52 protein-coding genes and 3 tRNA genes (2 of these 55 only partly in view) are annotated in these 55,610 nt (G+C 72.3%); 34 read left to right on the forward strand and 21 right to left on the reverse strand.

Features of this window, described 5'->3' with window-relative positions; translation table 11 throughout:
- The 3 genes in view from ACIHCM_RS18300 to ACIHCM_RS18310 are tightly spaced (each overlapping or abutting the next) and all read left to right on the forward strand, a layout consistent with a single transcriptional unit that may run on beyond the window.
- A protein-coding gene (locus ACIHCM_RS18300) for a lysine N(6)-hydroxylase/L-ornithine N(5)-oxygenase family protein (protein ID WP_399896587.1) crosses the window boundary here: on the forward strand, nt 1-701 show its 3' portion. Its footprint begins 577 nt before the window's first position; the window shows 701 of its 1,278 coding nt (coding positions 578-1,278); the start codon falls outside the window, past its left edge; its stop codon occupies nt 699-701.
- Nucleotides 698-1,237 carry a GNAT family N-acetyltransferase gene (locus tag ACIHCM_RS18305; RefSeq protein WP_399896590.1) on the forward strand — a complete coding sequence of 180 codons (540 nt, stop codon included), beginning with the start codon at nt 698-700 and terminating at the stop codon, nt 1,235-1,237. Before ACIHCM_RS18300 ends, ACIHCM_RS18305 begins: the two co-directional genes overlap by 4 nt.
- Nucleotides 1,234-3,006, forward strand: coding sequence for an IucA/IucC family protein (locus ACIHCM_RS18310; RefSeq protein ID WP_399896593.1), 1,773 nt, complete (start codon nt 1,234-1,236; stop codon nt 3,004-3,006). Before ACIHCM_RS18305 ends, ACIHCM_RS18310 begins: the two co-directional genes overlap by 4 nt.
- Before the next feature lie 68 nt (nt 3,007-3,074).
- On the opposite strand, the gene ACIHCM_RS18315 is transcribed toward ACIHCM_RS18310, so the two are convergent.
- Nucleotides 3,075-4,676, reverse strand: a complete 1,602-nt coding sequence (locus tag ACIHCM_RS18315) for a beta-N-acetylhexosaminidase (protein ID WP_399896596.1) — start codon at nt 4,674-4,676, stop codon at nt 3,075-3,077.
- A 71-nt stretch (nt 4,677-4,747) separates the two neighbouring features.
- Between ACIHCM_RS18315 and ACIHCM_RS18320 the strand changes: the two genes are divergently transcribed.
- The 3 genes from ACIHCM_RS18320 to glmS all read left to right on the forward strand — a co-directional run bounded on the left by ACIHCM_RS18320 (nt 4,748) and on the right by glmS (nt 7,820).
- Entirely contained in the window at nt 4,748-5,632 is an 885-nt protein-coding gene (locus ACIHCM_RS18320; protein WP_399896599.1) for a DUF4429 domain-containing protein, read from the forward strand.
- Between the two features lie 99 nt (nt 5,633-5,731).
- Nucleotides 5,732-5,989 (forward strand): hypothetical protein, encoded by a 258-nt coding sequence (locus ACIHCM_RS18325; RefSeq protein WP_399896602.1) that lies wholly within the window; start codon nt 5,732-5,734, stop codon nt 5,987-5,989.
- A 13-nt stretch (nt 5,990-6,002) separates the two neighbouring features.
- Complete coding sequence (glmS, locus tag ACIHCM_RS18330) at nt 6,003-7,820, forward strand: glutamine--fructose-6-phosphate transaminase (isomerizing) (protein WP_399896605.1); 1,818 nt, start codon at nt 6,003-6,005, stop codon at nt 7,818-7,820.
- Nucleotides 7,821-7,922: 102 nt separating this feature from the next.
- Here the strand turns inward: glmS and ACIHCM_RS18335 are convergent, their stop codons facing one another.
- Together ACIHCM_RS18335 and ACIHCM_RS18340 are read right to left on the reverse strand one after the other, a co-directional pair.
- The gene (locus ACIHCM_RS18335) at nt 7,923-8,483 is read right to left on the reverse strand and encodes a GPR1/FUN34/YaaH family transporter (RefSeq protein ID WP_399896608.1); all 561 of its coding nucleotides are present in this window, start codon (nt 8,481-8,483) and stop codon (nt 7,923-7,925) included.
- 150 nt (nt 8,484-8,633) lie between these two features.
- Nucleotides 8,634-9,161: a universal stress protein gene (locus ACIHCM_RS18340; protein WP_393104859.1), complete on the reverse strand. Its 528-nt coding sequence runs from the start codon at nt 9,159-9,161 to the stop codon at nt 8,634-8,636.
- 309 nt (nt 9,162-9,470) lie between these two features.
- Here ACIHCM_RS18340 and ACIHCM_RS18345 point away from each other — a divergent pair, with 309 nt between their 5' ends.
- From ACIHCM_RS18345 to ACIHCM_RS18360, 4 genes are all read left to right on the forward strand, one after another.
- The gene (locus tag ACIHCM_RS18345) at nt 9,471-9,803 is read left to right on the forward strand and encodes a hypothetical protein (RefSeq protein ID WP_399896612.1); all 333 of its coding nucleotides are present in this window, start codon (nt 9,471-9,473) and stop codon (nt 9,801-9,803) included.
- A gap of 377 nt (nt 9,804-10,180) precedes the next feature.
- Nucleotides 10,181-11,410, forward strand: a complete 1,230-nt coding sequence (locus tag ACIHCM_RS18350; protein ID WP_399896615.1) for a helix-turn-helix domain-containing protein — start codon at nt 10,181-10,183, stop codon at nt 11,408-11,410.
- Between the two features lie 116 nt (nt 11,411-11,526).
- On the forward strand, nt 11,527-12,135 hold the full coding sequence (gene orn / locus ACIHCM_RS18355; RefSeq protein ID WP_399896618.1) for an oligoribonuclease: 609 nt from the start codon (nt 11,527-11,529) through the stop codon (nt 12,133-12,135).
- Between the two features lie 108 nt (nt 12,136-12,243).
- Nucleotides 12,244-12,316, forward strand: a tRNA-His gene (locus ACIHCM_RS18360).
- Between the two features lie 33 nt (nt 12,317-12,349).
- Here ACIHCM_RS18360 and ACIHCM_RS18365 read toward each other — a convergent pair.
- Both ACIHCM_RS18365 and ACIHCM_RS18370 read right to left on the reverse strand, forming a co-directional pair.
- Nucleotides 12,350-12,646 (reverse strand): hypothetical protein, encoded by a 297-nt coding sequence (locus tag ACIHCM_RS18365; RefSeq protein ID WP_399896621.1) that lies wholly within the window; start codon nt 12,644-12,646, stop codon nt 12,350-12,352.
- Between the two features lie 89 nt (nt 12,647-12,735).
- Nucleotides 12,736-13,791, reverse strand: coding sequence for a LacI family DNA-binding transcriptional regulator (locus ACIHCM_RS18370; RefSeq protein WP_399896623.1), 1,056 nt, complete (start codon nt 13,789-13,791; stop codon nt 12,736-12,738).
- Between the two features lie 362 nt (nt 13,792-14,153).
- Here ACIHCM_RS18370 and ACIHCM_RS18375 point away from each other — a divergent pair, with 362 nt between their 5' ends.
- From ACIHCM_RS18375 to ACIHCM_RS18390, 4 genes are all read left to right on the forward strand, one after another.
- Nucleotides 14,154-15,458 carry an extracellular solute-binding protein gene (locus ACIHCM_RS18375; RefSeq protein WP_399896626.1) on the forward strand — a complete coding sequence of 435 codons (1,305 nt, stop codon included), beginning with the start codon at nt 14,154-14,156 and terminating at the stop codon, nt 15,456-15,458.
- Between the two features lie 5 nt (nt 15,459-15,463).
- Nucleotides 15,464-16,495 (forward strand): carbohydrate ABC transporter permease, encoded by a 1,032-nt coding sequence (locus ACIHCM_RS18380; protein ID WP_399896629.1) that lies wholly within the window; start codon nt 15,464-15,466, stop codon nt 16,493-16,495.
- Nucleotides 16,492-17,388, forward strand: a complete 897-nt coding sequence (locus tag ACIHCM_RS18385; protein ID WP_399896632.1) for a carbohydrate ABC transporter permease — start codon at nt 16,492-16,494, stop codon at nt 17,386-17,388. Before ACIHCM_RS18380 ends, ACIHCM_RS18385 begins: the two co-directional genes overlap by 4 nt.
- Before the next feature lie 75 nt (nt 17,389-17,463).
- Complete coding sequence (locus tag ACIHCM_RS18390) at nt 17,464-18,891, forward strand: GH1 family beta-glucosidase (protein WP_399896635.1); 1,428 nt, start codon at nt 17,464-17,466, stop codon at nt 18,889-18,891.
- A 66-nt stretch (nt 18,892-18,957) separates the two neighbouring features.
- Here ACIHCM_RS18390 and ACIHCM_RS18395 read toward each other — a convergent pair whose 3' ends face one another.
- The 3 genes from ACIHCM_RS18395 to ACIHCM_RS18405 all read right to left on the reverse strand — a co-directional run bounded on the left by ACIHCM_RS18395 (nt 18,958) and on the right by ACIHCM_RS18405 (nt 22,628).
- Nucleotides 18,958-20,409: a cellulose binding domain-containing protein gene (locus ACIHCM_RS18395; protein WP_399896638.1), complete on the reverse strand. Its 1,452-nt coding sequence runs from the start codon at nt 20,407-20,409 to the stop codon at nt 18,958-18,960.
- A 108-nt stretch (nt 20,410-20,517) separates the two neighbouring features.
- Nucleotides 20,518-21,927 (reverse strand): sensor histidine kinase, encoded by a 1,410-nt coding sequence (locus ACIHCM_RS18400; RefSeq protein ID WP_399896641.1) that lies wholly within the window; start codon nt 21,925-21,927, stop codon nt 20,518-20,520.
- The gene (locus ACIHCM_RS18405) at nt 21,924-22,628 is read right to left on the reverse strand and encodes a response regulator transcription factor (RefSeq protein WP_399896644.1); all 705 of its coding nucleotides are present in this window, start codon (nt 22,626-22,628) and stop codon (nt 21,924-21,926) included. The genes ACIHCM_RS18400 and ACIHCM_RS18405 overlap by 4 nt, the downstream gene beginning before the upstream one ends.
- A gap of 129 nt (nt 22,629-22,757) precedes the next feature.
- Between ACIHCM_RS18405 and ACIHCM_RS18410 the strand changes: the two genes are divergently transcribed.
- The gene (locus ACIHCM_RS18410) at nt 22,758-23,288 is read left to right on the forward strand and encodes a hypothetical protein (RefSeq protein WP_399897171.1); all 531 of its coding nucleotides are present in this window, start codon (nt 22,758-22,760) and stop codon (nt 23,286-23,288) included.
- A 73-nt stretch (nt 23,289-23,361) separates the two neighbouring features.
- Here the strand turns inward: ACIHCM_RS18410 and ACIHCM_RS18415 are convergent, their stop codons facing one another.
- Together ACIHCM_RS18415 and ACIHCM_RS18420 are read right to left on the reverse strand one after the other, a co-directional pair.
- Nucleotides 23,362-24,231, reverse strand: a complete 870-nt coding sequence (locus tag ACIHCM_RS18415; RefSeq protein WP_399896647.1) for a spermidine synthase — start codon at nt 24,229-24,231, stop codon at nt 23,362-23,364.
- 69 nt (nt 24,232-24,300) lie between these two features.
- Nucleotides 24,301-24,717, reverse strand: coding sequence for a hypothetical protein (locus ACIHCM_RS18420; RefSeq protein ID WP_399896650.1), 417 nt, complete (start codon nt 24,715-24,717; stop codon nt 24,301-24,303).
- Nucleotides 24,718-24,996: 279 nt separating this feature from the next.
- Here ACIHCM_RS18420 and ACIHCM_RS18425 point away from each other — a divergent pair, with 279 nt between their 5' ends.
- Nucleotides 24,997-26,448 carry a hypothetical protein gene (locus tag ACIHCM_RS18425; protein WP_399896653.1) on the forward strand — a complete coding sequence of 484 codons (1,452 nt, stop codon included), beginning with the start codon at nt 24,997-24,999 and terminating at the stop codon, nt 26,446-26,448.
- Between the two features lie 44 nt (nt 26,449-26,492).
- On the opposite strand, the gene ACIHCM_RS18430 is transcribed toward ACIHCM_RS18425, so the two are convergent.
- Complete coding sequence (locus ACIHCM_RS18430) at nt 26,493-27,089, reverse strand: histidine phosphatase family protein (protein ID WP_399896656.1); 597 nt, start codon at nt 27,087-27,089, stop codon at nt 26,493-26,495.
- A 204-nt stretch (nt 27,090-27,293) separates the two neighbouring features.
- Between ACIHCM_RS18430 and ACIHCM_RS18435 the strand changes: the two genes are divergently transcribed.
- From ACIHCM_RS18435 to ACIHCM_RS18465, 7 genes are all read left to right on the forward strand, one after another.
- On the forward strand, nt 27,294-28,247 hold the full coding sequence (locus ACIHCM_RS18435; protein ID WP_399896659.1) for a phosphatase PAP2 family protein: 954 nt from the start codon (nt 27,294-27,296) through the stop codon (nt 28,245-28,247).
- Entirely contained in the window at nt 28,198-29,484 is a 1,287-nt protein-coding gene (locus ACIHCM_RS18440; RefSeq protein ID WP_399896662.1) for a hypothetical protein, read from the forward strand. The genes ACIHCM_RS18435 and ACIHCM_RS18440 overlap by 50 nt, the downstream gene beginning before the upstream one ends.
- A complete protein-coding gene (locus tag ACIHCM_RS18445; protein WP_399896665.1) occupies nt 29,475-31,106 on the forward strand; it encodes a hypothetical protein in 1,632 nt (543 codons plus the stop codon). Before ACIHCM_RS18440 ends, ACIHCM_RS18445 begins: the two co-directional genes overlap by 10 nt.
- Nucleotides 31,103-32,443, forward strand: coding sequence for an AAA domain-containing protein (locus ACIHCM_RS18450; RefSeq protein ID WP_399896668.1), 1,341 nt, complete (start codon nt 31,103-31,105; stop codon nt 32,441-32,443). The genes ACIHCM_RS18445 and ACIHCM_RS18450 overlap by 4 nt, the downstream gene beginning before the upstream one ends.
- 132 nt (nt 32,444-32,575) lie before the next feature.
- On the forward strand, nt 32,576-32,938 hold the full coding sequence (locus ACIHCM_RS18455; RefSeq protein WP_399896671.1) for a hypothetical protein: 363 nt from the start codon (nt 32,576-32,578) through the stop codon (nt 32,936-32,938).
- Nucleotides 32,851-33,636: a bifunctional DNA primase/polymerase gene (locus tag ACIHCM_RS18460; RefSeq protein WP_399896674.1), complete on the forward strand. Its 786-nt coding sequence runs from the start codon at nt 32,851-32,853 to the stop codon at nt 33,634-33,636. The genes ACIHCM_RS18455 and ACIHCM_RS18460 overlap by 88 nt, the downstream gene beginning before the upstream one ends.
- Nucleotides 33,627-33,700 (forward strand) — tRNA-Lys (locus ACIHCM_RS18465). Before ACIHCM_RS18460 ends, ACIHCM_RS18465 begins: the two co-directional genes overlap by 10 nt.
- 120 nt (nt 33,701-33,820) lie before the next feature.
- On the opposite strand, the gene ACIHCM_RS18470 is transcribed toward ACIHCM_RS18465, so the two are convergent.
- Nucleotides 33,821-35,164 (reverse strand): M6 family metalloprotease domain-containing protein, encoded by a 1,344-nt coding sequence (locus ACIHCM_RS18470; RefSeq protein ID WP_399896677.1) that lies wholly within the window; start codon nt 35,162-35,164, stop codon nt 33,821-33,823.
- Between the two features lie 338 nt (nt 35,165-35,502).
- On the opposite strand from ACIHCM_RS18470, the gene ACIHCM_RS18475 reads away from it, so the two are divergent.
- On the forward strand, nt 35,503-37,338 hold the full coding sequence (locus ACIHCM_RS18475; RefSeq protein WP_399896680.1) for a putative bifunctional diguanylate cyclase/phosphodiesterase: 1,836 nt from the start codon (nt 35,503-35,505) through the stop codon (nt 37,336-37,338).
- Here the strand turns inward: ACIHCM_RS18475 and ACIHCM_RS18480 are convergent.
- Nucleotides 37,317-38,414 carry an LLM class flavin-dependent oxidoreductase gene (locus ACIHCM_RS18480; RefSeq protein WP_399896683.1) on the reverse strand — a complete coding sequence of 366 codons (1,098 nt, stop codon included), beginning with the start codon at nt 38,412-38,414 and terminating at the stop codon, nt 37,317-37,319. The genes ACIHCM_RS18475 and ACIHCM_RS18480 overlap by 22 nt on opposite strands.
- A gap of 521 nt (nt 38,415-38,935) precedes the next feature.
- Between ACIHCM_RS18480 and ACIHCM_RS18485 the strand changes: the two genes are divergently transcribed.
- Together ACIHCM_RS18485 and ACIHCM_RS18490 are read left to right on the forward strand one after the other, a co-directional pair.
- Nucleotides 38,936-40,417 (forward strand): PP2C family protein-serine/threonine phosphatase, encoded by a 1,482-nt coding sequence (locus ACIHCM_RS18485; protein ID WP_399896687.1) that lies wholly within the window; start codon nt 38,936-38,938, stop codon nt 40,415-40,417.
- Nucleotides 40,414-40,845 carry a response regulator gene (locus ACIHCM_RS18490; RefSeq protein ID WP_399896690.1) on the forward strand — a complete coding sequence of 144 codons (432 nt, stop codon included), beginning with the start codon at nt 40,414-40,416 and terminating at the stop codon, nt 40,843-40,845. Before ACIHCM_RS18485 ends, ACIHCM_RS18490 begins: the two co-directional genes overlap by 4 nt.
- Here ACIHCM_RS18490 and ACIHCM_RS18495 read toward each other — a convergent pair.
- The 4 genes from ACIHCM_RS18495 to ACIHCM_RS18510 all read right to left on the reverse strand — a co-directional run bounded on the left by ACIHCM_RS18495 (nt 40,802) and on the right by ACIHCM_RS18510 (nt 45,899).
- Nucleotides 40,802-43,138, reverse strand: coding sequence for an ATP-binding protein (locus ACIHCM_RS18495; RefSeq protein ID WP_399896693.1), 2,337 nt, complete (start codon nt 43,136-43,138; stop codon nt 40,802-40,804). The two genes, ACIHCM_RS18490 and ACIHCM_RS18495, sit on opposite strands and share 44 nt — an antisense overlap.
- 289 nt (nt 43,139-43,427) lie before the next feature.
- On the reverse strand, nt 43,428-44,243 hold the full coding sequence (locus ACIHCM_RS18500) for a hypothetical protein (protein WP_399896696.1): 816 nt from the start codon (nt 44,241-44,243) through the stop codon (nt 43,428-43,430).
- Nucleotides 44,244-44,355: 112 nt separating this feature from the next.
- Entirely contained in the window at nt 44,356-45,087 is a 732-nt protein-coding gene (locus tag ACIHCM_RS18505) for an aspartate/glutamate racemase family protein (protein WP_399896699.1), read from the reverse strand.
- The gene (locus ACIHCM_RS18510; RefSeq protein ID WP_399896703.1) at nt 45,084-45,899 is read right to left on the reverse strand and encodes an aspartate/glutamate racemase family protein; all 816 of its coding nucleotides are present in this window, start codon (nt 45,897-45,899) and stop codon (nt 45,084-45,086) included. The genes ACIHCM_RS18505 and ACIHCM_RS18510 overlap by 4 nt, the downstream gene beginning before the upstream one ends.
- Nucleotides 45,900-46,106: 207 nt before the next feature.
- Here ACIHCM_RS18510 and ACIHCM_RS18515 point away from each other — a divergent pair, with 207 nt between their 5' ends.
- The gene (locus ACIHCM_RS18515; protein ID WP_399896706.1) at nt 46,107-47,054 is read left to right on the forward strand and encodes a D-2-hydroxyacid dehydrogenase; all 948 of its coding nucleotides are present in this window, start codon (nt 46,107-46,109) and stop codon (nt 47,052-47,054) included.
- 17 nt (nt 47,055-47,071) lie between these two features.
- Nucleotides 47,072-48,475 (forward strand): amidase, encoded by a 1,404-nt coding sequence (locus ACIHCM_RS18520; protein WP_399896709.1) that lies wholly within the window; start codon nt 47,072-47,074, stop codon nt 48,473-48,475.
- Here the strand turns inward: ACIHCM_RS18520 and ACIHCM_RS18525 are convergent.
- A complete protein-coding gene (locus ACIHCM_RS18525) occupies nt 48,456-48,950 on the reverse strand; it encodes a DUF3830 family protein (protein WP_399896712.1) in 495 nt (164 codons plus the stop codon). The two genes, ACIHCM_RS18520 and ACIHCM_RS18525, sit on opposite strands and share 20 nt — an antisense overlap.
- Nucleotides 48,951-49,069: 119 nt before the next feature.
- On the opposite strand from ACIHCM_RS18525, the gene ehuB reads away from it, so the two are divergent.
- The 6 genes from ehuB (at nt 49,070) to ACIHCM_RS18555 (ending at nt 53,204) form a co-directional block, all read left to right on the forward strand.
- Nucleotides 49,070-50,011, forward strand: a complete 942-nt coding sequence (gene ehuB / locus ACIHCM_RS18530; RefSeq protein WP_399896715.1) for an ectoine/hydroxyectoine ABC transporter substrate-binding protein EhuB — start codon at nt 49,070-49,072, stop codon at nt 50,009-50,011.
- Nucleotides 50,008-50,655 (forward strand): ectoine/hydroxyectoine ABC transporter permease subunit EhuC, encoded by a 648-nt coding sequence (gene ehuC / locus ACIHCM_RS18535; RefSeq protein ID WP_399896718.1) that lies wholly within the window; start codon nt 50,008-50,010, stop codon nt 50,653-50,655. The genes ehuB and ehuC overlap by 4 nt, the downstream gene beginning before the upstream one ends.
- Entirely contained in the window at nt 50,652-51,302 is a 651-nt protein-coding gene (ehuD, locus tag ACIHCM_RS18540) for an ectoine/hydroxyectoine ABC transporter permease subunit EhuD (RefSeq protein WP_399896721.1), read from the forward strand. The genes ehuC and ehuD overlap by 4 nt, the downstream gene beginning before the upstream one ends.
- Nucleotides 51,292-52,077 (forward strand): ectoine/hydroxyectoine ABC transporter ATP-binding protein EhuA, encoded by a 786-nt coding sequence (ehuA, locus tag ACIHCM_RS18545; protein ID WP_399896724.1) that lies wholly within the window; start codon nt 51,292-51,294, stop codon nt 52,075-52,077. The genes ehuD and ehuA overlap by 11 nt, the downstream gene beginning before the upstream one ends.
- A 205-nt stretch (nt 52,078-52,282) precedes the next feature.
- The gene (locus tag ACIHCM_RS18550; RefSeq protein WP_399896727.1) at nt 52,283-53,041 is read left to right on the forward strand and encodes an IclR family transcriptional regulator; all 759 of its coding nucleotides are present in this window, start codon (nt 52,283-52,285) and stop codon (nt 53,039-53,041) included.
- Between the two features lie 89 nt (nt 53,042-53,130).
- Nucleotides 53,131-53,204, forward strand: a tRNA-Lys gene (locus ACIHCM_RS18555).
- Nucleotides 53,205-53,259: 55 nt separating this feature from the next.
- Here the strand turns inward: ACIHCM_RS18555 and ACIHCM_RS18560 are convergent.
- The 3 genes from ACIHCM_RS18560 to ACIHCM_RS18570 form a co-directional block, all read right to left on the reverse strand.
- The gene (locus ACIHCM_RS18560) at nt 53,260-53,865 is read right to left on the reverse strand and encodes a lytic polysaccharide monooxygenase (RefSeq protein WP_399896730.1); all 606 of its coding nucleotides are present in this window, start codon (nt 53,863-53,865) and stop codon (nt 53,260-53,262) included.
- A 96-nt stretch (nt 53,866-53,961) separates the two neighbouring features.
- Complete coding sequence (locus tag ACIHCM_RS18565; RefSeq protein ID WP_399896733.1) at nt 53,962-55,089, reverse strand: SPFH domain-containing protein; 1,128 nt, start codon at nt 55,087-55,089, stop codon at nt 53,962-53,964.
- A 48-nt stretch (nt 55,090-55,137) separates the two neighbouring features.
- Nucleotides 55,138-55,610: the 3' portion of a peptidoglycan-binding protein gene (locus tag ACIHCM_RS18570; RefSeq protein ID WP_399896737.1), read on the reverse strand. The gene runs 649 nt beyond the window's last position; only the last 473 of its 1,122 coding nucleotides appear in the window; the start codon falls outside the window, past its right edge; it ends in the stop codon at nt 55,138-55,140.

Consider the following 55,610-nt stretch of genomic DNA (forward strand, 5'->3'; position numbering starts at 1 on the left):
TGGTCGGCAGCGGTCAGTCCGCCGCCGAGATCTACTACGACCTGCTCGGCGAGATCGACGTGCACGGCTACCAGCTGAACTGGGTGACGCGCTCGCCGCGCTTCTTCCCGCTGGAGTACACCAAGCTCACGCTGGAGATGACCTCCCCGGAGTACATCGACTACTACCGCGAGCTGCCCGAGGCGACCCGCTACCGCCTCACCTCGGAGCAGAAGGGCCTGTTCAAGGGCATCGACGGCGATCTCATCAACGAGATCTTCGACCTGCTGTACCAGAAGAACCTGGGCGGGCCGGTCCGCACCCGGCTGCTCACCAACTCCGCGCTCACCGGGGCGCGGTACGAGAACGGCACGTACACCCTGAGCTTCCACCAGGAGGAGCAGGCCAAGGACTTCACGCTCGACACCCAGGGCCTGGTGCTCGCCACCGGCTACAAGTACGTAGAACCGGAGTTCCTGAAGCCGCTCCGCGACCGCCTGCGCTACGACTCCCAGGGCAACTTCGACGTCGCCCGCAACTACGCCGTCGACGTCACCGGCCGGGGGGTCTTCCTCCAGAACGCCGGTGTCCACACCCACAGCATCACCTCGCCCGACCTGGGCATGGGCGCGTACCGGAACTCGTACATCATCCGTGAGCTGCTCGGCAGCGAGTACTACCCGGTGGAGAAGTCCATCGCGTTCCAGGAGTTCTCCGCATGAGCATCGGCACGTTCACCCTCCGCCCCCTCGACCCCCTGAAGGACGCCGAGCTGCTGCACGGCTGGGTCACCCACCCCAAGGCGGCCTTCTGGATGATGCAGGACGCGAAACTCCAGGACGTCGAGCGCGAGTACATGCGGATCGCGGCCCACGAGCACCACCACGCCTACCTGGGCCTGCACGACGGCCGCCCGGCCTTCCTGATGGAGAAGTACGACCCCCGGTACGTCGAGCTGGCCGGCCTGTACGACCCCGAGCCCGGCGATGTCGGCATGCACTTCCTGGTCGCCCCCACCGACCGGCCGGTGCACGGCTTCACCCGGGCCGTCATCACCGCCGTGATGGCGGAGCTGTTCGCGGACCCGCGGACCCGCCGGGTCGTGGTCGAGCCCGACGTCAGCAACAAGGCGGTGCACGCGCTGAACGAGGCCGTCGGCTTCGTGCCCGCACGTGAGATCGACAAGCCGGAGAAGCGCGCGCTGCTGAGCTTCTGCACGCGCGAGCAGTTCGAGGCCGCCCGAGGAGTAGCCGTATGACCCTGTCCGACGCCGTGGCGCACCTCTCCCCCCATCGCTGGGCGCGGGCCAACCGCCTCCTGATCCGCAAGGCGCTCGCCGAGTTCGCGCACGAGCGGCTCATCACGCCGGAGCCCACCGGCGACGGCGCCTACGTCGTCCGCAGCGACGACGGCGGGACGATGTACACCTTCACCGCGGCGGTCCGTGCCCTGGACCACTGGCAGGTCGACGCAGACTCGATCACCCGGCACCGCGACGGGACCGAACTCCCCCTCGCCGCCCTGGACTTCTTCGTCGAGCTGCGCCAGGCACTCGGTCTGAGCGACGAGATCCTCCCGGTCTACCTGGAGGAGATCTCCTCCACGCTCTCCGGCACCTGTTACAAACTCACCAAGCCGCAGATCCCGGTGGCCGAGCTGGCCGGCAGCGGTTTCCAGGCCATCGAGACCGGTATGACCGAGGGCCACCCCTGCTTCGTCGCCAACAACGGCCGGCTCGGCTTCGGGATCCACGAGTACCTCTCGTACGCCCCCGAGACCGCGAGCCCGGTCCGGCTGGTGTGGCTGGCCGCGCACCGCTCGCGCGCCGCGTTCACGGCCGGCGTCGGCATCGAGTACGAGGCGTTCCTCAGGGACGAACTGGGTGCCGAGACGGTCGAGCGCTTCGACGGGCAGCTCACGGACCAGGGCCTCGACCCCGCCGACTACCTGCTCATCCCCGTCCACCCCTGGCAGTGGTGGAACAAGCTCACCGTCACCTTCGCCGCCGAGGTCGCCCAGCGGCACCTCGTCTGCCTCGGCGAGGGCGACGACGAGTATCTGGCCCAGCAGTCCATCCGTACCTTCTTCAACACCACCCACCCCGAGAAGCACTATGTGAAGACGGCCCTGTCCGTCATCAACATGGGCTTCATGCGGGGGCTGTCGGCCGCCTACATGGAGGCCACTCCGGCGATCAACGACTGGCTCGCCCAGCTGATCGAGGGCGACCCGGTACTGAAGTCGACGGGCCTGTCGATCATCCGTGAGCGCGCGGCGGTCGGCTACCGGCACCTGGAGTACGAGAAGGCGACCGACCGCTACTCGCCGTACCGCAAGATGCTCGCCGCGCTCTGGCGGGAGAGCCCGGTGGCCTCGCTCCGGCAGGGCGAGTCGCTCGCCACCATGGCCTCCCTGCTGCACGTCGACCACGAGGGCAGGAGTTTCGCGGGCGCGCTGATCGAGCGGTCCGGCCTGACGCCGAAGGAGTGGCTGCGCCGCTACCTGCGGGCCTACTACACCCCGCTGCTGCACAGCTTCTACGCCTACGACCTGGTGTACATGCCGCACGGCGAGAACGTCATCCTGGTCCTGAGGGACGGCGCCGTCGAGCGGGCGATCTACAAGGACATCGCCGAGGAGATCGCCGTCATGGACCCGGACGCGGTGCTGCCGCCGGCGGTGGAGCGGCTGCGCGTCGAGGTGCCCGAGGACAAGAAGCTCCTGTCCCTCTTCACGGACGTCTTCGACTGCTTCTTCCGCTTCCTCGCCGCGAACCTCGCCTCCGAGGGGATCATGGAAGAGGACAGCTTCTGGCGGACGGTCGCGGAGGTCACCCGGGAGTACCAGGCGTCGATGCCCGAGCTCGCCGACAAGTTCCGGCAGTACGACATGTTCGCCCCCGAGTTCGCGCTGTCCTGCCTGAACCGGCTCCAGCTGCGCGACAACAAGCAGATGGTGGACCTGGCGGACCCGGCGGGCGCGCTCCAGCTGATCGGCACCCTGAAGAATCCCCTGGCGCAGTTCTGACCCCGTGACGGACGGGCACCCCGGAGTACGGTCCTCCGTGGTGCCCGTCGCCGCGTCAGCTCACCGCACTACTGCGCCGGCCACGGCACCTCCGGCGCCCGGTGGTACCCGATACCCAGCGCCTCCCAGCGCGGCCCCTGCGCGGCAAGCCGCTGCCTGTAGCCGTCCCAGCCGTGCGTGGCCCGGGGCGACCAGCCGAGCTCGGCGACGCCCGGCAGCCTCGGGAAGGCCATGTACTCGATGTGGCGGGAGTTCTCGAGGGTCTCCGACCACAGCGGCGCCTCGACTCCCCTGACCGCCGACGCCGGCGCGCCGGGCAGATAGGCGCCCGGGTCCCAGTCGTAGGACCGCCGCACGTCGACGTATCCGGCCCAGGACAGCCCGAGCGGCGTCTGGGCGTCGTACTTCATGTCGAGGTAGATGCGGTCGGCCGGGGAGAGGACCAGCCCGGTCCCGTTCCGCGCCGCTGCCGCGACCTGTTCCTTCTCCGCCTGGCCCGTGCCGTCCAGGCCCCAGTACTGCGCGAGCGCGCCCTTGGCGGGGGTCGCGCCGGTCAGCTGGTGCCAGCCGACGACCTTCTTGCCGTACTTGGCGACGACCGGCTGCACCCGGTCCATGAACGTCACGTAGTCCTCGTGGCTGGTGGAGTGCGCCTCGTCGCCGCCGATGTGCAGATAGCGGCCCGGGGTGAGCGCCGCGATCTCCCGCACCACGTCGTCCACGAAGTCGTACGTGATCTCCTTCGGCACGCACAGCGAGCTGAAGCCGACCGCGGTGCCGGTGTAGAGCGGCGGGGCGACGCCGTCGCAGTTGAGCTCGGCGTACGAGGCGAGGGCGGCGTTCGTGTGGCCCGGCATGTCGATCTCGGGCACGACCTCCAGATGCCGGGAGGCCGCGTAGCGGACGATCTCCTTGTAGTCGGCCTTGGTGTAGTAGCCGCCGGGGCCGCCCCCGACCTCGGTCGAGCCGCCGTAGGTCGTCAGGCGCGGCCAGGAGTCGACGGCGATGCGCCAGCCCTGGTCGTCGCTGAGGTGCAGATGCAGCTTGTTGAACTTGTAGAGCGCCAACTGGTCGATGTAGCGCTTGACTTCACCGACGCTGAAGAAGTGCCGGGACACGTCGAGCATGGCGCCGCGCCAGCCGTAGCGCGGGGTGTCCTTGATGGTGCCGCCCGCGACCAGCCAGGGGCCGCTCTGGACGGAGTCCCGCTCGACGGCGGCCGGCAGGAGCTGGCGCAGGGTCTGGACGCCGTGGAACAGGCCGGCGGGGCGGGCGGCGGTGATGGTGACGCCGCCACGGCCGCTGTCGAGCCGGTAGCCCTCGTCGCCGTACGGGCCCTTGGCGAGCCGCAGCCGGATGCCGCCGTCGCCGTGGGCGGTGACGGGCAGGCGGTAGCCGGTCGACGGACGCAGCACGTCCGCGAGATGGTCCCCGACGCGCCGGGCGTCGTGGGAGCCGTCGACGCGGATGCGGGTGTGCTCAGTGATCCGGTACGGCGAACCGCCGGGGTCGACGGAGGCGGGGGCCGGTATCACGTCGCCGAGCGGGGTGGGGGCCCCGGGCGCGGGCGCCGGCCCCGCCCCGGTGAGGGAGGCGCCCAGCGCCGAGACGAGCAGCAGGGAAGCCAGAAGGCGAAGCGTTCTGTGGTGCAGGGAGCGGTGCTGTCTCACAAACGGTCCCTTCCTGGAGCTCCAACAGGTATGGACCACTCTCTCGCGAGACCGGTGAAACAATCCCCCTCATGGCGGAAATCATCCAGAAGGACGGCACGTGGATCTTCGACGGCGACGCCCTGCGCCTGACCCCCGGACGGGACAAGAACGTCAGTCTGCTGCGCAAGACACTGGGTGAACTGCGCGTCCCGCTGGGCGCGTTGGCGGGCATATCGTTCGAGCAGGGCCGCAAGGCGGGGCGGCTCAGGCTGCGGCTGCGGGACGGCGCCGACCCGCTGCTGCAGGCGACCGCGGGCCGGCTCGGGGAACCCCACGACCCCTATCAGCTGGCCGTCGATTCCGACCGCTACGGCGTCGCCGAGTACCTCGTGGACGAGGTGCGCAACGCGCTGCTGCTGGACCAGGTCCCCGGCGATCCGGTCTCCACATATCTGCTGCCCGGCCCGTCCGTCCCGCTGTCGGCCGCCGCCGGGGACGGCACCGCGAGCTTCGACGGCGAGCACGTCCGCCTGGAGTGGAACTGGAAGACGGAGGACTCCAAGGCGGCCGCCGGCGCCCGCACCCTCGCCGTCGGCGACATCGCCGCCGTCGAGTGGCATCCGGCGGCCGGGCTGGAGAACGGCTGTCTGCGTTTCACCGTGCGGAACGCCCCGACCAAGGCCCCGCCCAAGTACGACCCCAACTCGGTCGAACTCTGGGGCTTCAGGAAGGACCCCCTGATGGCCCTGATCGCCGCCGCCGTCCAGGCCCGCCTCCCGCACCCGGCCGCCGCGGCCCCGGCCGCCGCCCTGACCGCCGCCGCACAGGAGCCGGAGCCCGCCGCGACCGCCCGCGAGGACGATCACGACGCGCTGCTGCGGCGCCTGCGTGAACTCGGCGAGCTGCACCGCACGGGGGTGCTGACCGACGAGGAGTTCGCCCTGGCCAAGCAGGCGATCCTGAAACGGATGTGACCCCGCCCGGCCGATCGCCTGAGGCCCCGCACCAGCCGCCCTGCCCGAAATCGGGCAAGATTGTTGCGAAAGCGTCGCCAGTACCCCAGGATCTACCGGGTGCACGACGAACTCGTAGATCATCTGACGCGCTCCACGCCCCTCAACCGGGGTGAGGCGCTGCGGGTGATCCAGGACGTGCTCGCCTACTTCGACGAGACGACCGAGGAGTTCGTCCGTCGCCGCCACCGCGAGCTCCAGGCCCAGGGCCTGGTCAACGCGACGATCTTCGAACAGATCGCGGCGGACCTGAAATACCGGGCGGTCGCTCCGCCGGAGCTCTCGCTCCGGCAGCTGCGCCGCATCGTCTACGGCTGAGGAATACACCTATATGTGCGGAATCGTCGGATACATCGGGAAGCGCGACGTCGCCCCCCTGCTCCTCGAAGGCCTCCAGCGCCTGGAGTACCGCGGCTACGACTCGGCCGGCATCGTCGTCACCTCCCCCAAGGCCGCCGGCCTGAAGATGGTCAAGGCCAAGGGCCGGGTACGTGACCTGGAGGCCAAGGTCCCGGCGCGCTTCAAGGGCACCACCGGCATCGCCCACACCCGCTGGGCCACCCACGGCGCCCCGTCCGACGTCAACGCCCACCCGCACCTGGACGCCGAGGGCAAGGTCGCCGTCGTCCACAACGGCATCATCGACAACGCGAGCGACCTGCGCCGCAAGCTGGAGGCCGACGGCGTCGAGTTCCTCTCCGAGACCGACACCGAGGTCCTCGTCCACCTGATCGCCCGCTCGCAGGCCGAGAAGCTGGAGGACAAGGTCCGCGAGATCCTCCGGCACATCGAGGGCACCTACGGCATCGCCGTGCTGCACGCCGACTTCCCGGACCGCATCGTCGTCGCCCGCAACGGCTCCCCCGTGGTCCTCGGCATCGGCGAGAAGGAGATGTTCGTCGCCTCGGACATCGCCGCGCTGGTCACCCACACCCGGCAGATAGTGACCCTCGACGACGGCGAGATGGCCACCCTCAAGGCCGACGACTTCCGCACCTACACCACCGAGGGCACCCGGACGACGGCCGAGCCCACCACCGTGGAGTGGGAGGCCGCCTCCTACGACATGGGCGGCCACGACACCTACATGCACAAGGAGATCCACGAGCAGGCCGAGGCCGTGGACCGCGTCCTGCGCGGCCGGATCGACGACCGCTTCTCCACCGTGCACCTCGGCGGCCTGAACCTCGACGCCCGCGAGGCCCGCCGGATCCGCCGCGTCAAGATCCTCGGCTGCGGCACCTCGTACCACGCCGGCATGATCGGCGCCCAGATGATCGAGGAGCTCGCCCGCATCCCCGCGGACGCCGAGCCGGCCTCCGAGTTCCGCTACCGCAACGCGGTCGTCGACCCCGACACGCTCTACATCGCCGTCTCCCAGTCCGGTGAGACCTACGACGTGCTGGCGGCCGTCCAGGAACTGAAGCGCAAGGGTGCCCGGGTGCTGGGCATCGTGAACGTCGTCGGCTCGGCGATCGCCCGCGAGGCGGACGGCGGCATCTACGTGCACGCCGGCCCCGAGGTCTGCGTGGTCTCCACCAAGTGCTTCACCAACACCTGCGTTGCCTTCGCCCTGCTCGCCCTGCACCTCGGCCGCACCCGCGACCTCTCCGTCCGCGACGGCAAGCGGATCATCGAGGGCCTGCGCAAGCTGCCCGCGCAGATCGCCGAGATGATGGAGCAGGAAGGTGAGATCGAGGAGCTGGCCAAGGGGTACGCCGACGCCCGCTCGATGCTCTTCATCGGCCGTGTCCGCGGCTACCCGGTCGCCCGCGAGGCCTCCCTCAAGCTCAAGGAGGTCTCGTACATCCACGCCGAGGCCTACCCCGCCTCCGAGCTGAAGCACGGCCCGCTCGCCCTGATCGAGCCCGCGCTCCCGACGGTCGCGATCGTCCCCGACGACGACCTGCTGGAGAAGAACCGCGCCGCGATGGAGGAGATCAAGGCCCGCAGCGGCAAGATCCTGGCGGTGGCGCACCAGGAGCAGGAGAAGGCCGACCAGACGATCGTCGTCCCGAAGAACGAGGACGAGCTGGACCCGATCCTCATGGGCATCCCGCTCCAACTCCTCGCCTACCACACGGCCCTGGCCCTCGGTCGCGACATCGACAAGCCGAGGAACCTCGCGAAGTCGGTGACGGTGGAGTAACCCCGGCGAGGCAGGACAACAGGACGGACCCCCGCGTGTGCCACCTCACGCGGGGGTCCGTCTCGTGTGCCGGGAAGCCGCCCAACTCCCCAGCCGGCGCAGCTAGCCCGCAGCCGTCACACCGCGGCCCGCGGCACCGCGTCGCGGGAGTGCCGTCGGCCAGTGCGCCAGCGCCGCGGTGGCCGCGTACCAGGCAACGGCCCCCGAGGCGACGGCGAACCAGCCACCGGCCTTGCCCAGCGCCCCGCTGTCCGCGAACTGCCCGATGGCGAGCAGCAGCAGCGCGACGAAGAACAGCCCGTACAGGGCCTGCCCGAGCGTGTCGCCCCCGGCGAGCGTGAGGGTGAGGACGACGAGGGCGAACAGCAGCAGGAACAGTCCCGCCGCGTTGGCGGAGACGTCGGGCGAGACCGCCCAGGTGAACCAGAGCGCGCCGAGGGCGGCGAACGCGGTGCCCGTCCCGGCGTCACCTTCCCGGAACGCGAGCAGTCCGGCGACGAACAGCGCTACGCCGCCTACGTAGTGAGCCAGTGTCACGGCGTCCGCCGCCGTCACTCCGTCGATCAGTCCGGTGTACCCGAGGCCGACGGCCAGCAGGGTCACACCGAGTGCGAGTCGGCCGACGATCGTGGTGGTGCTTCCCGCAGAGACGACGTTGTCCACGGCGGGCTCCCTTCATGCATGTGCAGTTGTACGGTGACCGATATATGCCCTTCACAAGAGCACAAACACCTCTACGCACGAGTAGGTTCGGGTGGCGCACAAAGGGGACCCGCCCTGCCCACGGGGCATCTCACCTGGGCCAACGGGGAGTTACGGAATGACAACGACAGGACGCTTGGCGCGCTTGGCCAACCGCCCCGCGACAGAGCCGAAAATGCGCCCCACGAGGCCGTGCGTGGAGCCGACGACGATGGCGTCCGCCTCGTACTCCCGCCCTACCTCCTCGAGTTCGTGGCAGATGTCCCCGCCACGCTCGACCAGGATCCAGGGCACCTCGGCCAGATAGTCCGCGCAGGCGAGTTCCAGACCGAGCACCTCGGTGCGGTGGTCCGGCACATCGACGAAGACGGGCGGCTCACAGCCTGCCCACACCGTGGTGGGCAGCCGGTTGGCCACATGGACGATGATCAGGCCCGAACGGGAGCGCAGCGCCATGCCGATCGCGTACGCGAGGGCACGCTCGGAGGACGTCGAGCCGTCGAAGCCGACGACCACGCCGTGCTTGAAGGCGGGATCGCACGCGTGGCGCGACTCTTCCGCCGCCAGGGGATCGGCCGCCGTGGGATCGGCGACCGGCCGCTTGCGGTCCGCGGGTTCGAAGAATTCGTGACCGGCCATGGCTGTCTCGGCGTTGTGATCCTTTATGGGTGGGACGACAGTGTGCGACGGAGCTGTGTCCGGGAATAATCTTCCCAACCCCATACCCCCAAGGGTACGGCGGCACGCCTCCTTCGCCCAGATCCCGCTCACGTCCACGACGGGTTCCAGGGAGCATGCACGAGGGGACGCCCGTAACGCAATGGTTGCTGCCCCGTACAGGCGGTTTGCACAGGATTCACTTACGGCGCCGGTACAACCGTGCATGGCAGTGACCGACCGGTGTGGACGGGCGTTGATCCACGTGAGCCGCAGCCAGAGGGAGTAGTGATGTCCGCACCCCGCCCGAACCCCGAGACGCGCCCCGGGAGCGCGTCCGGTCCGGACGCGGTGACCGACCTGGTGCGATGGGCCGTCTTCAGCTGCCTGCTCGTCCCGGTCGTCCTCCTGTGGTGCGGCAGCTCCCTCGCCGGCGCCACGGGCACCGCCGTCGGCCTCGCCGCCGTCACGGCGGTGTGCCGGGCGCTGCTGCGCGGGTCCGAGCGGGGCGCGGCCCGGATGCGCGCCGCGGAGGGTGCGCCGCACCGGGGCCGGCATCAGCGCAGCGGTTCGGGCGCGCACAGGGGTGGGCGGCGCCCCGGCGGGCATACACCGGTCGTCTGACCGGTTTCCGCGCACGCGCCCGTATCTTTTCAGCCAACTTCTGAGGAGTGTGCATCAGCGCCCCTCGGCACCCCTCAACCCCCGTTCGACCTGCACGGAAAGGGTCTCAGGGGGCGCGCGCACCCTACGTGGATTGGCCACTGCGACAAGGCGCACTTCCCTGCGCGGCCCGCTGGTGCAACGCTTCGTGATCGAATGCTTCACGCCAAGTTGCCAAGTCGACAATGTGCCGGGTGATGAACTGGCCACGCCGGCACAACGCGACACAGTAGATTCGATCTTGACTGTCTACGGCGGGGGACTCGTGCAGGACCGAGGGGAAACGTGCAGGAGCGACACAACCGAGGAGCCGCGACCACCGAGGGGGGCTTAGCAGTATGAGCCACGACTCCACTGCCGCGCCGGAAACCGCGGCCCGGAAACTGTCCGGGCGCCGCCGCAAGGAGATCGTCGCGGTGCTGCTGTTCAGCGGCGGCCCCATCTTCGAGAGTTCCATACCGCTGTCGGTGTTCGGGATCGACCGCCAGGACGCCGGCGTACCGCGCTACCGACTACTGGTGTGCGGGGGTGAGGACGGCCCGCTGCGGACCACAGGGGGCCTGGAGCTGACCGCGCCGCACGGCCTGGAAGCGATCTCCCGCGCGGGCACGGTGGTCGTGCCCGCCTGGCGATCGATCACCTCGCCACCGCCGGAGGACGCGCTCGACGCACTGCGCCGGGCGCACGAGGAGGGCGCCCGGATCGTGGGCCTGTGCACGGGGGCGTTCGTCCTCGCGGCGGCGGGCCTGCTGGACGGCCGCCCGGCCACCACGCACTGGATGTACGCGCCGACCCTGGCGAAGCGCTACCCGTCGGTCCACGTGGACCCGCGGGAGCTGTTCGTCGACGACGGCGACGTGCTGACGTCCGCGGGGACGGCGGCCGGAATCGATCTCTGTCTGCACATCGTGCGGACGGACCACGGCAACGAGGCGGCCGGTGCGCTGGCCCGCCGGCTGGTGGTCCCGCCGCGCCGGACCGGCGGACAGGAGCGCTACCTCGACAGGTCTTTACCGGAGGAGATCGGCGCCGACCCGCTGGCCGAGGTCGTCGCCTGGGCGCTGGAGCACCTCCACGAGCAGTTCGACGTGGAGACGCTGGCGGCACGGGCGTACATGAGCCGTCGTACGTTCGACCGCCGCTTCCGCTCGCTGACCGGGAGCGCGCCGCTGCAGTGGCTGATCACCCAGCGGGTGCTCCAGGCGCAGCGGCTGCTGGAGACGTCGGACTACTCGGTGGACGAGGTGGCGGGCCGCTGCGGCTTCCGCTCGCCGGTCGCGCTGCGCGGCCACTTCCGCCGCCAGCTGGGTTCGTCCCCGGCCGCGTACCGGGCGGCGTACCGAGCACGCCGCCCGCAGTCCGAACGCCCCTCGGACAGCGACGGCCCGGTGGGCGCGCCCGCGCCGATGACCGGCCCGCCGGCCCCGCTGCACCCGGAGGGGCCGGTGCCGATGCAGGCACGGCGTACGGCGGCGGCGAGCGCGGTCGGCGCCTCGTCCCTGCCGGGGGACCACGCCCGGGAGGCGTACGCCCGTGCGAGCCTGCCGGGGCAGCGAAGCGGGTCGTAACCGCCGCAACGGTGTGACGGGGTCCACAGGGCGCAAACCGCCCCTGTGGACCCCGCTGCCGTCTCGGGGGCTGCACGGCACACCTCACATGCGCATCCCGGCCGTAGGGTGGACGCATGAACGATCGCATGGTGTGGATCGACTGCGAGATGACCGGCCTCTCGCTGTCCGACGACGCTCTCATCGAGGTGGCCGCCCTCGTCACCGACTCCGAGCTGAACGTACTCGGCGAAGGGGTGGACATCGTCATCCGCCCGCCGGACCGGGCGCTGGAGACGATGCCGGAAGTGGTCCGTCAGATGCACACCGCGTCCGGCCTGCTCGCCGAGCTCCCGGACGGCACGACCCTCGCGGACGCCGAGGAGCAGGTCCTCACGTACGTACGTGAGCACGTCAAGGAGCCGGGCAAGGCCCCGCTGTGCGGCAACTCGGTCGGCACCGACCGCGGCTTCCTGCTGCGCGACATGCCCACGCTGGAGGACTACCTCCACTACCGCATCGTCGACGTCTCCAGCATCAAGGAGCTGGCCCGCCGCTGGTACCCGCGGGCGTACTTCAACAGCCCCGAGAAGAACGGCAACCACCGCGCGCTGGCCGACATCCGTGAGTCCATCGCGGAACTGCGCTACTACCGCGAGGCCGTCTTCGTGCCGCAGCCCGGCCCGGACTCGGACACCGCGAAGGCGATCGCCGCCAAGCACGTCCTGCCTGCTCAGCCCGCCTGAGCGAGCCCGCGCGAGGGGCGCCGCGAAAGCCGTGCGCGAGCACCCCTTCGGACCCTGTACACTTTTTCTCGGCCGGTCGGGGAAACGACAGTAGAACCGCCGGTCATGGTGGGTGTAGCTCAGCTGGTAGAGCACCTGGTTGTGGTCCAGGATGCCGCGGGTTCGAGTCCCGTCACTCACCCTGTCGAACCGAGGGCTGATCCCTGAAAAGGGGTCAGCCCTCGGTCGTGTCCCGGTGCGCCTCCGGATCCGGCAGGACCTTGCGCAGCTCGGCCTCGACCTCCGAGCGTGTCGACCCCTGTTCCCTCGCGTACTCGGTGACCGTCTGCCCCAGATCGCGGTCGAGGTCACGCCAGGCCCGCCAGGCCGTCTCGTACGTCTCACGCTGGGGCGTGTTCCAGCCGCCCTCGTGGGTCGGCGCGCCGTAGGCGTCCCGGAGCTCCAGGACCCTCGTGTGCGCCTCGTCCGCGGCCCGCTGTTTCGCCAGAAGTTCCTCGAAGGTGTGTGCCACCCGCGGATCTTATGCACGGCCCGGGCGGGCCGCCTCCCGACCCGGCCGTCCGTGCGGCGCCCCCTGACTCACCCGGCGCAACCCGGCCGCTACGACGACGCCCGCGCCACCAATTCCGTCGCCAGCACCATCTGGCGCCGCTGCGGCCCTCGGGACACCGCCGGGCGCCGGTCGGCGATCTCGGCGAGCAACAGGTCGATCATCCGGCGGCCCATCTCCTCTATGGGCTGGCGGACGCTGGTGAGCGGCGGGTCCATGTGGCGGGCGATCGCGGAGTCGTCGTAGCCGACCAGGGCCACGTCGCCGGGGATACGGCGGCCGGCCTCGCGCAGCGCCTGGCGGGCGCCCGCCGCGGTCACGTCCGAGGCGGCGAAGACGGCGTCCAGGTCGGGCGCGCGGGCCAGCAGCTCGGTCATCGCGCGCCGGCCACCCTCCTCGGTGAAGTCACCCGCCTCGATCAGCTGTTCGTCCGCCGGGTGCCCGGCGTCGTGCAGCGCGTCGCGGTAGCCGTCGATGCGCCGCTGGGCGCCGTACACGTCGAGGCGGCCGGTGATGTGGGCTATGCGCCGGCGGCCCCCGGCGACCAGGTGTTCCACGGCGGAGCGTGCCCCGCCGTAGTTGTCGGAGTCGACCGAGGTCAGGGTCTCCTCCGCCGATCTCGGACCGCTGATCACCGCCGGGATCTCCAGCTGGGCCAGCAGGTCGGGCAGCGGGTCGTCCGCGTGGACCGAGACCAGCAGGACGCCGTCCACGCGGTGCGCCGCCAGGTACTGGGCGAGGCGCCGGCGCTCCCGGTCGCTGCCCGCGAAGATCAGCAGCAGCTGCATCTCGGTGTCGGACAGCTCGGCGCCGACACCGCGCAGCATGTCCGAGAAGTACGGCTCCGCGAAGAACCGGGTCTCCGGCTCGGGGACGACGAGGGCGATCGCGTCGGTGCGGTTGGCGGCGAGGGCGCGGGCCGCGGTGTTCGGTACGTAGCCGAGCTCGGCGACCGCCGCCTGAACCGCCGCGCGGGTCGCGTCGCTGACCCGGGGCGAGCCGTTGATCACCCGGGAGACGGTGCCGCGGCCCACGCCGGCGCGCGCGGCAACCTCCTCCAGGGTGGGCCGGCCACCGCTCCGGCCCCGCGCTCCGTGGCTTGCCATGGGCTCCGCCTTCCGCCGCCGTTCATCACGCTGGCCTGGAAATCTAACAGTCCCGTGTGCTGGGGTGACCCGCACCGGCCGCACCCCGGAGACGGGCCGGAACCGGCCGCCGGCAGCGGCCGCATCGGACCCTCACGTTCCAGTTAACAGCCCGATAACTGAACACATCTGCCGCTGTCCGCTCCCTTGACACCCCTGCGGGAACCGACGACTCTTCAACACATCACTGGTGGGAGCGCTCCCACAGTACCTGACACCTACACAACCCGCACGTTCCCCGCCCGAGCCGCAGCGCAACACATCACGGGCCCGACAATGCAGTTGGCCGGGGGGTCGGCACGTCAGGGCAACAGGAGGACGCAATGCGAGCACGTAAGCCGGTGGTCCTCGCGGCCATCGCCACGCTGGGCGCCGGGCTGCTGGCCGGCTGTGCCGACGACGGCGGCGACGAGGGCGGCTCCGGCTCCTCGGGCGGCGGCAAGGGCAAGACCACCATCACGCTGGGCCTGTTCGGCACGATGGGCTTCAAGGAAGCCGGCCTCTACGACGAGTACATGAAGCTCCACCCGGACATCACCATCAAGGAGAACGTCACCGAGCGCAACGAGAACTACTACCCGGCGCTCGTCAACCACCTCACCACCAACAGCGGCCTGATGGACATCCAGGCCGTCGAGGTCGGCAACATCGCCGAGGTGGCGCAGACCCAGGGCGCCAAGCTGCTCGACCTGTCGAAGTACGGCAAGGAGAGCGACTACCTGGAGTGGAAGTGGAAGCAGGCCGCCACCCCCGAGGGCCAGACGATCGGCCTCGGCACCGACGTCGGCCCGATGGCCGTCTGCTACCGCAAGGACCTGTTCGAGAAGGCCGGTCTGCCCACCGACCGTGAGGAGGTGGGCAAGCTGTGGGCGGGCGACTGGGAGAAGTTCGTCGACGCCGGCCGCGACTACCAGAAGAACGCGCCCTCCGGCACCACCTTCATGGACTCCCCCGGCGGCCTGATCCAGGCGATCCTCAGCAGTGAGACCGAGCGCTTCTACGACTCCTCCGGCGAGGTCGTCTACAAGACCAACCCGGCCGTCAAGTCCGCGTTCGACCTGACCGCGGCGGCGGCCGAGGACGGACTGGTCGGCAACCAGACGCAGTTCCAGCCGGCCTGGGACACCACCATCGCCAACAGCAAGTTCGCCGCGATGTCCTGCCCGCCCTGGATGCTCGGCTACATCAAGGGCAAGTCGAAGCCGGACGCGGCCGGCAAGTGGGACGTGGCCGCGGCTCCCAAGTCGGGCAACTGGGGCGGCTCCTTCCTGGCCGTGCCCAAGTCCGGCAAGAACGCCGAGGAGGCCGCGAAGCTCGCCGCCTGGCTGACCGCGCCCGAGCAGCAGGCCAAGCTGTTCAAGGTGCAGGGCAACTTCCCGAGCACGCCGCCCGCGTACGAGATGGACGAGGTCAAGAGCGCCAAGAACGACATGACCGGTGACGCCCCGATCGGCGAGATCTTCGCCGAGGCCGCCAAGAGCGCCCCGGTGCAGGTGATCGGCCCGAAGGACCAGATCATCCAGCAGGGTCTGACCGACAACGGCGTGATCCTGGTCGCGCAGGGCAAGTCGGCCAAGGAGGCCTGGGACACCGCCGTGAAGACCATCGACAACAACCTGGACCAGTGACCCGTATGACCACTGGGCACGACACCGCCGCCGCGTCCCCCGTCAAGGAGGGGGGCGCGGCCCCGGCCCGCCCGGCCGGCGCGCCGGTCTCCGAGCAGGAGCGGCGGCGCCGGGCCCGCTTGTCCCGTCGCTGGCAGCGGGACATGCGCTTCAGCCCGTACGCCTTCGTCTCGCCGTTCTTCCTGCTGTTCCTCGCGTTCGGCCTGTTTCCGCTGGTCTACACGGGGTGGGCCTCGCTGCACCAGGTGGAGCTGACCGCGCCCACCGACATGAACTGGGTGGGCCTGCGCAACTACACCCGGATCTTCGACGACGACTTCTTCTGGAACGCGGCCCGCAACACCCTGACCATCGGCGTCATCTCCACGGTGCCGCAGCTGCTGATGGCGATGGGCCTGGCCCACATCCTCAACTACAAGCTGCGCGCCTCGACCTTCTACCGGGTCGTGATGCTCGCTCCGTACGCCACCTCGATCGCCGCCGCCTCGCTGGTCTTCGTGCTGCTCTTCGGCCGCGACTACGGCATGATCAACTGGGCGCTCGGGGCCGTCGGCTTCGACCACGTCGACTGGCAGAACGACAAGTGGCCCTCGCAGATCGCCGTCTCCACGATCGTCATCTGGCGCTGGACCGGCTACAACGCGCTGATCTACCTGGCGGCGATGCAGGCGATACCGCAGGACCTGTACGAGTCGGCGGCGCTGGACGGGGCGAGCCGCTGGCAGCAGTTCGTCCATGTGACGCTGCCCTCGCTACGGCCGACGATCCTGTTCACCGTCGTCGTGTCGACGATCGGCGCCTCCCAGGTGTTCGGCGAGCCACTGCTGTTCGACGCCAACAAGGGGGCCTCGGGCGGATCCCAGCACCAGTTCCAGACGCTCGGCCTGTACCTGTACGAGCAGGGCTGGGTCAACCAGCACCTGGGCCGCGCCTCCGCCATCGCCTGGACGATGTTCCTGATCCTCATCGTGATCGGGATCGTCAACTACGTCATCTCGCGCCGGCTGCGCGCCAGTAGTGGAGGAGACCGGCCGTGACGACGACACTCACCAAGCCGCCGGCCGGGCGGGCCGGGCGCCCCCGGCGGTCCAAGGCCGCGCGCGCCGGCGGGACCCTGCACGCCGGGCCCGTCGCCTACGCGATCCTCGCCCTGTTCACCGTCGGGTCGCTGTTCCCGCTGGTGTGGACGGCGATCGCGGCGTCCCGGGACAACCAGCGGCTGGCCGAGACGCCGCCGCCGTTCTGGTTCGGCTCGAACCTGATGGACAACCTGGAGATCGCCTGGAAGGACGCCAACCTGGGCGAGGCCTTCCTCAACACCACGATCGTGGCCGGGATCTCGGCCGTCACCATCGTGGTGCTGTCGACGGTCGCCGGGTTCGCCTTCGCCAAGCTGCGGTTCCGGGGCCGGAACGCGATGATGCTGATCGTCATCGGCACGATGATGGTGCCACCGCAGCTCAGCGTGATCCCGCTGTACATGATGGTCGCGAAGCTGGACTGGACCGATCAGCTCCAGGCGGTGATCCTGCCGTCGATCGTGAGCGCGTTCGGTGTGTTCTTCATGCGCCAGTACCTGCTCCAGGCGCTGCCCGACGAGCTGATCGAGGCGGCGCGGGTGGACGGTGCGAGCAGCTGGCGCGTGGTGTGGCACATCGTGTTCCCGGCGGCCCGGCCCGCGATGGCGGTGCTCGGCATGCTGATGTTCGTCCAGACGTGGAACGACTTCCTGTGGCCGTTCCTGGTCCTGACGCAGACCGGCAACCCGACCGTGCAGGTGGCGGTCGCGGGTCTGGGCCGCGGCTACACCCCCGACCAGTCCCTGATCATGGCCGGTGCCCTCCTGGGCACGGTGCCGCTGCTGCTGGTCTTCGCGATCTTCGGCAAGCAGATCGTGGGCGGCATCATGCAGGGCGCGGTCAAGGGCTGACGCCTTCTCGCCTCCAGGGGCCGGGTCACCGCCGCCTCGGCCCCTCTTTCTCTCGACCTTCCTGGGAGCGCTTCCATGCCTGAACCCGAATCGCCGGTCTCCTTCCCGCCCGCCTTCCTCTGGGGCGCGGCCACCTCCGCGTACCAGATCGAGGGCGCGGTGCGGGAGGGCGGCCGCACCCCGTCCATCTGGGACACCTTCAGCCACACGCCGGGCAGGACGGCCGACGGCGACACCGGTGACATCGCTGTCGACCACTACCACCGCTTCCGCGAGGACGTCGCGCTGATGGCCGGGCTGGGCCTGACCGCGTACCGCTTCTCCATCTCCTGGCCGCGGGTGCAGCCGACGGGCCGCGGCCCCGCCGTCCAGGTCGGGCTCGACTTCTACCGGCGGCTGGTGGACGAGCTGCTGGCAGCCGGCATCAAGCCGGCCGTCACGCTCTACCACTGGGACCTGCCGCAGGAGCTGGAGGACGCGGGTGGCTGGCCGGAGCGCGACACCGCCTTCCGGTTCGCGGAGTACGCACAGATCGTCGGCGACGCACTCGGTGACCGGGTGGAGCAGTGGATCACGCTCAACGAGCCGTGGTGCAGCGCCTTCCTCGGCTACGGCTCGGGCGTGCACGCCCCCGGCCGGACCGAACCGGCGGCCGCGCTGCGGGCGGCCCACCATCTGAACCTCGCCCACGGGCTGGGCACCTCCGCGCTGAGGTCGGTGATGCCGGCCCGCAACTCGATCGCGGTGTCCCTCAACTCGTCGGTGGTGCGGCCTGTTTCGCAGGACCCCGCGGACCTGGCGGCGGCCCGGAAGATCGACGACCTGGCCAACGGGATCTTCCACGGCCCGATGCTGCACGGCGCCTACCCGCAGACCCTGACGGCCGCGACGGCGCCGGTGACGGACTGGTCGTTCGTCCAGGACGGCGACCTGGTCGCCGCCCACCAGCCGCTGGACGCCCTGGGCCTCAACTACTACACCCCGGCGCTGGTCTCGGCCGCCGATTCCGAGGCGAACGGCCCGCGGGCCGACGGTCACGGTGCGAGCGCCCACTCCCCCTGGCCGGGCGCGGACGACGTGGCGTTCCATCAGACGCCGGGTGAGCGAACGGAGATGGGCTGGACCATCGACCCGTCCGGCCTGCACGAACTGATCATGCGGTACACGCGCGAGGCACCGGGACTGCCGCTGTACATCACCGAGAACGGCGCCGCCTACGACGACAAGCCCGACCCCGAGGGCCGCGTCCACGATCCCGAGCGCATCGCCTACCTCCACGGCCACCTCGCCGCGGTCCACCGGGCCGTCGCGGACGGCGCCGATGTCCGGGGCTACTACCTGTGGTCCCTGATGGACAACTTCGAGTGGGCGTACGGCTACGGCAAGCGGTTCGGCGCGGTGTACGTCGACTACGCGACGCTGGAGCGGACGCCGAAGTCGAGCGCCCTGTGGTACGCACAGGCGGCGCGCTCGGGGACGCTGCCGCCGGTCGCCGGGGTGTAGCCGGGGGCGAGGGGGAGGCCGGGGCGCGGCACCGGTGGGGGGAGTGCCGCGCCCCGGGGTCAGGGTCTACTCGTAGGCCGCGAACGCCTTGGAGAAGGCGAACTCGTCCTGGTCGACCGAGCTGCAGGTGGCGTCGGCGGCGGGCTTCGGGCCGCCGGGGCACGCCTTGTCCCGGGTGCCCGACCACATGGACAGCCGGCCGAGGCCCTTCGACCTGGCGAAGTTCACCAGCTGGGTGGCGTCCTCGACCGTGAAGACCTCGGTGACGACGTCGTTGACACCGATCATCGGCGTGACCGCGACCGTCTTCCAGGCCGCGCTGTCGGAGAGACCGAGCACGCTCTTGATCTGGGCCTGGGTGGCGGTGGCCGCCTGCTCGGCGTAGGTGCCCATGTCGCCGCTGTACGCGGGGCCGTAGTCCATCGCCATGATGTTGACGGCGTCGATCCGCACGCCGTTCCGCTCGGCGTCCGCGAGCAGGTCGACCCCGGGCTGGGTGAGCCCCTCCGGCATCACCGGCAGGGTGAAGGAGACGTCCAGGCCGGGGTGTTGCTTCTGGAGCCCGGCGATCGCCTGGGCGCGGCGGGTGTTGGCGGCCTTGTCCGGCAGCGCGCCGCCCTCGACGTCGAAGTCGACCTTGGTGAGGTCGTAGGCGTCGACGACCTTCCCGTACGCCGCCGCCAGCGCGTCCGCCGACGCGCACGCCATGGCCAGCTCGCTGCCGGCCGCGCCGCCGAAGGACACCCGGACGTCGCCGCCCTGTGCCCGCAGGGCCCCTATCTGCCGGGCCACGGCGTCGTTCGCCAGGTCCGTCACCCCGCCCCACTTCGGCGTACAGCCACCGCCGTCGGTGACGAAGGCGAGGTTGTAGTCCTTCACGCCGGTCGCCTCGGCGGCGGCGAGCAGATCGAACGCCGGGTGGAGGGAGGTGTCGACGTACGGGGCGAAGCCGGCGGTCGCGGACGTACCGGTGCCGGTGCTCTGGGAGGGGGTGGCCGTCGGGGTGCCGGCCGGGGGCGCCGTCGGCTCCCCGGTCGGCGTGGCGGCCGGGGCCGGGGTGGCCGGACGGCCGGTCGGCTCCGGCGTGGCGGAGTCGTCGACGGAGCACTTCGCGCCGTCGATCAGGCAACCGGTGGGCGCGGCCGAGCCGTTGACCACGAAACCGACGGTCACCGACTCGCCGGGCGCCAGGCCGTCCTTGTCCCAGGACGGCGGCCGCACGGTGACGTGCCGGCCGCTCACGGCGGACTCGCCGTTCCACAGCGAGCCGAGCTTCGCACCCGACGGGAGGTCGAACTCCAGCTTCCAGCCGGTCTTCTTCCGGTCGCTGTCGTTGGTGACGACGTACTGCCCGGTGTACCCCGTCGACCAGTGACTGGTCCTCGTGTACGCCGCGCCGGTCCCGGCCGCCTGCGCCGTGCCGGTGAACAGGAACGCGCCGCCGCCGGCCACCGCCGCGGCGACCACACCGCCGATCGCCTTGTTCCTGCCACTGGTCCTGCGCCGGTGCGTGCTCATCACGTGCCTGCCTTCGCTGTTCACGAGGAGGGATTGCGGCAGCACGCTAGCGAGCTGGAATCGGGCAAAAGGCCTGATCGAGACGGGTCCGGGGATCTTATGGTGCGCTTAAGGAAGCGATCCGGAGCGGTTAATGGTCGCGCTCGGCCTGCCCGGTCTGCGGCGTCTCATGGCCCCTCGGTGACTGCGCCGCCCGGGCATCCGCGCACGCCCGTCCAGCTGGATCCAGATCCGCACCTCGGTCCCGCCCAGCACCGACGAACCGATCCGCACGTCACCGCCCGTCGCCTCCGCGAGCCGCCGCACGATGTCCAGCCCGAGGCCGGTCGACCCGTCGCTGCCGGAACCCCGGCCGCGCGCCATCGCCGCCTCGGGGTCGGCTATGCCGGGCCCCGCGTCGGAGACGAGCACGATCACCGCGTCCTCGCCGTTGTGCACGTCGACCGCGAAGGCGGTGCCCACGGGGGTGTGCCGGAAGACGTTGCCCAGCAGGGCGTCGAGGGCGGCGGCCAGGTCGGCGCGGGCCACGGGTATGCGCACCGGGCGGTCCACGCCGGCCGTGCGCACCTTGCGGCCCTCGTCCTCGGCCAGCGCCGACCAGAACGCCATCCGCTCCCGCACCACCTCCGCCGCGTCGCACCCGGCGCCCGGGCCGGCCGCGGTGGTCTGCGGCTTGGCCTCCCGGGCGGTCCGGATGATCGTGTCGACCTCACGCTCCAGCTGGGCCACCGCGGCCCGGGTCTGCTCGGCGGCGGGCCCGTCCCCGAGGGAGGCAGCGTTCAGCCGCAGCACGGTCAGCGGTGTCCGAAGGCGGTGGGACAGGTCCGCCGCCAGCTCCCGCTCGTTCGCCAGGAGCTGGACGACCTGGTCGGCCATCGAGTTGAACGCCACGGCCGCCAGCCGCAGTTCCCGCGGTCCTTCCTCGGGCACCCGGGCGCCCAGCCGGCCGTCCCCCAGCTCGCGCGCGCCCTTGACCAGGCGCTGGGCCGGCCGCACCATCCGCGCGCCCAGCCGGTCGGCGACCGCGACCGAACCGACGACCAGGGCCAGCCCGACCCCGGCCAGCACGGCCCAGGCCGTACCCACGCCTTTGGCCACCGCCGCGTCGGGGATGAACACCTCGACAACGGCGAACCTCCCGGAGCTCAGCGCGACCGGCTGGAGCAGTGCCGAACCGCCGGGGGCCGCGGCCGTCGAGGCCCGGCCGGTCTCCCGGGTGGCCTCCACGTCCGCGTCGGCGGCCCGCTGCCGGCCGATCCCGACGTCCTGCGTGCCGTCACCGCCCGGTATGTGCAGGGCCACGACGTCGCCGGATCCCGCGGCGGCGACGGCGCGTTCGAGCTGGGCACGGTCGGTGGTGATGGACAGTGCCGGGGCGATCTCCGCCGCGTCCCGCTCCGCGCCGGAGAACGCGCGGTCGCGGGCCATCTCCTTGATGACCAGGCCGAGCGGCACCGCGAAGGCGACCACGACCATCGCGGTGACCGCCAGCGAGACCTTCACCAGTGCCCATCTCATGGCCGCGCCTCCGCTCCCGGCGGCTCCAGCTTCACGCCGACGCCGCGCAGGGTGTGCAGATAGCGCGGCCGCGCGGCGGTCTCGCCCAGTTTCCTGCGCAGCCACGACAGATGGACGTCGATGGTCTGGTCGTCCCCGTAGGACTGCTGCCACACCTCGGCGAGCAGCTCCCGGCGCGACACGACGACACCGGGCCGCCCGGCGAGGAAGGCGAGCAGGTCGAACTCGCGCCGGGTGAGGTCCAGTCGTACGCCGTCCAGCTCGGCCTGGCGCCGCAGCGGGTCCACGGTCAGACCCCCGACCCGGAGCACCGGGGACGGCGGGGCGTCGCCCCCGGCCGCGCGGGAGCGGCGCAGCACGGCGGCGATCCGGGCCGAGAGGTGCTCGACGGAGAAGGGCTTGGTCAGATAGTCGTCCGCGCCGTCGTTCAGCAGCCGGACCACCTCCGCCTCGTCGTCCCGCGCGGTGGCGATGATCACCGGGACGTCCGTGATGCCGCGCAGCATCTTCAGGGCCTCGGAGCCGTCCAGGTCGGGCAGGCCGAGGTCCAGGATGACGACGTCGAAACGGAAATGGGCCACCTCGCGCAGCGCCTCCAGCGCCGTACCCACGCTGCGCACGGTGTGCGCGGCGTCGGTCAGATGCCGGATGAGCGCCGAGCGTACGAACTGGTCGTCCTCGACGACGAGAACACTTGCCATGCGCCGCACCGTACGCCATGCGGCGGAGCCTGGTCCGGCGCCTGTGGACAACCCGCAGCCTGTGGACAACTCACGTGCCGCCGTGACCGGTGGGACAGCAGTGGCATGGGTGAGGCAGTATGGCCCGCGATGCTCAGAGGAGTCGTACACGTACTGGCTTGGTCGCTCGCCACGGGCGCGGCGACCACGCTGTCGTGGTGGGGTGTCCACTCGGTCATGGCGGGCACGGTCTACGACCCACCGCGCGCGCTGCCCGTGACCGCGGCCGGCACGACCACGCGGGAGCCGGAGCCGGGGCCGACCGCCGCGAGCACGCGCCGGGCCGAGCCGTCGAAGACCCCGAGCTCCTCGCCGGCGACGCGTGGGCCGGTCCCGCCGGCCGCCGCGAGCAGCGCCCCGAGCCCGCAGGCGCCCGCCTCCGCGTCCGCGTCCGCGTCCGGCGAGGTCAAGAGCTACGCCACCGAGGGGGGCCGGGTCGTCTTCGACCTCGGCGAAAGCTCCGCGACGCTGGTGTCGGCGACGCCGGGCGCGGGCTGGTCGATGCAGGTGTGGAAGACGCAGACGTGGATCCGCGTGGAGTTCGCGGCGGGCGCCGAGCGGGTGTCGGTGTTCTGCACATGGCACGACGGCCCGCCGCGGGTGGAGATCGGTACGTACTAGCCCACGTGCGGCGCCGTGCCCCAAGACCGGCGTCCGGCGGCCGGTGTTCAGCGTCCGGCGTTCGCGTACGGGTTCAGCGGAAGACCGACGGTGGAGGCGCCGGTGAGGCGACCGCCGCGGCGTCCGTCACCGGGGTGGCGCCTCCCGTGAAGTCGGTGAGCCTGCTGCCGTGTTCGACGCGGCCGGGGTGGAGGTCGGAGGCGGCGCGGCGGGTCAGTTCGGCGATCGGGAGGGGATGGTCCGAGGCGACGAGGACCGCGTTTCCGAAGCGCTTGCCCCTGAGCACGGCCGGGTCGGCGACCAGGGCGAGCTCGGGGAAACGTGCGGCGGCCGTGGCGATCTGGCCGCGCAGATGGGCGAGCGGCGGACCGTCGGCGAGGTTGGCGGTGTACAACCCGCCGGGCCGCAGCGCCCTGCGGACCTCGTCGAGGAACTCGGTCGAGGTGAGGTGGGCGGGCGTACGGGCGCCGCTGAACACATCGGCGACGACCAGGTCCGCCCAGCCGTCCGGCACCTTGCCGAGCCCTGCGCGGGCGTCCGTCGAGCGCACCCGGATGCGTGCGTTCGGCGCCAACGGCAACTCGCGGCGGACCAGTTGGACAAGGGACGCGTCGCGTTCGACGACCTGCTGGGTGGAGCGGGGGCGGGTGGCGGCGACGTAGCGGGCGAGGGTGAGGGCGCCACCGCCGAGGTGGACGGCCTGCAGGGGTCTGCCGGGTGGGGCGGCGAGGTCGATGACGTGGCCGAGACGCCGCTGGTACTCGAAGAAGAGGTACGCCGGGTCGTCCAGATCGACGTGCGACTGCGGGGCGCCGTCGATCAGCAGGGTCCAGGCACGCGCCCGGTCCGGGTCCGGGATCAGCTGGGCGAGCCCGCCGTCGACGGTCTCTTCGACGGCTTCGACGGCGGCCTGCACCCGCCGCGGCTTCCTGGACTTTCCCACGCAGCCATTATCGGGGGGTACGGCGGCATCGGCGCAGCCGGCGGCGGGGGGCCGGGGCCGCCGCCGGCGTCAGCGGCAGTTGTCCGCCGCCTCGATCGTCCGAGCCGCCTCGCCCAGTGCCCGGCGCAGTACCGCGGGGTCGGTCGCCGGCTCGGACTCGCCGGGCGGCAGCAGCCAGGCCGAGCCGGGGAGCGACTCGGGGCCACCGGCCGGCGGCTCGGGCGCCAGGCTCAGTCCCCGTCCGTTGGTCTCGGTGCAGGTGCTGCCCGGCATGTCCCACCCCGCCGCCGTCCCGGGCGGGACCACGAAGCAGAGGGTGTCGCAGCCGTCGTCGTGCAGGACCGGGCCCACGGCCTCGATCTCACCGCGCCGGAGAATGTCCACCGCCTCCAGCCCCTGCCGGGCGGGAACCGTCACGAGGTCGCACGCCGGCAACGGCGTACAGGAAGCAGTGCTCCGGCTGGTCTCCATCCCGGCCTCCACCACGGAACCCCTCCTTGGGCGAGCAGGCCGGGAGTCGGGCGGCTCCCGGTCCACAGGATTCAACGCCCCACGGCGTCAACGGCTACGGCGAAAGTGCGCCGCAAAGGATGGCAGTTCATGGCAGATCCCGTATGAGATATCCGGTTTGTAGCCAAACGCAGCGTGCCGGGCTCGTCACAGCAGGTACGTTCTTGCCCGCCGGAATCAGGGCATCACTTGGATAAATAGTTCAACTCACCCTAATCCGGCATGGTTCGACGGTTCGCATGAGAGGACCCGGCCATGACGTCGTCAAGCGCGACCTCGTCCCAGCCCAACCGGCCACCGCGGCCGAACCTCGCCTTCCGGCGCCTGCGCGGCAGGCGTTCACCTGCCGAGTTCGCCGCGGCGGTGCGGCGCGCCGCGCGCGAGATCGGCGAGCGGGTCAGCTGTGACGCGCGCTACATCGGCCGGGTGGAGGCGGGCGAGATCCGCTGTCCCAACTACGCCTACGAGCGGGTGTTCCTGCACATGTTCCCCGGACGCACGCTCACCGACCTGGGGTTCGCGCCCCGCTCGTCCGTTCGCGGGCGCGGTCGCGGGGCGCGCACGGACGAGGACACGCCCCCCGTGCACTCCCAGAGCCCGGCGCAGAGCACGAGTGAGACGCGCGGGCCGGGCGAGCCGTATGACACCACGCAGGACCCGTACGACACGCACATCAACTACGAGGAGAGCGACGTGCTGCGTCGCGCATTCATGACCGGCGGAGGCGCCACCGTGGCCGCCGCCTCGCTGGGTCCCTTCGGGCTCGCACTCGACGCCTCGGCGGCGGAACGTCCCGTCCGGCGCGCCGGGTCGAGCGAGGCGGGCGCACTCGAAGAAGCCGTCCGCAGAATCCGGTTGCTCGACGACCGGCACGGGGCGGACGGGTTGTACCGGCGCGCGGCGGCTCCGCTTCGCGCCGCGTACGCGCTGCTGGACGCCGGAGCGACACGGCAGGCGACCGCCGACCGGTTGCACTCGGGCGCCGGTGAGCTGGCCATCTCGGTGGGGTGGCTGGCACACGACTCGGGCCGGTTCGACGACGCGCGCTCGCACTACGCGGAGGCGCTGGCGACCGCGCGGATGACCGGGGATCCGGCGCTGGAGGCGCACGCGTTCTGCAACACGGCGTTCCTCGCACGGGATGCCGGCCGGCCCCGGGAGGCGGTTCGGGCGGCGCAGGCCGCACAGCGGATCGCGCGGCCCCTGGGGTCGGCCCGGCTGATGTCGCTGCTGGCGTTGCGCGAGGCAGGGGGATGGGCGGGCCTCGCCGACCGCACCGGATGCGCCCAGGCGCTCACCCGCGCGCACGCCCTGTACGACCGGGGCTCCTCGGACGCCGACCCCGAGTGGATGACCTTCTACGGAGAAGCCGAACTGGAGGCGCTGGAGGCCCAGTGCTGGTCGACGCTGGGCGACTGGACCCGGGCGTCGCGGCACGCGCGGCGGGCGGCGCATCTGCAGGATCCGCACTTCACCCGGAACATCGCCCTCTACACGGCCGAACTCGCCGACGATCTCGCGCGCGGGGGGCGGCCCGACGAGGCCGCCGCGGCGGGGATGCGGGTGCTGGACCTGCTGGACGAGGTGCAGTCGTCGCGCATCCAGGCGATGTTGGCGGGGACGGCACGGGTGCTGCTGCCGCACCGGCGGGCTTCCGGGGTGTCGGCGTTCCTCGAACGGCACGCTTCCACGCCACGACAGGTGTGACGCGGGTACGGGGTGCCGGACCCGGCGTCGCGCCCCCCGTACGGCTACCCCGCCAGGTGACCCATGTCGTTCCAGCTCTCGATCGCCGGCTCGCCGTACGCCCAGCCCAGCACGGACAGGGATGTCGGGTTGAGGCGGATGCGGGCCGCGAAGTCGAGGGGGAGGTTCAGCCAGCGGGCGCCGATCGACCGCAGGATGTGGCCGTGCGCGAAGACCAGGACGTCGCGGTCCTGCGAGCGGGCCCAGCCGACGACCTCGTCCGCGCGGGCCGTGATGCCGGCCAGGCTCTCGCCCTCGGGGACACCGTCGCGCCAGATGAGCCAGCCGGGGCGGCGGGCCTGGATCTCGGCCGGGGTCAGGCCCTCGTACGCACCGTAGTCCCACTCCAGGAGGGCGTCCCAGGTGCCGGCCCGCGAGCCGAAACCGGCCAGCTCGCAGGTCTCCCGCGCGCGGGAGAGCGGGCTGGTGCGGACCTCGACGCCGCGGAGCCCGGCATGCGGCGCCTGGTGCAGGCGTTCGCCGAGGAGTTTCGCGCCGCGCCGGCCCTCGTCGAGGAGGGGTATGTCGGTCCTGCCGGTGTGCTTTCCGGCCAGCGACCACTCCGTCTGCCCGTGCCGGGCCAGCAGGATGCGCGGTGCCATGAGGGGACGGGGCCTTTCCTGGAGAAGAACTGAGGCGGAACCTCTCCATCATCGCGCACCTCCTCCACGGGCAACCCGGGGGGCGATCCCGGCGTCTATCAGGGCCGGAAGGGCACCCGTAGGGCGCAGACACATACACCGTAAAGTGGTACGACCGGCCGCCGGGCCGAGGGGCGCCGCGACGAGATGGGGGAGGGCGATCGGATGCCGCACGCCGAGACACCGGGCATCGAGGCGTCCCCCCACCCCCGGTTGCGCTGGTGGTCCGAGCTGCCGCTGATCCTGCTGGTGTACGCCTGCTACTCGGCGGGGCGGCTGCTCGCCCGCGGCGACGCCACCACCGCCGTCGACCACGGCCTGGCGATACTGCGCGTCGAGAAGGCCCTGCATCTCAACGCCGAGCATCCGCTCAACCGCCTGTTCACGCGCGAGGCGTGGGTAGGCGTACCGGCCGACTTCTGGTACGCGTCCCTGCACTACCTGGTCACGCCCGCGCTGCTCATCTGGCTCTTCCGGTCCCGGACGGTGCGCTACCGCGCGGCCCGCACCTGGCTGATGACCTCGACCTTCATCGGTCTCGTCGGCTTCACGCTGATGCCCACCTGCCCGCCCCGGCTGCTGTCCGCCGGGTACGGCTTCGTGGACACGATGGCCCAGTACAGCACGTACGGCTGGTGGGCCGGCGAGGCGAGCGCGCCGCGCGGACTGGGCGGCATGACCAACCAGTACGCCGCGATGCCCAGCCTGCACGTCGGCTGGGCGCTGTGGTGCGGGGTCATCCTGTGGCGGTACGGCGGGACACGCCTGGCCAAGGCCGCCGGCGTCGTCTATCCGCTGGTGACCACGATCGTGGTGATGGGCACCGCGAACCACTATTTCCTCGACGCGGTCGCGGGGGCCGCCGTGATGGGCGCCGGGCTGCTGCTGACGCCGTACGTGATGCGCGCCTCCAGCCGCGTGCGGACATCGCTGACCGCCCGCGTCACACCGGCCACGACGGACTCCTGGGCGGCTCGGGCCTCGGTTGTCGGTGGCGGATGTCAGACTTCGGCGGGTGAGCGAATTCCACGGCAGCGCGAGTCGCGGTTCGGATCAGGAGCCGAGCCGAGTGCCTCCCCCACGGACGCGGGGGACGGCGCTCCGGCACCGGCTCGCTGAGCTGCGCGGTCCCGACGTCCCGGCCAAGGCGCTGGACGCCCGCGCCCTGGCGGCCCTCGCCGCCAACCCGGGCTGCAGACGGCGCGCGATCCTCGACGGCGCCGGGGTGGACAAGGCGGCGCTGGCCGGTGCGCTGGGCTCGCCGCCGGCGTTCGGGCAGTCGCAGTTCGCCTTCATGCGCGGCAACGCGTTCGAGGCGCGCGTGAAGGCGGACGGCGGCGCCGACCTGCTGCGGCTGGCGCACGAGAAGCTGGACCCGGGCGCCGGGGCCCCCGCGGAAGCGCGCTTGCCCGAGCTGTCGGCAGTCGGTCCCGAGGGCCGTGCCGCGCGTACGGCGCTGGCACTGCGCGAGGCCGTCGAAGCCGGTGGCTGGACGCTGCTCGACCATCCGATGCTCGCGCTGGACGTCGCGGGCTCCCCCGCGTTCCTGGAGCCGGACGCCGTGGTCGTGCACCCGGACGGCGCCTGGACGGTCGTCGAGATCAAGTCGTTCCCGATGCTGGACGGTTCCGCGGATCCCGCGAAGGTGGGGGCCGCCGCGCGGCAGGCGGCGGTGTACGTGCTGGCGCTGGAGGAGGTCGCCGCCCGCATGGATCCCGCCCCGCCGGTGCGCCACCAGGTCCTGCTGGTCTGCCCGAAGGACTTCTCCAACCTGCCCACCGCCTCCGCCGTGGACGTGCGCAAGCAGCGCGCGGTCACCCGGCGCCAGCTGACCCGGCTCACGCGCATCGAGGACATCGCCGGCGCGCTCCCCGAGGGCACGTGCTTCTCCCCCGAGCTGCCCGCCGACCGGCTCACCGCCGCGGTCGAGTCGGTTCCGGCGACGTACGCGCCCGAGTGCCTGTCCGCGTGCGAGCTGGCCTTCCACTGCCGGGAACGCTCGCGCGCGCGGGGCGCGGTGACCTCCCTCGGCCGCTCCCTCCGCGCCGAACTGGGCGGTCTGACCACCGTCGAGGAGATCCTCGCGGCCTCCCGTGGCGAGACGGGCGACCCGGCCGACCCGGCGGTGGCCGCCCTGCGCCGGGCGGCCCAGCTGCGCGCCGAGGCCCTGGGCCGGCAGCACCCCGGGACGCCGGCCGCGCAGCGTCAGGGGACACCTCCCGCGCAGCCCCCGGGGACGCCTGCCCCGCAGCACCCCGGGGCCCCCGCCGCCCAGCCCCCGGGGACGCACGAGCCGCAGCACCCCGGCGCGCCCCACCGGCGCACCGAGGACCCGGAGGCCGCCCGGTGTCGCTGATCTCCACCCTCGCCCGCCTCGAAGCCGTCGGCACCGGGCGGGCCCAGCCGGCCGCGACCGTCCGGCACCGGCACCTGTCGGAGCACCCCCTGGTCCTCGTACCGCTGACGACCGCCGGTGAGGCGGGCGCCCCGCTGGGCGCGCTGGTCGGCACCGACCGGGACGCGCCGCGCCTGCTGGCCGTACCGCAGCCACGCGACCGCGACCTCCGGTTCACCTTCCTGGCCGAACTGGCCGAGGTGGTCCTGCCGTACCTCGACGCGCACGCCGAGAGCGTCGAGGCCGCCGAGCGCACCGAGACCGACCCGGAGACCGGCAAGCGGGTCAAGGTCGAGGTGGAACTGTGCGCGGACGCCCCGCAGTTGATCGTGCCGAGCCGCCCTGGCATCGACCTCGTACGGCTCCTGGGACGCTCGATGCGCTTTCGCCGTACGGCGGAGCAGGACCCCGGGACGCCCCATCCCGCGCCGCCGCGGGTGCCCCTGCTCGGCCGGTGGCTGACGCACTACGGGGAGCGCGCGCGGGTCCCCGGCTCCTCACTGCTGCTCGCCCTGACGGACGTGCTCTCACGGCACTGGGCGACCGGCCAGTCCAGCCTGGAGGACCAGCACCTGGGCGCGCTGCTCGCCTGGATCGACCCGCCGGAGGGCAGTACCGGCGCCGAGGCCGCGCTGCGGGCCGAGCTGGACCGGGACGGGCGGGGCCAGCTGCTGTGGCCGCCGGCGGGACCGGCCACCGACCCGGCCTTCGACAACAAGCTGCTCGCCCCGGCCATCGATCGCTACGACCGGGCGCGCACCGCCCTCGCCGCCGCCGAGGACGGCCTGGAGGCGGACGACCGGCTCGGGGACGTCACCGCCGCCGAGCGCGAGATCCGCGCCCTTGTCGAGCGGGTCACGCGCCCCACCTGGGACGCGGTCTGGCGGGGCCTGGACCTGCTGCGGGAGCTGCCCGAGGGGGCGCGGGTCGAGGAACGGTGGACGCGCGACCGCTGGTCGTTCACCGGTCATCGTGACCGGGTGCTCGCGGGCGAGCCCCCGCAGCCGCGCCGCGACGACGCGGTGACGGCGGCGAACAAGCTGGCCGCGCGAGAGCGCGAACAGGCGCGCCTGGAGGCCCAGGAGGCTCTCGACGATCCGCTGGTGATGGCGGGGCGGCGGCTGTCCGGGGAGGCGTTCGCGGGCGAGGTCACGGATGTGGTCATGGCGTACAGCGAGGGCAAGCGGCCCAGTCCGCGCCCGCTCGTCACCGTCCGCACGGACGACCGGCCGCACCTGGGCGAGCGCGCGAAGGTGTACCGCTCGCTGGGCGGCAAGCCGCAGGCCGCCGAGTTCGTCGCGTACGAGGACGAGGGGGCGCCGGAGGACGGCGGGCCCGGGGGGAGCGGCGGCGGGCTGCTCGTCCTGCGGATCCTCGACAAGATGGGGCGCGGCAAGGAGCCCGAGGCCGGGTCCGTGCCGGAGAAGGGCGACTCCGTGTGTTTCACGCTGTTCGAGCACGAGCAGCGGGGCGGCGCGAAGCTGCCCGACCCGGAGGAGACGCCGTGGACGCACGGCGGGCCACCCGGTGAGGCGACCGGTCCGGAGCCCGCCGATCCCGTCACCGAGGAGGACGTCCTGTGACCACGGAGACCGTCTTCGACCCCGGTGCCGCGGCGGCGCGCGCGACCGGCGCGATCCTCCACGACACCCTGCACGGCCCGCACCGCGGTGTCGTCGTCGATTCCCCGCCCGGCGCCGGCAAGTCGACGCTGGTGGTGCGCGCGGCGCTCGAACTGGCCGACGCGGGCCGCCCGCTGATGGTCGTCGCGCAGACCAACGCCCAGGTCGACGACCTGGTCCTGAGGCTCGCCGAGAAGAACCCCGAGCTGCCGGTGGGCCGCCTGCACAGCAGTGACGCGGACCCGTACGACAAGGCGCTGGACGAGCTGGCGAACGTACGGAAGTCGGCGAAGGCGGCGGACCTGACGGGGCTGCCGGTGGTCCTGTCCACCGCCGCCAAATGGGGTCATGTGAAGGTCGACGAGCCGTGGCGGCACGCGATCGTCGACGAGGCGTACCAGATGCGGTCGGACTCCCTGCTCGCCGTGGCCGGGCTGTTCGAGCGGGCGCTGTTCGTCGGTGACCCCGGGCAGCTGGATCCGTTCGCGATCGTGGGCAGCGAGCAGTGGGCGGGGCTGTCGTACGACCCCTCGGGGTCCGCCGTGACGACGCTGCTCGCGCACAACCCGCAGCTGCCGCAGCACCGGCTGCCGGTCTCCTGGCGGCTGCCCGCTTCGGCCGCTCCGCTGGTCTCGGACGCGTTCTATCCGTTCACGCCGTTCCGCAGCGGCACCGGGCACGGCGACCGGCGGCTCACCTTCGGTGTCCCGTCGGACGGCTCCGGGCCCGACCGGGTGATCGACGAGGCGGCGGAGTCGGGCTGGGGCCTGCTGGAGCTGCCCGCACGGCACACACCGCGCACCGACCCGGAGGCGGTGCGGGCGGTGGCGGCGGTGGTACGGCGGCTGCTGGACCGCGGCGGGGCGGCCTCGTCGGACCGCTCGCCGGAGCCGGCGCCGCTGACCGCCGACCGGATCGCCGTCGGCACGGCCCACCGCGACCAGGCGGCGGCCGTCCGGGCGGCCCTCGCCGAGCTCGGCGTGCACGAGGTCACCGTCGACACGGCGAACCGGCTCCAAGGCCGGGAGTACGACGTCACGGTGGTGCTGCACCCGCTCTCCGGCCGCCCCGACGCCACCGCCTTCCATCTGGAGACCGGCCGCCTGTGCGTGCTGGCCTCCCGCCACCGGCACGCGTGCATCGTGGTCTGCCGGGCCGGTGTGAGCGACCTCCTGGACGACTACCCGTCGACGGAGCCGGTCCAGCTGGGGACGGTGGTCAAGTTTCCGGACGGGTGGGAGGCCAACCACGCCGTGCTGGCCCACCTGGCCGGGCACCGGGTGGGGTGGCGACCATGAGCGGCGTCACGGCCTGCGGTCACGCACCGGACTCCTGGCCTCAGGGCGCCCTTGCGCGGGCGCGAGAGAATTGAGGGTGGCCCACCCTGGACGGATGGTGCCGTCGGACACGTACGAGGAGGAGATGAGGACATGGCGGAGCCCACGCCGCGTCGGAACGAACCGCGGCTACGCCCCGCGCCCCTGCTCTTCGAGCCCGCGGAGGCGGCCTCGGACCCGGAGCACTTCTTCGATCTGGAGTCGATCGACGACCCCCGCAGGCTGCTGGCCCGGGCCACGGAACTGACGCAGGCGTTCCGGGCGGCGGCCGACCGGGCGGTGGAGTTCCAGGCCATGGCGGCGGCCCAGCTCGCCGATCCGCGCCGGTTCGACCGGCTGACGCCGGCGGACATCGCCGAGCAGGCCGAGTGGACCGAGGACTACGCCAAGAAGATGGTGGAGTTCGGCCGCGATCTGCTGCGGGGCGTCGACGCGCGGGGCCCGGATCCCGTCTGAGGGTCCACCCTCCCGGCATATGCCAGCCGGGCAAGGTACCCCTTCTCACCCCCTCCTGTCCCGGTTTCCGGCAACCCAGGGAAATGGGGTGTTCACTCCCGGTACTTGTAGCTGCCATGAGCAGCAGCACACTGACCACGGACGGCGCGGCCTGGCTCGCCTCGGCAGGAACGTATCCGCGCAGCACCCTCGCGTTCTGGGAGGAGCGGCCGGACGCACCCGTGGTGCTGCCCTGCGGTTCCGCCTTCGACGTCGTGAGCGCTCCCGCGATCTTCGGACGCCGGATGCTGGACCGGTTGTGGGACGACGGTCCCGGTTCCGGCCCGGTCGCGGTGTTCCGGGGCCGGATGCTGCTGTTCGCCGCGCCGGGTACGGCCCAGCGGCTGCCGTCGCTGCTGGACTGGGAGGAGTGGGGGTCCGCGGGCGCGGGGTCACCGGGCCGGACGGCCGCCGTCCCGCCGCTCCTGTGCCATGGAACGGGCGACGCGGTCACCGTCCCCGCCCCGGCCGCGAGGGAACCCGAGGCGGCGGCCGGCTCCCGCTGGCTCGTCGCCCCCGACACCCGTCACCCGTGGCTCCCCGGCCCGGAAATCCTGCTCTGGGCGGCGGTCCGGGCGGCCCGCTCAGCGGTGCGGATATCGATTTTTCCTCCCCCCGACCAGGGTGCTAAGGTCTACGACGTCAGCAGGCGCCGCTAGCTCAGTTGGTTAGAGCAGCTGACTCTTAATCAGCGGGTCCGGGGTTCGAGTCCCTGGCGGCGCACGATGACGATGGCGGGACGGCTCGCGGAAACGCGAGCCGTCCCGCCATCGTCGTTCCTGTGCGGCCTTGCCCCTTCGGTCTCGCCCCGGCGTCGGCCACCCGTGACCGTCGGCCGTGAGGTCACCCGTTCGTGATCTTCACCGTCCACCCTCCCGAGGCCGTGCGCCCCTCCACATCCACCCGCACCGTCGTACCCGGCACGGTGAAGCTCTCCCCCAGCGCGACCGGCGCGTCCGCGAGAGGCGGGTAGACCGAGCCCTCCCAGCACGCCTCCGTGTACGGGTGGGCGTCGATCACCTGGACCGGGCCGCCGCCGGACTCGGCGCCGGCGTGGACGCGGTAGACGAGGACGCCCTGCCGGCAGCTCTCCCGGTCGTTGCCGACCGAGCCACGGGCCTCGATGGCGAGGGCACTGTCGGCCCCGGTGCGCACCACCGCCAGCTTGGTCCCGCGGCCCAGCCCGAAGGCGGGGGCACCGGCCGGGGCGGTGGCCGGCACTCCGGGCGCCGCGCCGAGCGACTCCAGCGTCAGCCGTACGGGCCGGCCGCCCTGCACGCAGACCACCTGCCGGGGCTCCAGCCAGCCCAGCTTCCACTTGTGCCAGCCGAACAGATCCGGGGCCAGCCCGAACTGGCTGCCCATCAGGTCCCAGTCACCCACATGGGTGTCCCAGTCGCCCTTTCCGTCGTCCGGCCGGTGATAGAGGTCCGGCAGGTCGAACACATGGCCGGTCTCGTGGGCGAGGACGAGCCGGTCCGGCGGATGGTTCTCGAACACCGTGACGATCCGGCGGATCTCGGTGCCGTCGGCGCGCAACGGGGTGTCCAGGTTGACGACCTTCGTGGCGTCCGAGTCGACGCCGGGGGCGTGCGGGTCGGCGACGAAGTACACGACGTCGTAGCGCGAGAAGTCGACCTGGCCGTCGGCGACGGCGAGCGCGTCACGCAGATAGGCGGACCGGTGCGCCGCGGCCCAGTCACGCTGTATGGCGTACGCCGTGGAGGGCCTCGGCATACGGATCCAGTGCGGCACCGCGTGGGGCTGGAGGCGGAACTTGCCGTAGGAGGCGCGTTCGAAGTAGCTGCTGGTGGCCGGGAAGTGGTCGGCGCTCAGCTCGGCGGGGGTGGTCAGCGGGCGGGAGTCCGGGAAGGACAGGAAGACCATGACCGCGTCCAGCGTGCCGGCCGGCCGGGGGTAGGCGGCGTTCCAGGTGTCCAGGCCCTCGGAGTGATGAGCCTGGGTGCGGGTGAGAGCACAGGGTCCGGCCGCGAAGGGCTCCGCGACGGAGGGGCAGGCGATGAGGGAGGTGGCCGCGACCGCCGACAAGGTGGTGAACACGGCCGCGGTGCTGCGCAGTCGGGGGCGGGCGGCGACGCGGCCGAGCCCCTGGAAGGCCTCACGGGTGCGTTCCCCCAGGGGCAGCTGGCGCGGCACATGGACCTCCGGATGCGGTTCGCGGGACACCGCATCCAGACTGTGTGAATTTATTGTTGTATGCCCTGTTTGCCTGCACCGGACGAGTGAGGGTGCCTGACCCCGAACGGGTCACGTAAACCGGCCGACACCCCCGAACCGCTCACGGACCGTCACAATCGGCCGGGACGCGGGAGAACCGGGCCTCAGACGGGCAGAAACGATCTGTCGGGAGAGCGGGTCGTTCCGCGCGTGTTCCGCGACACTGGACAGTGGGCTGCGAGCGGCGGGAGCGGCCCTCTATGATCGGCACACTTTCCTGACCCTTTCCTGCCCGGACAGAGATCGAGCAGAGATCGAGCAGATCGAGTGCACTGCGGGAGCGAGCGGTGAGCGGAACGTCCGAAGGGCCGGCGCCCGCGGCAGACCTCATCGGGCCAGCCGTCACAGACAGTAATCATCAGGCGTCGCGAGGTACCGGGCCCGACGCCTCCGACTCCTATCGGTCCGCCTTCGCCGCCGCACCGCTGGCGATGGCCGTCGTCGACCGCGCAGGCGTGGTGGTCAGCGCCAACGCGGCCCTCACCGACCTGCTCGGCGCCGGTCCCGGCGAACTCGGCGGGCGGGTCGCCGCCGACCTGGTCGACCTCGCCTCCGACGCCCGCACCTGGCACGCGTATCGCGAGCTGCTGCGGGGGCGGGAGGCCAGACTGCGGTGCAGCCGGCGGCTGAAGCACCCCGACGGGCACAGCGTCTGGGTGCAGGTGACCGTCGAGCCGCTGCGCGACGGCACCGGCGGCGTGCTGCTGTCCGCCGCCGACATCAGCGCACGGCGTGAACTCCAGGGCAGGCTGCGGCATTTGCAGATGCACGATCCGGTGACCCGGCTGCCCAACCGCACACTGTTCTTCGAGCGCCTCTCGGCCGCCCTCGACATGGAGTCGTACGAACGCGGCGGCACCGGCCGGATCGGCCTGTGCTACCTGGACCTGGACGGCTTCAAGGCGGTCAACGACACCCTCGGCCACCGGGTCGGGGACCGGCTGCTCGCGGCCGTGGCCGAGCGGCTGGGCCGCTGCGCGGACGAGGCCGGCTGGGGCAGGGGCAGCGCGCCGCTGGTGGCCCGGCTCGGCGGAGACGAGTTCGCGCTGCTGGTCGAGGACTCCACGGGCACCGAGCAACTCGCCGATCTGGCCGAGTCGGTGCTCACGGCCCTCCAGGAACCCTTCGATCTGGCCGGTCAGCGGCTGTCGTTGTCGGCGTCGATCGGGGTCGTGGAACGGCAGGCGGCCGGCACCACCGCGACCGGTCTGATGCAGGCCGCCGACACCACGCTGTACTGGGCGAAGGCGGACGGCAAGTCCCGCTGGACGCTGTTCGACCCCGAGCGCAACGCGCACCGCATGACCCGCCAGGCGCTCGCCTCCACGCTCCGTCCGGCCATCGACCGGGGCGAGTTCGTCCTGGAGTACCAGCCGCTGGTCGGCATGGCCGACGGACGGCTCAGCGGGGTCGAGGCGCTGGTCCGCTGGAACCACCCGCAGTTCGGCATGCTGACGCCGAATCGGTTCATCGGATTGGCGGAGGAGGACGGCGCGATCGTCCCGCTGGGCCGCTGGGTGCTCGCCACCGCCTGCCGTCAGGCCCGCCGCTGGGAGCTCGAACGCCCGGACGAGCCGCCCCTGTTCGTCTCCGTCAACGTCGCCGTACGCCAGGTCTGGGACTCCGACCTGGTCGCGGACGTCGCCGAGATCCTCGGCGAGACGGGCCTCGCCCCGCAGCTGCTCCAGCTGGAGCTCACGGAGTCGGCGGTGATGGGCTCCGCGGGCCGGCCGTTGCAGGCCCTGCAGGCGCTCAGCGACATGGGCGTCCGCATCGCCATCGACGACTTCGGCACCGGCTACTCCAACCTCGCCTATCTCAGCAGACTGCCGGTGTCGGTGCTGAAGCTGGACGGGTCCTTCGTCCGGGGCTTCCAGTACGAGGACGCGGGCACCCATGCCAGCCCGGCCGACGAGGTCATCGTCGAGGCGATGATCCAGCTGGCGCACCGGCTGGGGCTGACCGTCACCGCCGAGTGCGTCGAGACCTCCTCGCAGGCCGGCCGGCTGCGCCGGATCGGGTGCGACACCGGGCAGGGGTGGCTGTACTCCCGTCCGGTGCCGCCCGACCGTATCTCCGAACTGCCGGCCTGTCCTTACGGTCAGACGGTCGGCAACCCGTAGGCGTCCGCGACGAGTTCGTAGGAACGCAGCCGGACCTGGCCGGTGTGCGCGTTGGCGGTGAGCATCAACTCGTCGGCGCCGGTGCGCTTGTGGAGGTCGTCCAGACCCGCGCGCACCTCGTCCGGGGTGCCGTGGACGACGTTGGCGTTCCAGGAGGTGACGAACTCCTCCTCCAGCGGGCTGAACTCGTACGCCTCGGCCTCTTCCGGCGTGGGCACGAGGCCCGGTCGTCCGGTGCGCAGCCGGATCATGCTGAGCGCGGCGGCGCGGACCTGGCGCCGGGCCTCCATGTCGTCCTCGGTGGCGAGCGCGGCGACACCGATGAGGGCGTACGGCTCGTCGAGCAGGGCGGACGGCCTGAAGGACTCCCGGTAGAGGTCGAGCGCGGGGAGGGTGTTCTGCGCGGAGAAGTGGTGCGCGAACGCGAAGGGCAGGCCGAGCAGGCCGGCCAGCCGGGCGCTGAAGCCGGAGGAGCCGAGCAGCCAGACCGGCGGGCGGTGCGGGGACTGCACGCCGCCCGGCGAGGTGGCCTGGACGGGGCCCGGGACCGCGTGGATACGGCGGTAGGGGTGGCCGTCGGGGAAGTCGTCGTCCAGGAACCGGGTCAGCTCGGCGAGCTGCTCGGGGAAGTCGTCGGCGCCCTCGTTCAGCCGGTCCGTGCGGCGCAGGGCCGCCGCGGTGGCGCCGTCCGTGCCGGGGGCCCGCCCGAGGCCCAGGTCGATGCGGCCGGGGGCCATGGCTTCGAGGGTGCCGAACTGTTCCGCGATGACGAGGGGCGCGTGGTTCGGCAGCATCACGCCGCCCGAGCCCAGCCGTATGCGGCCGGTGTGCGCGGCGAGGTGGGCGAGGATCACGGCCGGGGACGAGGAGGCGACGCCCGGCATGGAGTGGTGCTCGGCGACCCAGTAGCGGTGGAAGCCGCGCCGCTCCGCGAGGCGCGCGATGTCCACGCTGGTGCGCAGGGCCTCGGTGGCGGTACTGCCGGCGCCGACGGTGGCCAGGTCCAGGACGGAGAGGGGGACGGGGGCGGTGCCGTGGGCTGTGCCCCGGATCTCCTCTGTGGCGCCTTCGGACACGGTGGGGCCTCCTGGGTGGGGTGACGTTGGCCCCGAGAACAACAGGAGGCAGGGGTGGGCTATTCCTGGCCGGAGTCCTGACCGGCGTGCATGCGGGTGGGGCCGTCGTCCCGCTCGTGATCGCCGAGCCGGTGGCAGTACCGTGTGAGGAGGTGGGGCGCGGCGTGGGAGGCATGGGCAGGTGATCAGGCCTTGACCGGTACGAGCGCGCACCGTGAGCCCGGCGACGACGGCTGGGCGGCACGCCTGCACGGCATGTGGCAGGTGGCTCAGGACATCGCCGACGTCACGGACATGGCGCGGTACGTCTACGCCGAGGTGCTGGCCGAGCCCGGCGTCGTCGCCGTGACCGGCACCCGCTGGCACGGGGGCGAGCTGCTCTACCTGCGCAGGGCGACCGTGGGCCGGCCCGTTCCCGAGACCACCGGCGGGCCCGCGGGCACGGTGGTCGCGGGCCCCGGCCGAAGGCCCGCCTCCCCCGTGGCCGCGCGGCCCTGCGCCGAACCTGCGCCGAACCGGTCGTGCACGTCCACGACCTGTCGGCGGCCGACGACGACTTCGCACCCGACGCCGCGGAACTCGCGGCCGCCGGCGCCCGGTGGGCGCTGGAGGCCCGGTTCCGGCTGGGCAACGGCGACGGGGACTGGGCGTCGTTCTCCGCCGGGCTCACCGAGCGGCCGGACCCGGACGCCGGGCTGGCCGGCAAGCTCGTCCAGGTGGCCGAGATCCTCGTGGCCAGTCATCGCCGCATCCTGGAGTACCGCGCGCACGACCGCCGGCAGATCGAGGACGCCTTCCTCGCCGAGGCATCGCTCCAGATGGACGCCAGCCTGGACGTCGAGGAGACCCTGGGCCGCATCGCCCGGCTCGCGGTGCCCGCCGTCGCCGAGGGCTGTGTCCTGCATCTGCGGCGGCCGGACGGGCACCTGGCTCCGGTGGCGTCCGCGCACGTCGCGGCCTCCGTGCAGCCGTGGCTCCAGGACCTCGCCCGCGACGACCCCTGGCTGGCGGCGCTGCGACGACGCGCGGTCGACGACGGGGAGAGCGTCGTCCTCACCGGCAACGGCCTGACCGGCGGGCCGTTCGGAGCGGGCACCGAGGGGCCGGGGCGCGGGGTGCGAGCCGTGACCGTCAATCCGCTGCGCGCCCGGGGCAAGGCGATCGGCACCCTGACCTTCGTCTACCACCGGGACAGCTCGGAGGTGGCCAGCGCGCGTCTGCTGGACGACCTCGCCCTGCGCGCCGCCCTGGCCATCGACACCACCACCGCCTACGAGCAGCGCCGCCGCCATGTCGAGCTGCTCCAGTACCAGCTCCTGCCCAGCGCGCTGCCGCAGTGGCCCGCCGCCGCACTGCACGCCGCCTACGAGGTCGCCGACGCGTCCCTGGACGTCGGTGGTGACTTCTACGACGCCGTCGTCGACCGGGACGGCCGCCTGGCCCTGGTCATCGGGGACGTGTGCGGGCGCGGTGCGGAGGCCGCCGCCATGACCGGCCTGGCCCGGCACACCCTGCGCACCCTGCTGGAGGACAGCACCCCGCCCGCCCGCGCGCTGGACCGGCTCAACGCCGCCCTGCGCGGCCAGTCGGCCAGCCGGTTCGTCACCGCTCTGGTCGCGCTGCTCACCCCCACCGGGCAGGGCGAGTGCGCGGCGGAGATCGTCACCGCCGGGCACCCCCGGCCGATGGTCAGGCGAGCCGACGGGAGGGTGGAGGAGATCGAGGGCGCCGGGGTGTTCCTGGGGGTGCTGCCCGACATCGGTACCGAGCCCACGCGGGTCCAGCTCCGCCCCGGGGACACGTTGGTGATGTTCACCGACGGCCTGACCGAGGCGCGCTCCGCGGAGGGCGTCATGTTCGAGGACCTGCTGCCGCAAGCCGTACGCGAGTGTGCCGAAGGGCCCGACCCGGCGGCCGAGCTGATCGCCCGGGCGGCGAAGTTCCGCGCGACGGGCAACGACGACACCGCCGTACTGGTCGTACAGCTGGAAGGGACGCCGTGAAGCCGCAAGCCGACGCCGGACGCATCGACCAGGGCAGCGTCCTGGTGGTCGAGGACAGCCCCGAGGACACCGAGGCGATCGAACGCGCCCTGCGCCAGACCCACCCCGGCCTGCGCACCGAGTTCGTCAGCCGCGGGGACGGCGTGGTCGACTCGCTGCTGGCGCGCGAGGAGCTGCCGGGGCTGATCCTGCTGGACCTCAACATGCAGGGCGCCGGCGGGCACGCCGTGCTGGCGGCGATCCGGTCCCGGCCCGAGCTGCGGGACGTCACGGTCGTGGTCTTCACCTCGTCCACCTCCCCTGGCGAGGTCGACGCCTGCTACGCGGCGGGGGCCGACAGCTACATCTACAAGCCGGTGAACTTCGCGCTGTTCCGGACCGTGCTCAAGGGCGCGGTCGACTACTGGCGGCAGTCCCGCCCAGCGTGAAGGAGAACGCCGTGCCCCGGCCGGGCGTGCTTTCCAGCCACATCCGGCCACCGTGCCGCTCGACGATGCGTTTCACCACGGCGAGGCCCACGCCGGTGCCACCGCCGCGTTCCGTCGATCCGTGCAGGCGCCGGAACAGCTCGAACACCTCCTGCTGCTGTTCCGGAGCGATGCCGATGCCGTTGTCCCGCACGACGATCACGGTCTCTCCCGCCTCCCCCGGACCGGCGGACACCTCCACCCAGCGGTCGGCGCCGTCGCGGGCGTACTTGGCGGCGTTGACCAGAAGGTTCACCAGGATCTCGTGAAGCCGGTCGGGGTCGGCCGTCACCCGTCCGAGCGGGCCGCGCCGCAGCGTCACCCGCTCCTCCTCCAGGCGCGGGCCGGCCACCTCGACCGCCGCGTCCAGCACGCCGCCCAGGTCCACCTCCTCGACACGCAGTCCGGCGCGGCCCAGCCGGGCGAAGTGCAGCAGGGAGTTCAGCAGCGAGTCCATACGGTCGGCGAGCCGTCGCATGGTGTGCAGCCTGCGCAGGGTGGTGTCGTCCAGGCCGGTGGCGTCCTCGATGGCGAACGTCGCCGCGTTGGAGATGCCGCGCAGCGGCTCCTTCAGGTCGTGGGCGGCGACGTGGGCGAAGGAGTCGAGGTCCAGGTTCGTGGTGCGCAACTCGTCGTTGAGCGCCGACACGGCGTCGGCCTGGCGCAGCACCAACTCGGTGAGCAGCCGCCACAGTTCCCGTGCGGCGGCCTCGTCGCGGGCGGACCACGGCAGGCTCCGGCCGCGCATCGTCGCCCGGAACACCGCCGACGACCCGCGCGGCGTCAGCCGCTCGCCGCGCGGCCCCACCCGGAGCGGGGTCGCGGGGTCCGCCGCCCACTGCCGGGGCGCCGGGCGTTCCCCGCGCGACCAGGCGAGGAAGTCCCCCGACCGGCTGAGCGCCACCATCAGCACGCCCGCCGGTCCCTCCCCTTGGGGCCCGTCCCATGCCAGTTCCCCGGCCGGCACCTCCGCCAGCCGGTCGGTCGCCCACACCGCGCCGGGTGTCAGCGCGGCGGCGCGTCCGCCCAGGGCCCGCACCAGGTCCTCGGGGAAGCCGGTGCCGCCGGCCACGATCCGGCCGCCCCGGCTGAGCAGGACGCCGTCGGCGCGCAACAGGTCGGCCACCGGCCGGACATGCTCGGCGAACCGGTCCTCCAGCCCGTGCTCCAGCAGCCGGGCCACCGACGCGGCCCGGCGTCCCGACTCGCTCAGGGCGTCCGCCCGCTCCCGTTCCTCGATCAGGGCGAGTTGCAGGGAGAAGGCCGTGCCGAACATCTCGCAGGCAGAGCGGACCTCGGGCGGCAGGCGTACGGGATCGGCCCCGTGGCAGGCGATCAGGCCCCACAGCCGCCCCTCCCGCAGGACGGACACCGACATCGACGACCGCACCCCGATGTTGCGCAGGTACTCCAGGTGGAAGCCGGACACGGTGCGCAGGGCCGCCTGTGACAGGTCCAGCGGCGCTCCGGTCGCCGCGCGCACCGGCGGGTGCAGTCCCACGGTGGCGTCCTCGACGTCGCAGATCACCCGGATCCAGTTCTCCCGGTACAGCCGCCGGGCCTGTGGCGGGATGTCCGTCGCCGGGAACCAGAGCCCCAGCCAGGGCTCCCAGCCCGGGGTGACGTCCTCGGCCACGACCTCGCCGGGGCCGTCCTCCTCATCGAACCGGTAGACCACCACGCGGTCGAAGCCGGTCAGCGCACGCATCTCGCGGGCCGCGATCCGGCAGCAGTCGGCGACGGTGCCGGCGCCCCGCAGCCGGGCCAGGGCTCGCCGGATGCCCTGGTAGAAGGTGGAGAAGCCGGGCGCGTGGCCGGTGCGCGGCTCGAACTCCAGTACAAGCAGCCCGTCCCGGCGGTGCGCGGACACGTCGACCTGCCCGTCCGTCGGCCACCCCTGGCCGGCCACCACGGGGAAGGCGACCGGCACCTCGTCGTCCGCGGACGTCCCGCGCACCGCCTCGTCGTAGTGGGCGGCCGGCAGCACGCGGGTGACCGGCCCGCCGACCAGCGAGGCGGCCTCCACCCCGAACATCACGCCGGTGTTCTGCGCTGCCACCTCCACGAGGCCGGTGGCGGGGTCGACCGCGAGCAGGGAGCCGTAGGACTGGATGCCGCCCAGGAGGTGGATGGGCTCGCGCACGCACTCCGACAGGTCGAACCCGTCCGACACGGCGGCCTCCGCCGCCCAGGCCCGCTCCGACAACCACCGGTCCGCCACGCCGCCGCCCTCGCTTCCCGTCCGGATGCCCACCGAGCGCCCACCGGGTACCCAGCGTGAACCTACCCGGCGCCCGGCGCGGCCCGCGGATCAGGCACGGAGCCCTGTGCCGCCCGCGTTCTGCGCGGGGTGCGCGCGCCCGGGAGCTGCGGTACGATCATCATGCCTGCCCAGGGGTCAGTCCCCGTCGGCAGGCAGTGCGTTGGTGGTCCAAGGAAAGACGCCCCGCTTCCTGTGGGGAGATGCAGGTGCAAGGCCTGCCCGGCGCTCCAGCGAGGAACCCCGGCTCCGCCTCGGCGGGCCGGGGTTCTCCCGTTTTGGATCACCGGAGCTTGGCCTCCTGCGCGTCGATGACCGCGGCCGGCTGCCCGGTCTCCTCGCCCCGGCCGGCCGCCGCGATGTTGAAGGACGAGAACCCGGCGAGGGTGGTGCCCTGCCGGAAGACGACCACCTTGGTCTCCGCCGGGGTGCCGCCGTCCGTCTTCGTGCCCACCGTCCAGGCGACGGCGTCCTCGCCGACCGCGAGCTTCTCCTCGGTGACCTTGGTGACCTGCTGCTTCTCACCACCGACCGTCATGGAGAAGCCCCCGGCGCACTTCTGGCCCGCCGCCCGGAGCGCGGCGAGGTTCCGCTCCGCGCCGTCGGCGTCGTAGGACCAGAGGGAGGTCATGGTCTTGGTGATGTCGAGCGAGTCGAGCATGGCCGCCTCGGCCTCCTCCTCCGTCATCTCCGCCAGTTCCTCCATCGAGGGCATGCCCTCGCCGGCCGCCTTGCTGTTCTGGGTGACGAGCCGCTGGGCGCTCGCCGCCGGCTCGCCCGTCGGCAGGGCGGACAGCGCCCGGGCGACGGGCTCGCACTGCGCCTGCTCGACGGAGAGGGTGGCGGGGTCGAAGAGGTCGGCCTTGCCCGGCTTCTTGACCTGGTGGTCCTTGAGGTCGGCCGTGGCGAGCGCGAGCTTGTCCAGCTCGGCGGCGGTCAGCGCCTTCGCCGCCGCCCCGGTGGACCCGGCGCCGCCCTTCGCCTCCTTGCCGCCGGCCTCCGCGCCGGCCTGGTCGCCTCCACCGCAGGCTGTGACCACGAGGGCGAGGACTGCCGCGGAAGCGGTCAGTGCGGTACGGCGGACAGCGGTGGCTCGCATGGTTCTTCTCCCGGTTCAGTGCCCCGCGCCGAGGTGCGGCGCGGGGTCCACGGGATCAAGACCGCCCTGACCGCGACAAGGTTGTACCGGGCAACCACCTCGTCCCGGGCCCCTACACCTGCACGATCGGCTCCCTGGTGAACAGGGCGCCCAGCTCCGGTGCGTTCACCCGGCGGTCCGCGAGCCGCAGCGCCTCCCAGACGGTGACCTGGTTGGCGGTCAGGACCGGCTTGCCGAGCTCCTTCTCCAGAGCCGGGATGTGGGCCGCCGTATGCAGCGCCGTGTCCGGGAGCAGCACGGCCTGCGCGTCGGGCGCGTCGGCGGCGCGGGCCAGCGCGAAGACCTCGGCCTCGCCCCAGGTGCCCACCTCGGCCGCGGTGATGATCCCGGAGCTGCGGACGCCGCTCACCTCGATGCCGGCCGCCCCGAGGAAGTCCACGAAGAGCCGGGCCACGTCCTCGGGGTAGGTCGCCCCGACCGCGACCCGCCCGGCGCCGACCTCCCGTACGGCGTGCACGAACGCGAAGGACGTCGAGGACGCCGGCATGCCCGCGGCCTGGGCCAGGGTGCGCACCTGATCGTGGGCGCCCTCCCAGCCGTGCACGAAGCTGCCGCTCGTGCACGCCCACACGACGGCATCGGCACCGGCGTGCCGCAGCTCCTGGACGCCGGCCGCGAGACGGGCCGGGGCGCCCATTTCGAGCAGGGCGTCCACCCGATGGGCGTCCTCACCGATGTCGGTGTGCACCAGGTCGACCCGGATGTCGCTGCCCAGGAGCTGTTCGATGCGCGGATAGTCGTCCTCGGCGGAGTGGCCCGGGTAGAGGAATCCCAGTGCTGTCATGTCCAGCCTTCCTGCTGCTGCTCTTCTTCCGGCACTACGGCGCCGGGGGTGTCCCCCGGCAGTACGGGGCCGGTGCGCGCCGCCGGATCGATCAGCGCCTGATACGGCCCCACCGCACGGGTACCCAGCCGGCGCAGTGCCGCCCACATCGTCACTTGGTTGGCCGAGATCACCGGGATGCGCAGCTCGGCCTCCAGTTGCGGGATCACGTCGTAGGTCGGCAGGTTGGTGCAGCTGATGAACAGGGCGTCGGCGGCGCCGTGCACGGCCTGCCTGGCCATGTCCACGACCTCGCGGTACGGCACCTTCCAGATGTGCCGGGTCAGCCCCATGAACGCGCAGCCGGTGACCGCGACGCCCGCCTCCGCGACATAGCTCTCCAACGCCCGCGTCACCGACACCGTGTAGGGCGTCACGAGCGCCACCCGCCGGACGTCCAGCTCGACCAGCGCCTCCAGCAGCGCACCCGAGGTGGTGATGGCCGGCACGTTGCCCGCCCGGCTCATCGCCTCGCACATGGCGCGCTCACCGATCATGCCGCCGACGAAGCTGCCCGAGGTGCAGGCGTAGCCGATCACCTCGGGCTCGACGGCGTTCAGTGTGCGCACCGCCTCGCTCAGCGTCTCGTGCTCGCTGACCAGGCGGGCGAGGTCCAGGCTCACCTCGACCGGCACGTAGGGGGTCCGGGTGACGTGCAGGGACACCTCGTCGGGCACCCAGCGCCACAGTTCGCGGTCCAGCGCGAAGTCGAAGGGGGCGACGACACCGATTCCGCGTTGCGGAGCCGGTCCGCCGAGAAAAGCGACATCCATGGCAGGCACCGGCCTCACGCTCGGAGACGAGTGGGCAACGGATCGTGGGGAACGCCCGTGTTGACGACGGTAGGTTCGGGTGCGAGCGTGGTCAATCCGTCCGGATCACTCCCAGGTCAACAAGCGGTTAAACCCCGTTGACATGTCGTCACCGGCCGTCGCCCGCGGTCGGCCCGCCCCCGCGAACGGCTGGAGAAACGGCTGCTCATGCCCACCCCCACCCTGCTCGTCCTGGACGCCGAACCGCTCCCCCGGCTGGGCCGCCTCACCGGCCGCGCCCGGATCGAGCACACGGACGCCGCGGCGCTCGCCGAGCGGCTGCCGCACGCGGATGTGCTGCTCGTGTGGGACTTCACCTCGCACGCCGTACGGGAGGCCTGGCCGGGCGACGGGCCGCGGCCGCGCTGGGTGCACACCGCGAGCGCGGGCGTGGACCACCTGATGTGTCCGGAACTCGCCGCGTCCGGCACCGTGGTGACGAACGCGCGCGGCATCTTCGACCAGCCCATCGCCGAGTACGTCGCCGCCCTCGTGCTGGCGATGGCGAAGGACCTGCCGCGCACGCTGGACTTCCAGCGGGAGCGGATCTGGCGGCACCGCGAGTCGCAGAAGGTCACCGGGGGCCGCGCGGTGGTGGTCGGCTCCGGCCCGATCGGCCGGGCGATCGTCCGCACCCTCAAGGCGCTCGGCGTCACCACCGCTCTCGTCGGCCGCACCCCGCGCACCGGCGTGCACGGCCCCGGCGACCTGGACCGGCTGATGTCCCGGGCCGACTGGGTGATCTCGGCGGCGCCGCTGACGGAGCAGACGCGGGGCATGTTCGACGCCCGCCGGTTCGGGATGATGCAGCCGTCCGCCCGCTTCGTCAACGTCGGACGGGGGCAGCTGGTCGTGGAGGACGCGCTCGCCGAGGCGCTCGCCAAGCGCTGGATCGCGGGCGCGGCCCTGGACGTCTTCGAGGCCGAACCCCTGCCGCCGGACAGCCCGTTGTGGCAGGTGCCGAACCTGATCGTCTCCCCGCACATGAGCGGCGACACGGCGGGCTGGCGGGACGAACTCGGCGCGCAGTTCGTGGAGTTGTACGACGCGTGGGAGGCGGGCCGGCCGCTGCCGAACGTGGTGGACAAACAGCGTGGGTATGTACCCGGACACTGACGTTCCTGGGAGGGTGGATGACCGAGCTCACCGAGCTGACCGCCGTACGGCTCCTCGACGGCTACCGCAAGGGCGAGTTCAGCCCCGTGGAGGTGGCCCGTGCGGCGCTGGAGCGGGCCGAGGCGATCCAGCCGGAGGTGAACGCCTTCGTCCGGCTGACCGCCGAGGACGCCCTGCGCCGGGCACGGGAGTCGGAGGAGCGCTGGCGGCGCGGTGAGCCGGACGGGCTGCTCGACGGGGTGCCGGTCACCGTGAAGGACATCCTGCTGCTGCGCGGCGCCCCGACCCTGCGCGGCTCCCGCACGGTCGATCCGGCCGGCCGCTGGGACGAGGACGCCCCCTCCGTCGCCCGGCTGCGCGAGCACGGCGCGGTCTTCCTCGGCAAGACGACGACACCCGAGTTCGGCTGGAAGGGCGTCACGGACTCGCCGGTCAGCGGGGTGACGCGCAATCCGTACGACCCGGCGCGCACCGCGGGCGGCTCCAGCGGTGGCGCGGCGGCGGCCGTGGCGCTTGGGGCGGGACCGCTGGCGCTCGGCACCGACGGCGGCGGCAGTGTGCGCATCCCGGCCGCGTTCTGCGGCATCTTCGCGCTGAAGCCGACGTACGGGCGCGTGCCGCTGTACCCGGCGAGCGCGTTCGGGACGCTCGCGCACGTGGGGCCGATGACCCGGGACGCGGCGGACGCGGCGCTGCTGATGGACGTGATCGGTGGCCCGGACTCGCGCGACTGGTCGGCGCTGTCGCCGGCGTCCGCACCTTTCACCGACGGCCTGGCGGGCGGCGTGCGCGGGCTGCGGGTGGCGTACTCGCCCTCGCTGGGCGGGCAGGTGGCGGTGCGGCCCGCGGTCGCGGCGGCGGTACGGCGGGCGGTGCAGCGGCTGGCGGAACTCGGCGCGTACGTCGAGGAGACCGACCCCGACCTCACCGACCCGGTGGACGCCTTCCACACGCTGTGGTTCAGCGGGGCGGCCCGCGTCACCCAGCGCCTCGGGCCGGAGCAGCGCGCGCTGCTGGACCCGGGGCTGCGGGAGATCTGCGCGCAGGGTGCCCGCTGCTCGGCGCTGGACTATCTGGCCGCGGTGGACGTCCGGATGGATCTGGGCCGCCGGATGGGCCGCTTCCACGACACCTACGACCTGCTGCTCACCCCGACCCTGCCGATCACGGCGTTCGAGGCGGGCGCCGAGGTGCCGAGGGGTTCGGGGCACCGGCGGTGGACGGGCTGGACCCCGTTCACCTACCCGTTCAACATGACGCAGCAGCCCGCGGCGACCGTGCCCGTCGGGACGGACGGGGACGGCCTGCCGATCGGGCTGCAGCTGGTGGCGGCACGGCACCGGGACGACCTGGTGCTGCGGGCGGCCCACGCCCTGTACGAGGCGGGTGCCGCCGCCGGGGTCAGGCCCGCCGGAAGCTGAGCGTCTCCCCGGCCGCGCCGGTCCGCCACAGGTCGTTGCAGGCCTCGGCCATCGCGGGCAGGCCCTCGACGATCTGGCCCCAGACGATGCCGGGGACCCAGCCGACGTCGGCGTTGAGCAGCAGGTTGTTGCGTTCGTAGAAGAGCGCCAGGTCCACCAGGGTCGTACCGGCGCGGACCTCGCGGTCGTAGCCGTAGGCCTTGGTGCCCAACTCCGTACCGGCGAAGGCGAAATAACACAGGTCGCCCGGAATGGGGGTTACGGTCGGATTTTCCAGAGGTGGCTCGGATGCCGCGAAGGGTGGGAAGAGGGCGTAGATCTCGTTGCGGGCGTACTTGGCGTGGTAGACGTCGCCGGACAGCGGCAGGGCGTCCCAGACGGCGGCGCAGGTGACCGGCGCGCGGTCGTCGAGCAGCCGGGCCGTGCAGGTGACGGCGCGTTTGTCCAGCGAGACCTCGATGTAGCGATCAGCCATGGGTTCCATGGGAGTGCCCGGGGGCGGCGCGGTCAAGGGGGCCTTGCCGCCGGGCCCGCGTCGGTGCGGGGCTTGGAAAGGTCGGCATAACCCGCGTGCGGTCGGGTAGCCGCGCGCCCATGGCTCCACCACACAGAAGCCCGACTGGAAACACCGACCACATATCCGAACCCGCCGCGGGATCCGCCTCCGGGCCCGCCCGCCGGTCGCTGCTCGCGGGGGTCGCGGCGTTCGGCGCGCTGGGCGCCGCCGGCTGCAGCCGCGTGGCCACCGCCTCGGACGCGAACGGCGGTGACCTGCTCGGCCGGATGCGGGCCGCCGGTGTCGTACGCCTGGGCATCGCGGGCGAGATCCCGTTCGGGTACATCGACAAGAACGGCGAACTGACCGGCGAGGCACCCGAGCTGGCCGAGGCGATCTTCAAACGGCTCGGGGTGGACCGGGTGCAGCCCGTGCCGACCGAGTTCGGCTCGCTCATCCCCGGCCTGAACTCCCAGCAGTTCGACGTCGTGGCGGCCGGGATGTACGTCACCCCGGAACGCTGCGAGCAGGTCATCTTCGCGGACCCCGACTACCAGATGCCCGACGCGTTCGTCGTGCGCAAGGGCAATCCGATGGGGCTGCGCGACTACAGGTCGGCGTTCGCGCGGAAGGCGCGGATCGCCACCGGCACCGGCTACGCCCAGATCGAGCACGCCGTCGAGGCCGGGTACCGGCGCGGCGACATCCTCATCGTCCCCGACCAGGTCGCCGGGCTGAACGCCGTCGAGGCCGGGCGGGTCGACTTCTTCGCAGCCACCGCCGTCACCTCCCGCATGGTCGTGCGGGGCTCCGCGAAGGCGGAGGCGACCAGGCCCTTCACCCCGATCATCGACGGCAAGCCGCAACTCGCCGGCGGCGCCTTCGCGTTCCGGCCGAACGAGACGAAACTGCGGGACGCCTTCAACGTGGAGCTGCACAAGATGAAGAAGAGCGGCGAGGTCTTCCGGATCCTCAGGCCGTTCGGCTTCACCCGGACCGAGATGACCGAGCTGACCGCGAAGGAGCTGTGCGGCGGATGACCTCGGGACTCTGGGAACTGGTACTCACGGGCACCTGGACCACCCTCCAGCTGCTGGTCCTCAGCGCACTGCTGGCCGCGGCCGTGTCCTTCACCGTCGGGATCGCGCGCACCCACCGGCTGCGGATCGTGCGCTTCGCCGCGGGTTTCTACACGGAGGTGTTCCGCGGCACCTCGGCGCTGGTGATGATCTTCTGGGTGTTCTTCGTGCTGCCGCTCGCCTTCGGCTGGCAGCTCGTGCCGCTGTGGGCGGGCACCTTGGCCCTGGGGCTGACCTACGGGGCGTACGGCTCGGAGATCGTGCGCGGCGCCCTGAACTCCGTCGACCCGGCGCAGCGTGAGGGCGGAATCGCGCTCAGCTTCACGCCGTGGCAGCGGATGCGGCTGATCCTGCTGCCACAGGCCGTGCCGGAGATGATCCCGCCCTTCTCCAACCTGCTGGTCGAACTGCTCAAGGGCACCGCCCTGGTGTCGGTCATGGGCATGGGCGACCTGGCGTTCAGCGGCAACCTGGTGCGGCTCGCGCTGCAGGAGAGCGCGGAGATCTACACCTACGTACTGCTCATCTACTTCGTGATCGCGTTCCTGCTCACCCGCCTGATGCGCGGTCTTGAGCGCCGACTCAAGGCGGGGGTGGCCCGATGAACTGGGACTGGGGAGCCGTCCGCGACTTCATGCCGCAGTTCTGGGAAGGCCTGCTCGTCACGCTGCAGGCGCTGGTGCTGGGTTCGCTGATCTCGTTCCTGCTGGGGCTGGTGTGGACGCTGCTGATGCGCACGCCGACCCGCTGGGTGCGCTGGCCGGTCGGGGCGTTCACGGAGTTCGTGCGGAACACGCCGCTGCTGGTGCAGCTGTTCTTCCTGTTCTACGTGCTGCCCGAGTGGGGCCTGACCTTCTCCGCGCTGACCACCGGTGTCTTCGCGATCGGCCTGCACTACTCGACGTACACGATGCAGGTCTACCGGGCCGGTATCGAGGCCGTGCCGGCCGGGCAGTGGGAGGCCGCGACGGCGCTCAGCCTGCCTCCGGTCCGGACGTGGCAGGTGGTGATCCTGCCGCAGGCGGTCCGCCGGGTGGTCCCGGCGCTCGGGAACTACGTGATCTCGATGCTGAAGGACACGCCGCTGCTCATGACGATCACCGTGCTGGAGATGCTCGGGCAGGCGCGGCTGTTCTCCCAGGAGCACTTCCGGTTCGTCGAGCCCATCACCGTGATCGGCGTGGCCTTCGTCCTCGTCTCGTATCTGGCCTCCGTACTTCTGCGCACCCTGGAGCGACGTCTTGTCCGTTGAGACCAACAAGCAGCCCGCCGACGGCAACCCCACCGGCGCCACCCCGCTGGTGCGCCTGGAGCAGGTGACCAAGCGGTTCGGTGACAACCTCGTCCTCGACCACCTCGACTTCTCGGTCGACGCGGGCCGGCACGTCACCCTGATCGGGCCGTCGGGATCGGGCAAGACCACGATCCTGCGCATGCTGATGACCCTGATCAAGCCCGACGAGGGCACGATCACCGTCGACGGGGACCGGCTCTTCCCCGCGCCCGAGAAGCAGGTCCGGGAGATCCGCAAGAAGATCGGGATGGTCTTCCAGCAGTTCAACCTGTTCCCGAACATGTCCGTGCTGCGCAACGTCACCGAGGCGCCGGTCACCGTGCTCGGCCTGTCGAAGGACGAGGCGGAGGCGCGCGCCCGGGAGCTGCTGGAACTGGTGGGCCTCGCCGACAAGTGCGACGCGAAGCCGTCCCAGCTGTCCGGCGGGCAGCAGCAGCGGGTGGCCATCGCGCGGGCGCTGGCGATGCGCCCGCAGGTGCTGCTCCTCGACGAGGTGACCTCCGCGCTGGACCCGGAACTGGTCGCGGGCGTGCTGGACGTGCTGCGCGACATCGCGCGCAGCACGGACATCACCATGCTGTGCGTGACCCACGAGATGAACTTCGCCCGGGACATCTCCGACCAGGTCCTGATGTTCGACTCGGGGCGGGTGATCGAGTCGGGCCCGCCGGAGAAGATCTTCGGCGACGCCGAGCACGAGCGGACGCGGGAATTCCTGAGCGCGGTGCTGTGATTTTTTCCGCTCCGTCACACTACGCGCCAGTACCGTCACCCGAGGTCCGGGCGGCGGGGCATCCCGGCGGCATATGCCATCCGGTTACGCCCCTGCTGGCAGGGGCGTGATCTCGTCAACTGCCGCTCACTACCGGCCTCTTGCCGGTTATCGTGGAGAGCGAGAGCAGGCCCAGGACGGAAGCGAGCGAGCGCAGGGGGACACCGTGGCGCTGAAGCACGAGCCGACCGCGCCGTACCACTCGGCGCAGGACGCGCTGCGCGTCCTGGAGACGGTGGCACGGCACTCCGCCGGTGTCACCGTCACCGGGATCGCCCGCCGGACCGGCCTGCGCACGGACCGGCTGACCGGCCTGCTGCGGATGCTGCGCCGCGAGGGGTACGTCGACCAGGACGCCGACGGGGCCTACGTCACCGGTGCCGCGTTCGCCCGCCTCGGCTCCGCGCACCAGCACGACGCGGCCGTGCGCGAGCAGCTCCAGCGCACCCTCGACCGGCTGCGGGACTCCGTCGGCGCGGCCGTCTACATCAGCCGCTACGTCGACGGCGAGGTCCAGGTCACCCAGTACGCGGCGGGCCCGGCCACCCCGGCGGTCAACGAGTGGGTCGACTTCCGCTACTCGGCGCACGCCACGGCGGTCGGCAAGAGCCTGCTCGGCCAGCTGGACCACAACGGCCGCCGCGACCATCTCGCCCGTCACAAGATGGCCCGCCTGACCTCGCGCACGATCACCAGCGACAAGGTGCTGCTCTCCCGGCTGGACGCCCAGCCGCCCACGGTGCCGGTGCTCGACCTCCAGGAGTACGCGATCGGCACGGTCTGCGCGGCCGTCCCGATCACCGCCGGCTCCTCGGTGGGCTGCCTGGCACTGTCACTGCCGGTCGAGCACGCCCACCGCCTGCGCCAGGCGGCGGACACCCTGAACCGCAACGCGACCCCGGTGCTGCTCTCCCTGGCGATCTAGGGCCGCCTGGGCGGTGGTCAGGAGCACCCCCGAGGACCGGGTAGTATTTTCTACGTCGTCGGCCGCGGAACGCGGACGGCGGGAGTCACGCGCCGCTAGCTCAGTTGGTTAGAGCAGCTGACTCTTAATCAGCGGGTCCGGGGTTCGAGTCCCTGGCGGCGCACAGCAGAGGAGCCCCTCGCGCGAGCGGGGGGCTCCTTCGCGTTCCGGGGGTGTGCTCAGAACGTGACGTCCGAGCAGGCGTAGAACGCGTTGGCGGTGTCGGCGATCGTCCACACCGCGACGATGACGTGCCGGCCGCTGAGCCCGGACGGCAGGGTGCCACTGTGCGAGAGGGTCTGCGGCGGACGCTGACCGTTGTAGGGGACCGTGAGGAACGGGGTCAGGTTGAGGTCGGACCTGGCCAGGTTGTGGTTCTGGTTCCAGCCCGGCTTGGTGACGTAGTACTTGAAGTCGGTCGTGGCGTGCATGGCGGTGAACTGCCAGCGGAACGTGTAGCTCTGGCCACCGTTGACCTTGGTCGCCGGCCACGCGCCGCCCGACGGGGTGCGCGGGCTGTCGAGCTGGGCGAACGGGGTGTTGTTGCCGGAGCAGATCCGTCCGTCGGCCGGCCCGGAGGAGGGGAAGCCCTTCGGGCCCTCGACGCTCTGCGGCTCCCACTGGATGTTGCCGCAGTTGGTCACCGTGCCGTTCTGGCACAGCTTCTGCCGGCTGATGGGCAGGTCGGTGTAGCCGTGGCCGCTGGCTCCGCCGGAGGAGAGCACCAGGGCACCGGTGGTCGCCAGACCCACCATCGCGGCGGACAACTTGGTCTTTTTGCGCATACTGCCGCTCCTGGAGAACGTGGGGGAAGTTCACTGAGCTTGCAGGTCTAGACCAAGGCAGAGTTTATTGCCGCGTGTTGAACATGTCCATACCAATCAATGGCCTGTTTCTCCCCGGCCCGCGCAGAAGGCCACCGTCAAGTCCTTGACCAGCACCTTGCGTTCGTGGTCGTCCAGCGCCACCAGCCCTCGCATGGTCAGCCGGGTCACCGTGTCCTCCACCGAGTCCACCACCGACGTCAGCACGCTCGCCCGGTGCTGGGCGTCCAGCGCGGCGATCCGGCGGCGGTGCATCGCGTCGGCCACCTCCGGGGCGTACTCCACCCGTACCGGCTGCACCGAGAACACCTCGAGTCCCACCGGCGTCGCGTCCGCCGCCACCAGCCGGGTCAGCGCGTCGCCCGCCGCGTCCACCGCGGGCTTGGCCGCCCCCGGCATCTCCACCGGCACGCGTGCCAGCGCCGCCTCCACGCACACCCGCAGATACGTCTCGTGGTCCTCGACCGCGAGCACCGCACGCGCGGTGTCCCGCACCCGCCACACCACCAGCACCACCACCCGCAGCGCGACCCCGCTCCCGTCGGCCGCCGGCATCGGCTCGCTGCGCCAGTGCCGCAGCCGTACGTCGACCCTGCGGCGCAGCAGCAGCGGGTTGACCCACATCAGCCCGGTACGCCGCACGGTGCCGCGGTAGCGCCCGAACATGCCCAGCACCCAGGCCCGCCCGGTCCGCCCCCGCGCCAGGCCGCCGAACCCGAACAGGCCCAGCGCCCCGGCCCCCGCGTACGCCGCCCACAGTGCCGGACCGGGAGCGGCCCCGGCGGCGGGCAGCCCCAGCGCCGCCGCCACCGCCGGCGGCATCGTGCCCGCCCACCACGAGGTGACCGCGCACCCGGCCGCCCCGGCGGCACCGGCGAGCACCCCCACCGTCGCGGGCATCACCCGCGCGGGCCGCTCCACCAGATCGGGGTCGACATGCGGCACCGGGCGGGCCCGGGCCGCACCCGGGCGGCGCAGCCGCGGCTGCTCGCCCGTGCCCTGCCGGCGGCTCACCACGGCCGGCCGCAGCTGCACCGACACCGGGTCCGGGTCGTCGCGGAAGAGCAGGTGGACGGGGATCTCGGTGGTCGCCTCGGTGTGGATCACCCGGTTGGGGCGGGCCGGAGCGGGCGGGGTCTGCTCCGCTCCCCCGGGGTCGGGGGTCTGGGGAGTGGTCGTGGTCATGCGTGTCTCCAGCCTCCGCGCCAGATGCGTACGTAGGGGATCAGCGGCTCAGGAGAAGAGCCGGCGCCAGGTCTCCGGCCCCGGGAAGCCGTCGGCGGCGCCGCCCCGCCAGCCCTGGGTGCGCTGGAAGGCCTCGACGCCTCGCCGGTCGGCCTCGCCCCAGCGCGGGCCCGGCCCGTTCGGGTAGTGCCTGCCGAACCCCTTCTTCACCAGCTGCCTGCCGAGCTGGGTGATGTACGGGTTGTTCGCGCCGGGCCGGAACATGGCTCGCCCGGGGTAGCCCGGCACGCCGTGCGAGGCGGGCTGCCCGGGCCCGGCGTGGGGCGCCGGGGCCCGCTTGTCACCCTGCTGCGCGTCGGCCGGGGGTACTGCCGGGGTCTGGGGTGGCGTCTCGGGAGGGGTCACGGGCGGGGTCTCCGGTGGGGTCGCGGGCGGGGTCTCCACCACGCCCTTGTAGCGATACGGGACGTAGCGGGCGGAGTTGCTCCAGTAGGCGTACGGGGTCACCGCCCGGCGGGCGT

Origin of the sequence: Streptomyces sp. NPDC052023, assembly GCF_044548465.1 — a bacterium.
GTDB lineage: Bacteria > Actinomycetota > Actinomycetes > Streptomycetales > Streptomycetaceae > Streptomyces.

Excerpts from the sequence above, each read along its gene's own strand:
- ACIHCM_RS18380 (WP_399896629.1), top strand. The coding sequence starts at position 15,464 with ATGACCACTGGGCACGACACCGCCGCCGCGTCCCCCGTCAAGGAGGGG.
- ACIHCM_RS18505 (WP_399896699.1), bottom strand. The coding sequence starts at position 45,087 with ATGACAGCACTGGGATTCCTCTACCCGGGCCACTCCGCCGAGGACGAC.
- ACIHCM_RS18350 (WP_399896615.1), top strand. The coding sequence starts at position 10,181 with ATGAGCCACGACTCCACTGCCGCGCCGGAAACCGCGGCCCGGAAACTG.
- ACIHCM_RS18525 (WP_399896712.1), bottom strand. The coding sequence starts at position 48,950 with ATGGCTGATCGCTACATCGAGGTCTCGCTGGACAAACGCGCCGTCACC.
- ACIHCM_RS18400 (WP_399896641.1), bottom strand. The coding sequence starts at position 21,927 with ATGAGATGGGCACTGGTGAAGGTCTCGCTGGCGGTCACCGCGATGGTC.
- ACIHCM_RS18425 (WP_399896653.1), top strand. The coding sequence starts at position 24,997 with ATGACGTCGTCAAGCGCGACCTCGTCCCAGCCCAACCGGCCACCGCGG.
- ACIHCM_RS18410 (WP_399897171.1), top strand. The coding sequence starts at position 22,758 with ATGCTCAGAGGAGTCGTACACGTACTGGCTTGGTCGCTCGCCACGGGC.
- ACIHCM_RS18520 (WP_399896709.1), top strand. The coding sequence starts at position 47,072 with ATGACCGAGCTCACCGAGCTGACCGCCGTACGGCTCCTCGACGGCTAC.
- ACIHCM_RS18310 (WP_399896593.1), top strand. The coding sequence starts at position 1,234 with ATGACCCTGTCCGACGCCGTGGCGCACCTCTCCCCCCATCGCTGGGCG.
- ACIHCM_RS18500 (WP_399896696.1), bottom strand. The coding sequence starts at position 44,243 with ATGCGAGCCACCGCTGTCCGCCGTACCGCACTGACCGCTTCCGCGGCA.
- ACIHCM_RS18320 (WP_399896599.1), top strand. The coding sequence starts at position 4,748 with ATGGCGGAAATCATCCAGAAGGACGGCACGTGGATCTTCGACGGCGAC.
- orn (WP_399896618.1), top strand. The coding sequence starts at position 11,527 with ATGAACGATCGCATGGTGTGGATCGACTGCGAGATGACCGGCCTCTCG.
- ACIHCM_RS18565 (WP_399896733.1), bottom strand. The coding sequence starts at position 55,089 with ATGACCACGACCACTCCCCAGACCCCCGACCCCGGGGGAGCGGAGCAG.
- ACIHCM_RS18345 (WP_399896612.1), top strand. The coding sequence starts at position 9,471 with ATGTCCGCACCCCGCCCGAACCCCGAGACGCGCCCCGGGAGCGCGTCC.
- ACIHCM_RS18340 (WP_393104859.1), bottom strand. The coding sequence starts at position 9,161 with ATGGCCGGTCACGAATTCTTCGAACCCGCGGACCGCAAGCGGCCGGTC.
- ACIHCM_RS18560 (WP_399896730.1), bottom strand. The coding sequence starts at position 53,865 with ATGCGCAAAAAGACCAAGTTGTCCGCCGCGATGGTGGGTCTGGCGACC.
- ehuB (WP_399896715.1), top strand. The coding sequence starts at position 49,070 with ATGGCTCCACCACACAGAAGCCCGACTGGAAACACCGACCACATATCC.
- ACIHCM_RS18305 (WP_399896590.1), top strand. The coding sequence starts at position 698 with ATGAGCATCGGCACGTTCACCCTCCGCCCCCTCGACCCCCTGAAGGAC.
- ACIHCM_RS18455 (WP_399896671.1), top strand. The coding sequence starts at position 32,576 with ATGGCGGAGCCCACGCCGCGTCGGAACGAACCGCGGCTACGCCCCGCG.
- ACIHCM_RS18510 (WP_399896703.1), bottom strand. The coding sequence starts at position 45,899 with ATGGATGTCGCTTTTCTCGGCGGACCGGCTCCGCAACGCGGAATCGGT.
- ACIHCM_RS18515 (WP_399896706.1), top strand. The coding sequence starts at position 46,107 with ATGCCCACCCCCACCCTGCTCGTCCTGGACGCCGAACCGCTCCCCCGG.
- ACIHCM_RS18435 (WP_399896659.1), top strand. The coding sequence starts at position 27,294 with ATGCCGCACGCCGAGACACCGGGCATCGAGGCGTCCCCCCACCCCCGG.
- ACIHCM_RS18430 (WP_399896656.1), bottom strand. The coding sequence starts at position 27,089 with ATGGCACCGCGCATCCTGCTGGCCCGGCACGGGCAGACGGAGTGGTCG.
- ACIHCM_RS18405 (WP_399896644.1), bottom strand. The coding sequence starts at position 22,628 with ATGGCAAGTGTTCTCGTCGTCGAGGACGACCAGTTCGTACGCTCGGCG.
- ACIHCM_RS18395 (WP_399896638.1), bottom strand. The coding sequence starts at position 20,409 with ATGAGCACGCACCGGCGCAGGACCAGTGGCAGGAACAAGGCGATCGGC.
- ACIHCM_RS18390 (WP_399896635.1), top strand. The coding sequence starts at position 17,464 with ATGCCTGAACCCGAATCGCCGGTCTCCTTCCCGCCCGCCTTCCTCTGG.
- ehuD (WP_399896721.1), top strand. The coding sequence starts at position 50,652 with ATGAACTGGGACTGGGGAGCCGTCCGCGACTTCATGCCGCAGTTCTGG.
- ehuC (WP_399896718.1), top strand. The coding sequence starts at position 50,008 with ATGACCTCGGGACTCTGGGAACTGGTACTCACGGGCACCTGGACCACC.
- ACIHCM_RS18370 (WP_399896623.1), bottom strand. The coding sequence starts at position 13,791 with ATGGCAAGCCACGGAGCGCGGGGCCGGAGCGGTGGCCGGCCCACCCTG.
- glmS (WP_399896605.1), top strand. The coding sequence starts at position 6,003 with ATGTGCGGAATCGTCGGATACATCGGGAAGCGCGACGTCGCCCCCCTG.
- ACIHCM_RS18375 (WP_399896626.1), top strand. The coding sequence starts at position 14,154 with ATGCGAGCACGTAAGCCGGTGGTCCTCGCGGCCATCGCCACGCTGGGC.